The following is a 55,626-nucleotide window of genomic DNA, read 5'->3' on the forward strand; positions in this document are numbered from 1 at the left end:
GCAACCCGACGAGCACCGCAAGCTCCACCACCGCGCTCAGCCCCTCGCCCGTCCGCCGGGACCACGTCCAGGCGGACCACGGTCGGTCCGCCACCGTCATGGCGGCCAGGTCCGCGCCGTCCGGGCGCGTGCCGCCGAGAGCGGGGCGAAGAGGACGCACCCGAGGTGAAGACCCTCGTGAGCCCGACGTCACGGCGCAGGGGCACCTTCCTCCCTCGCCGCAACGAGCGTGGCGAGGGAGTCGGGGGTGGCGGGGCTCGAGCGCTGTCATCGAGACCTCCCTCAGCACCTCTGCGCACCTCTGCCGACCTGGACCGGAGTGCCCCGGCCCACCCGAGTGCCCCGGCCCACCCGACCGCACACGACTGCGCCCGGCCGCAGACGGCCGCGCCCAGCCATACGCCCCGCCGCAGACGGCCGCGCCCAGCCACTCCGCCCCGCCACAGACAGCCCCGCCCCGGCCACTACGCCCGGACACAGACAACCGCGCCCGGCCGCGCCGCACCGCGCCCGGCCGCATACTGGGCAAAACACCCCGCGCCGCCGGGGTACCCGGGGAAACCCGCCGACGTGTTTCCACGGTGGTGTTTCCACCGGGTGGGGCAGGCAACCCGGTGTCGACGGCACGACAGCCCCGCCGCGCCCCGGTGACCCGTTCCCGCTGCCGCGTCCCGAGGAGGTCGGATGACCATCACCCCGCCCGCACCGGCCGGTCGGCCCGGTCCGCGCATCGGCGTGCTCGGCTCCTACGGCGGTTTCAACACCGGCGACGAAGCCATCCTGACCTGTGTCCTGAGCTGCCTGCGCGCGCGGCGTCCGCAGGCCCGGCTGGTGGTCCTCAGCCGCGATGCCGAGCACACGCGCGTGCACCAGCCGGAGGCCGACGAGGTCGTCGGCTGGGAGGGCGTGCCGCAGAAATCCGTGCTCGACGTCATCGCGGGCCTGGACCTGCTGGTCCTCGGTGGCGGCGGCATCCTGTACGACGGGGAGGCCCGCCGGTACCTGCGGCTCGTCGGCGCCGCCCAGGCCCGGGGCGTGCCCACCTTCGCCTACGCCGTCGGCGCGGGCCCACTGCGCGAGGCGGACGACCGGGAGGCCGTACGCACGGTGCTGCCCGCCATGGACGAGATCGTGGTCCGCGACGAGGAGTCCCGGCTCGTCCTCGAGGAGGTCGGCGTCGACCGCGACCTCACCGTCACCGCGGACCCGGCGCTGCTGCTGCCGCCCGAGCCGTTCACCGAGCAGATGATGCGCCAGGAAGGCGTTCCGGCCGGTGTCAGGCTGGTCGGGATGTCCGTGCGGGAGCCCGGCCGGGCGGCGGAGAAACTCGACGAGAGCGACTACCACGCGCTCCTCGCCGACGTCGCCGACTTCCTCGTCCGGCGGCTCGACGCGCACGTGGTCTTCGTCCCGATGGAACGCCACGACGTCCGCCACGCCCACGGCGTGCTGTCCCGGATGACCGCACCGGACAAGGGACGGATCCTGAACAACTCCTACAGCCCCGGGCAGGTCCTCGGCTTCATGAGTCACCTGGACCTGGTGGTCGGCATGCGCCTGCACTTCCTGATCTTCGCGGCGCTGTCCGGCCTGCCCGTGCTGCCGCTGCCGTACTCCGGCAAGGTCTTCGACTTCGCCCGCCGCACGGGCGCGCCCGCGCTGGTCGGCGTGGACCGTGAGCAGGCCGGGCTGCTGCTGGCGGAGGTGGACCGGCTCTGGGACGAGTTCCCGCAGCGGCGCGCCGACCTCGACGCCCGCATCCGGCGGCTGCGGGACCTGGCCGGGGAGACCTGCGTCCGCTGCGGCGCCCTCCTCGACACCCTCCAGGCCGACGGTCCCCTCACCCGCGACGAGCGCCTCGGCGCCGCCGCGGGCGACCCGCCGCGGGCAACGACCGCCTTCGGCGCCTGACGCGCCGCAGCCGCCACGCCCCACAGCCGCCAGCAGAACCAGCCGACGGGAAGGAAACCATGCCCCTCCTGGAACCGCCCCGAGAGCCCCGTACCGTCACGCTGCCCCCGCGCCCGGCACGCCACGGGGGCCGGGTGGACGTCCTGGTCGTCGGTGGCGGACCGGCCGGAACCGCCGCGGCCCACGCGGCCGCCGACGCCGGCGCCGACGTGGTCCTGGTGGAGCGGTACGGCTTCCTCGGCGGCAACGCCACCGCCGCCCTCGTCATGCCGCTGATGTCGTTCCACAACGAGCAGAAGCAGGCCGTGTTCGACGAGAGCGGCCTGGACAACCGGCTGCTGCCCTCCGACCACGGCGAGGGCGAACCGGTCGTGGCCGGCTTCCTGTGGCGGCTCCTGGACCGGCTCACCTCGCGCGGCGGCTGCATCCCACCTTCCCTGGACACCGGCTACACCGTCCCGTTCGACCCGGAGATCTTCAAACTCGTCCTCCTCGACCTGCTCGACGAGGCGGGCGTACGACTGCTGCTGCACGCCTTCGCGTCCGCCGCGCTGCCCCTGGACGACGGCTGGCGGGTCGTCTTCGAGACGAAGTCCGGACCGGTGGTGATCGACGCGGGCGTCGTCGTCGACGGCACCGGGGACGGCGACGTGGCGGCCGCCGCCGGAGCGCCGTTCGAGGTCGGCCGGCCCGAGGACGGGCGGGTGCAGCCGATGACGCTGATGTTCCGCGTCGCCGACTTCGCGGCCCCGCGCTTCGCCGAGTACGTGCGTGACCACCCCGACCAGTGGCGAGGCGTGCACGGACTGTGGGACCTCGTGGCGCAAGCCACCCAGGACGGGGAACTGCGCCTCGCGCGCGAGGACATCCTGTTCTTCGGCACCCCGCACCCCCGCGAGCTCAGCATCAACAGCACCCGGGTCACCAAGGCCCTCGGCATCGACGTGTGGGACCTCACCCGCGCCGAGTGCTCCGCCCGCCGCCAGCTGGAGCAGATCGACCGCTTCCTGCGCACCCGCGTCCCTGGCTTCGAGGAGGCGTACACCGTGCAGAGCGGCACCCAGATCGGGGTGCGCGAGACCCGCCGCATCCTCGGCGACTACCACCTGACGGGCCACGACATCCTGGGCGCCCAGTCCTTCCCGGACGTCGTCGCGCACGGCGCGTACCCCGTCGACATCCACAACCCGCGCGGCAGGGGAACCGTCCTCAAGCGCGTACCGCAGGGCCGCTTCTACGACATCCCGCTGCGCTGCCTGCTGCCCCTCGGAACCGAGCGGATGCTGGTGGCCGGGCGCTGCATCTCCGGCTCACACGTGGCCCACTCGTCCTACCGCGTCATGCCGATCGCGATGGCCACCGGCCAGGCCGCGGGCGCGTGCGCGGCACTCGCCGTACGGCTCGGTCGCGTACCGCGCGAGGTGCCCGCCGACCTGGTGCAGGAGGAACTGCTCCGCCAGGGCGCCCGCCTGCACCGCACCGCCGACAGCGAGGCACGGGTCACGGGCGGCTGAGCCATCGGGTCCTTGGCGCCGCCGGCTGGGACAGCGCGTAGTCGTAGCGGATGAACCCGTGGAACCGCGCCACCCTGTCGTACAGGGCGCGGGCGGTGGTGTTGTCCTGCTGGGTGGTCCAGTACAGGCGGGAAGCGCCCCGCTCCCGCGACACCTCGGCGACCCGCTCGATCAGGGCCCGCGCCGCGCCCTGGCCGCGCGCCGCCTCGTCGACGAACAGGTCCTGGAGATAGCAACTGTCCGCCGACCAGAACGTGGCGTGGAACAGGAAGTGCGCGATGCCGACCAGCCTGCCGTTCGACCACGCACCGATGCCGTACAACTCGGTGCCGTGCAGGAGACGTTGCCACGTCTCCTCGTACCCGCTGTCAGGCACCTCAGTGCGGTAGAAGGTCTTGTAGCCGCGCGCCAGCACTTCCCATGCGGCGCGATCACCGGGGCGTAGCGAGCCTGTTTCGATCACTCACGCATCCTCGCAGGAACCGGCCCCGCCTTTCAGGGAATTGGCCCGCTCAACGGGAGCGGTCGCCATGAATCGGCCTGGTGCCGGACCTTCTGCCAGCCGGCGTGTGCCGTGCGTGTTGCACGGCGTCCGTCACGATCCCCGGAGCTGTCGGAAGCGACCGGCCGGGACAGCGCTTGTCGGCCGTTCCGGTCCGGCATTACCGTGCCGCGGTGGATCTCTTCTCACGCTCGTGGACGGCGTTGCGCACGGCGGTCGCCGACATCCCGGACGAGGACTTCGAGCGGCCGTCCGGCTGCACCGGCTGGCTTGTGCGGGACCTGGTGTGCCACCTGGTCATCGATGCCCAGGACGTCCTGATCACCCTGGTCACGCCCGCCGAAGCCGAACCGACCGTGGACGCGGTCACCTACTGGCGCCTCGTCGAACCCCCGACCGGCGAGGACCCGCTCGACGCGCTGATCCCGCGGCTGGCCGCCGCGTACGGCGAGCCGCGGTGGCTCAAGTTCCACTTCGACGACGTCGGTTCCGCCGCCGGCCGCGCCGCCGAACTCGCCGATCCCGCCGCCCGCGTCAGCACCCGCGGCGAGGTGCTGACCGTCGGCGACTACCTCTGCGCGTACGTGCTCGAATGGTCCTTGCACCACCTCGACCTGATCGCGCATCGGCCGTCGGCCGCCGAGCCGCCCGCCGACACGCTCGCGGCGGCACGCGCGTCGTTGGAGAAGATCACCGGGACCCCGTTTCCCGCCTCGTTCTCCGACAAGGACGCGCTGCTGATCGGCACCGGACGCCGCACGCCGACCGACGCGGAGAAGGCCACACTGGGCGATTTCGCCGCGAGGCTGCCGTTCGTCCTCGGCTGAGCACGTCCAGGTCCGCCACGGCACCGTCACCGCTGCGGCAGCGGGCCGGATGTCTCACGGCGGGTGACCACGACCGATTCCGGGCGGGCGTCGGCCGAACTGCTGGGCCGCCCCGCACGACCGGCCGTCCGCCCGGTCGCGGTCGCAGCGCCGTGGGCGGCGGGCGGCGACCCCGGTCGATTGTCAGTGGCTCCTCCTACGGTGTGAACAGTGGGACCTGCCGGAAAGGCCGCAGGTCCGTCGTGGGGAGGGGTCTGTCTGTCATGTCTGCCGGGTCCGCGGTGTCGACGACGTATCTGGAGCTGTCGCAGGAAGGCGGCGGGGCGCACAAGTTCTACGAGGTGGCCGTCGACGGCCAGGTGGTGACGGTGCGGTACGGGCGGATCGGTGCCGCCGGGCAGACGCAGACGACGACGTTCGCCACACCGCAGAAGGCGCGGGCGGCCGCCGCGAAGAAGGTGGGGGAGAAGGTCCGCAAGGGATACGCCCCGGCCGTTGCCGGGCAGCGGCCCCCGCGCGCGGTGACCCGGCGTCAGGTGACATCCGCGCCGTCCACCGCGCGCGCCGTGGCACCGGTGCTGTGGCGGTTCCGTACGGGCTCGTCGGCGTTCGGGATCCATGTCGACGACGAGCGCTGCTGGGTGGGCAACCAGGCGGGTGACGTCTACACCCTGGACCACGACGGCGCGGTGCTGGCCCGTTTCAGTCTGCCGGACGGCGTGAAGTGCCTGGTGGCCGACGAGTTCTGGATCTACGCGGGCTGCGACGACGGCAAGGTGTACGACCTGTCGTCCAAGCTGCCGTTCGCCGCGTACGACATCGCCGCCGAGGTCGACATCTTCTGGCTGGACATCCACGAGGGCATCCTCAACGTCTCCGACCGCGACGGCCGGCTCACCGTCATCGACCACGAGGACGAGCACCAGTGGGCCCGCCGCAGCCAGGGCGAGCACGCCTGGATGGTCCGCGCCGACGACCGGGCCGTCTACCACGGCCACTACCGGGGCGTCACCGCCTACGCACCTGACGGCACCGGCGAGTTGTGGCACACCCCCACCCGGGGTGGCGTGCTGTTCGGCTGGCAGGAGGACGACGCCGTGTACGCGGGCACGGCGCACCGCGTGGTCCAGCGGCTGTCGAAGACGACCGGCGTCATCGAGGCCACCTACACCTGTGACAGCGCGGTGTACTCCTGCGCCACCTCGCCCGGTGGGCGGTTCGTCTTCGCCGGTGACTCCGCCTCGTCCGTCTACTGCTTCGACCGCGACGGTACGCGACTGTGGAAGCTCGGTACGGGCGGCGGCTCGGCGCTGTCGATGCAGTACCACGACGAGCGGCTGTACTTGGTGACCACGGACGGCTCGCTGGTGTGCGTCGACGCGAGCGAGGCGGCCGTCTCCGCGGCCCAGCAGGGCACGGTGCCGGTGGCCCGGGACATCAAGCTCGCCGCGGCCCTGCCGGCCCACGCACCGGCGACGGCCGTGGACGCGGTGGCCACCGTGGCCCACGCTCCCGCCGGAGCGATCGTGGTCGAGTGCGTCCGGGAGGGCGGCAGAGTGCGCGTGCACGTGGTGTCCGAGGGCTACGACTCGTCCTGGAAGGTCCAGTTCCCCCGCGCGATACGGGAGCCTGGAGCGCGCTATGTCGTGGACGCCCTGCACGCGGCGGCCGGCGGCTTCTACCGGGTCCGCGGCGATATACGGCGCCTGCTGTGACGACGACGGAGACGGTGATGGAGACGGCAGCAACGGAGACGGTGATGGCGATGGAGACGGAGACGGTGATGGAGACGGCGCGACCGCGCTGCGAGCAGCGGGCAACCGCCCCTGCCCCAGTGCGCCCGGTCGCCCGGGCGCGACGGCATCGCTGAGCGGGGCCTCGCCCGGGCGCGCCGCCCTCACACGCCGCCGGGCTGACCGGGCGGCTTCTGGAGGGCATCTGCCCGGCTGCCCCGCGTCGAGACAGGAGAGGAACCACCACGATGACCCGTCACGATGACCTGTCACGATGACCCGTCACCGAAGCTGTCCGGCGTCGATCACCAACGGTCAGCTCCGGGCGAACCCACACGTTGCTCTCCCCGCGCGGGGCAGTGCGATCGGCTACCGGCTGCCCAGCCGGCCACCACCGGATGAGCCGTGACGCCATGTCATCAACCGATGTTCACCACGCGCGCCCACGCCGGAGGCGCGTCCGGCACGTAGTCCGCCTCGTTCTCGTCCCACGACCGCGCCGCCCGCTGCCGGGGGAACAGACCCACCACCGTCCGGCAGGGCGGTCGCGTCGTCGGCCAGGGTGTCTGGCCGTCGGTGAGGACCACCAGGACATCAGGGCGGGGCCGCGCGCGGAGCGCCCTGGTGAAGCCCGCGCGCAGATTCGTCCCACCGCCGCCCATCAGCGTGATGCCCTCGGCGCGGCACAGCGGGTGTGCGACCCGGACCGCGGCGTCGCAGGGCAGCACGGTGACCAGGTCGCGGCGGCCGCCCACGGCCCGGGAGATCGCGGCGACCTCGAGCAGGGCGCTGCCCAGTTCGGCGTCGCTGACCGACCCGGAGGTGTCGATGACGACCGAGACACGGGGCGGCTTGCGCCGCAGGCTCGGCAGCACGGTCCCGGGCACCCCGGCCGAGCGCCGCGACGGCCGGCCGTAGGTGTAGTCCTCGCCCGCGCCGCCGCTGGAGGCCGCCGAGCGGACCGCCGCTCCCAGCAGCTCCCGCCACGGCTGCGGCGGGTGGAACGCCTCCTCCGCCCACCGCCGCCAGCCCCTCGGGGTGTTCCCGGGACGGGCGGTGATGCCCTGCGCCACCCGGAAGCGGACCGCGTCCCGTTCCTGCGCGCTGAGGCCGTGCGCGCCGTCCGGGCCGAGGTCCCACTCCCGTTCGAGTCCGTCGGCGCCGCTGCCGCAGTCCAGCCAGGCCAGGTCCTGGGTGTGCTGCCCGAGCCGGAACCGGCGCAGGTAGTCCTCCATGAGCTTGCCCGCGGGCAGCCCCAGCGTCTCCGGTACGACGGCGCCCTCCGGCCGGGCCAGCCCGTCGCCGAACGCGTCGTCGTTGATCTCGCAGTCCGCGGCGATGTTCATCCGCAGCCGTTCCCCCGCACCGGTCAGCCCGCGCTCACGGGCGACCCGGTCGCTGCGCCCGTGGTGGTCGCGCAGCAGGTGCGACACCTCGTGCACCCACACGCCGGCGAGGTCCTCCACCGGGGTGCGGGCCACGAAGGCGGGCGAGACGTAGCACCGCCAGTGCCGGTCGACGGCCATGGTCGGTACCTGCCGCGACACCACGGGGTGCAGGGCGAACAGCGCCGTGGCCAGATACGGCCGGACCCGGGCGGCGTGCAGGCGGGCGGTGAAGAGCTTGTCGAGGTCGAGGGCCGGTGCCCCCGGTGCGTCGGCCGTCATCGGCCGGCCTTGGCGGCGGCAGCGGTGCGGGCGGCCACCTGGTCGGCCCGCCTCGACAGGTTCACCGCTCCTGCGAGCCGCTCGATCGACGCCGGGACGTCCCAGTCCTCGCGGCGCAGCGAGGCGAGCGTGGTGGCGGGCACGACGACCAGGTCGGGGGCTCCCGTGTCGATCGCCCGGACCATGAGCCCCCAGGCCGCGTCCCAGCGCGACCTCTCCGGCTGGTCGCGGACCGCGGCGACCACGGCGTCCAGCACGGCCTGCCGCAGGTCTCCCCGCTCGGGCAGGACGGCCCGCGCCGGATCGGCGAGCAGCACCTCGGGGTCCGGCAGGTCCATCCGGTCGAGGCTCGCCAGCAGTTCGAGTCCGGGTCCGTCCCCCACCGTGCCCCGAACGAGGAGGGAGAGCACTTCCCGGGAGGAGCCGGCCGCGGTCGCGAAGGCGATCAGATGCAGCGTCATCTCCCAACTGCGGGGGGACGGCCAGGGCCCGCCCCGGCGGGTCTCACCGCTGGGCAGCCGGTGCACGAGCCCCGGCCGGGCGGTGAGCAGCCCGCACACGGCGCGGCGCGCGAAGTCCACGGCCTCCGGCAGCTTGAGCGGGTCGAGCCGTGGCAGGGTCGCCCGCGGCCACGTCCCGCCGAGTCCGCGTACGACGACCTCGTGGTCGTGGGTCCACTGGAGGTGGACGAACCGGTTGGCCAGGGGAGGGCTCAGCTCCCAGCCGTCGGCCGCCGAGGCCCGCGGGTTGGCGGCCGCGACGATCCGCACACCGGGCGGCAGTCGCAGGGCACCGATCCTCCGCTCCAGCACCAGACGGAGCAGGGCGGCCTGAACGGCGGGTGGCGCGGTGGACAGCTCGTCCAGGAACAGCAGGCCCCGGCCGGCCCGGACGAGGCGCACCGCCCAGTCCGGCGGGGCCATCGGGACCCCCTGCTCCGCGGGATCGTCCCCGACGATGGGCAGCCCCGAGAAGTCGGACGGCTCGTGCACGCTGGCGATCACCGTGGTCAGCGGAAGGTCCAGGGCCTCGGCGAGCTGGGTCAGGGCCGCGGTCTTGCCGATCCCCGGCTCACCCCACAACAGCACGGGAAGGTCGGCGGCCACGGCCAGTGTCAAAGCCTCCAGTTGGGTGTCGGGGCGGGGTTCGGTGGTGGTCTCGCGCAGCAGGGCCAGCAGGTTGCCGGCGACGTCCAACTGGGAGGCGCGGGCCGGGTGGCTGGGGATGTCGGTTGCCGCGAACGGAGTGCACGTGGGCATGCTTGATCACCTTTTGGGTTCGTTGAGGAGAAGCGCGGATGCGGAAGGGGAGGGACGGGGACGGGGACGGAGGTTTCCGGGTCAGCGGGAGGCCGCGTGCCGGGCACGAGTACGACGGCCGGGGAGCCGGCCACCATCCGGTGGCCGGACACGGTCGAGCCCGTGTCCGACCAGGCCCGCCCGGAACATCCCGTAGGTGATCCGCTGCTGCGCGGCCGCCTCAAGCGCGTCCCGCAGCGCGCCGTCGCGCAGCAGGGCGTCGGGGCCGAGCAGGCCTTCGACGACGGCCAGCGCCCCGGCGGTGTCACCGTGGTGGAGGCGGTCACGGACCCCCGCGAGGCAGTCGGGACGGCGGTGCGCCTCGTCGATGGCCCGCAGACAGGGGAGCGGCGGGCCACCGAGCGCGGCGAGCAGTTCCTCGCGCCGGATCTCGTCCGGTTCGTGATCCAACGGAGCCAGAACCCCGTCGACCAGGCCGATGTGGTGCCGGTCTCCCCGGCACTCCACCCGGCGAGCCGGTGCCGCCGGATCCGCCGTCCGGGGCGCAGCGCCCGGCAAGTGGTCCGGTACGAGGGCGGAGGCGACCAGCGGATGCAGCCGGTCCGCCTCGATCGCACCGGCGCGGATCAGGTCCAGGTCGGGCAGCACCCAGGTCGCCGCGTCGGGCAGGACCGGCAGCGGGCGGGCGCCGTCGTCCGTGGCCACCGCCGCGATCCGCGGTGCGGGCGGCCCGGCGCCGCCCCGGTCCGCGACCACGTCCAGGACCAGCCGGTGGCGGGCCCCGAGCCGCACGGCGACATGACCGTCGGACCGTCCCTCGCGGTGGAGGAGGATCGCCGCCTCGGCCGCCCAGCGGTCGACGGCACAGCGCCGCCCGGGCGGCACCGTCCCGCGCAGCTCGGGTCCGATCACGGGGTGGTCCGCCACCGGCGGCCGATCGGCCCCGGACCGCATCCCCAACTCCCCGCTCCTGCGCGCGTCCCACAGGTGGCGGTGCAGGTCGAGACGGAACCGAGGGCTGGGATGCGGATGCGGATGCGGCGGACGGCGAGCACCTGCGTCGGCCCGGGGACCGTCCCACAGCGCGAGGCTTATCCGTTGACCACCGTCCGCCCAGGCCGGTGGAGTCCGCACCACGAGGTGCACCGGACCCGTGCCGTCGCGTCCGGCGGTGTCGTAGCGCGCCAGCGCGAGGGTCAGGCCTGGGCGCAGCAGCCCGTCGGGGGCGATCCGGGGCATGTGCCAGCGCAGCAGGTCGGGTGCCAGGTGCCGGAGGTCGGCCCGGACCCGGGCCGTGAGGTCCCGACCGTGCGTACGTGCCAGGGAACGCAGGCTGAGGTCGACATCGATGCCCGCGGCGGCACACGCCCCCGCCCAGTCGCCGGCATGACGGCGGGCGGTCGCGGTCTCGATCATGGAGGGCGGCACGGCGTACTCACGCACGCGCAGCCAGAAGGAAAGGCGGGGATCTCCGTTCGCGGTATGAGTGAGCATCAGCACTCACCTTGCGCGGACAGGACCCCCAATCCGTCAACGGAGGAAGTCGTCATCGCGGCGAGCATAGCCCCCCACCTCCAACACAGCCACGGCAATTGTCTGTTGCCACCGTGCGCCCGCACTGTGAACGCGGCGCCGGTACCGAGGACGAAGCGCAGGGTGAAGGGCGGCCTGTGGTGCGGCATCCCGTCGGCGTCGAGCTGAGGGTTGGCCTTCCAGGCCGCCTGGCGGAGAGGACGGAGCCGTTGCTGCCGGAGCGAACACCGAAGCGCACCGGTCGAGGGGCGTGATCACCGACAGGTGACCGCCCGGAGATGAATGTGGTTTGAGGGGGAAAGCGGCGCGCGGATAGCTTCACCGTTCATGACCCCGACTCTGCGCACTGAGCGCCTGCTGCTGGAGCCGTACACCCCCGAGGACCAGGAAGACTTCGTCACCCTGTTCCAGGACCGGAGGGTTTCGCAGTGGATGGGCGACGGCCCTGCCACCGAGGCGGAGGACCGTGCCCTCTTCGGACGGGTCTTCTCGAAGGTCTACGCCCAGGATCTGTTCGACGTCTGGGCCGTTCGCCGGAACGGTCTCCTGATCGGACACGCCGAGATCAAGCCCACCGACGTGGCCCAGGGCTACGAGATCATCTACGCGCTGTCCCCCGATGTGTGGGGCTCGGGCCTGGGCACAGAGCTGGCCGAGGCGATCGTCGCCCACGGCTTCGACACCCTGGGGCTCCCGCAGGTGTACGCCACCGTGGCGGCGTCGAACAGTGCCTCGCTGGCCCTGCTGAACAGGATCGGCTTCGAGTTCGTCCGGGACATCACCGAAGAGGACGGCAGCACCACTCACGTGCTGACGCGCCGCCGGGCCGTGCAGCCCACCCGGCAGGAGCCAGTGGGGCCGGTCTCGGACCGGTGAGTTGGCGGCTGACGTGCGTGTCCGGTTTCCGGCGCCGCATCGAAGAACCCTTGCCCTGCGGCTTGGGGATCTGTCGCTCGGTATCGTCGCGCTCTTCGGCTGGACCGGGCGCGGGACTGATCGGCTCCTCGGCCCGGCCCGGAACGGTGAGTCTCGCGGATGCCGCGCTTCCCGGGCGGCCGCTGGTACTCGGTGATCGCCAGGGTCCGTGCACACGCCCGGCTGCCACGCTCGGCCGTGACCGCGGTTACCGATCCACACGGCAAGCCCGCCCTCGTCAACGCCACCGACCTGCACTTTCGGCTCCGAGTCGCCGGGGCCGGCCATCCGGTTCCCGAGGTGTGAAGCGCGTCAGCACACCGGGAACCGGACCGCGAGCACAGGTCAGAGCTGGAACTCGGCGGGAGACACTCCCAACGCCGTGCACGCCTCACGGATGACCATCTGCTCGGCCTGGGAGAAGTCGCCGTCAGCACCCGCGATGACGATGCCGGTCTGGATCACCGCCCTGGCCTCGGTCGGCTTCTTGGCGGCCTTGGCGATGTCCTGCATCGCCTCGGCCTTGCCCTGCTGGAAGTTGTGGCTCAGCTGGTCCACGTGTTTGTTGAAGCGCTGACGCAGCTGCTCCGGCGGGAAGTTCTGCAGCACGTCATTGCTGAGAATCATCGACTCGACGTGCTGCCGCTCGGCCGGATCCACGTGCCCGTCCGCAGCCGCGACCAGTGCGCACATCGCCATGCTCGCGTCCCGGTAGGCACCGCTCTTCAACTCGGTCTTGAGAGAGCTGAGCTGACTCTTCAACGCGCTGACCACCTGAGCACGTGCACCACCGCCGGACCCCGCGCCGCGGCTCTGCCCGCCGGTCGCACCACGCCCGCCCTGAGCCTGCTGGAAGGTCTTGGCCTGGTCCTTGAGCCGGTCCCACACTGCCATTGACGTCACCTCGGTATTCGTCTGAGCCATCTAGCGAACCCGCTCGCGCGCGCTCCACCAGTCCAACGGCCACCGCCGGGCAAAGGTTCCGCAAAATGCCCTGGTTCCACGCTCGCAGCTTTCACGCCCCGGCTCCTGCACCGGATGCGGGCCGAAACCACGTACAGCGGTGGTCCGGGCTCTGCCGGAGCGACGGGCCGTGGCGGCTTACGAACCGTTGCTCATCGGTGGTGGCGCGGGCGTCGGGAAGACGACTGTCGCCTGGGAGGTGTCCGCGGTGTGGCAGGGGCGGAGGACAGCGCACTGCCTGGGTGACGTCAATCGAGGGCGACTACATGGACCAGATCCATCCCGCTCCCGACGACGATCCCCACCGCACAGCGATCACCGAACGCGACATGGCCGCGGTCCGGTCGAACTACGCGTCTCTCGGTGTCCGCACCCGCGCCGGGGCCGGGCAGCCGGCCGTCCGCCTCCTGGAGCGGCGTGGACCAGCACGCCGCCGCCCCGGCCGGCCGTCTTCGGCTGCGCGGAAGAGCGGGGGGACCAGCCAGTCCTGGGCGCCCTTCCAGGGGCGGGACAGCGCGACGACCGGCGCAGCGGTGAGCACTGGAGAGGACGCCTCCCCATGCGCAGCGCCAGGTCACGGTAGTCCTTCACCAGTGGACCGGTGGCGACGTCGGCGACGAGCACCACGTAACGCCGACGAGTACCACGTAACGCGGCGGGCGGCCGTGCCGCACGAGCACGCGGGAGCCACGGGGCTCACAGCCGTCCGACCAGGGGTTCGGCGCCGGGGGAGGCGGCATCAGCCGGGTCGGTCATGGTTCGCACATCGGTGCTATGAAGGGTACATGAGGGTATTTTCCGGACGATCCCGGACGTCGTCTCGTCCCCCGCCCACCAGACGCGCGCGGGATCGTCGCGGCTCTCTGCTGGACCCGCGCAGTGCGGCCGGGCAGGTATTCCTCGTCCAGATCGTGATCGTGGTTCTGCTGGTCGTGGCCGGGGTGGTGAGCGTGGTGGTCCAGGCGTCGCACGACGCTGTCCAGCAAGCGCGCCGGGACTCGGTCGTCGCGGCCCAGGCGTTCGCGAGTGCTCCTGGCGTGGTCCAGGCGCTGCGCAGCAGCGACCCGACCGCGGTGCTGCAGCCACGGGCCGAGGAGGCCCGCAAGAGGACGGGCGTCGATTTCATGGTGGTCACGGACACCAAGGGGATTCGCCACACGTACCCCTACCCGGAGGAGATCGGGAAGAAGTTCGTGGGCAACATCCAACCGGCGCTGGAAGGCCGCACCGTCGTCGAGCAGGCCGGCGGGCCGCCCGTGCCCGCGGGCAGGGGGACGGCCGTGCAGGCGGTGGTCCCGGTGACCGACGCGAACGGCGAGGTCGTCGGCCTGGTCTCCGCAGGGATCACGGTCAAGAACGTGTCGGGACTGTGGGTGCCGCAGTTGCCGATCATCCTCGGAACCGGGGCGGCCGGACTGGTGCTGGCGGCCACGGGGACCATGCTGGTGTCCCGGCGGCTGCTGCGGCACACGCACGGCCTGGCCCCGCTGGAGCTCGCACGGCTGTACGAGCACCATGACGCGGTGCTGCACGCGGTTCGGGAAGGGGTGCTGATCACCGCCGCCGACGGGCGGCTGCTGCTGGCCAACGACGAGGCGAGGCGGTTGCTGGGCCTGTCGGCGGATGCCCCGGGGCGCCATGTGCGTGAGCTGGGACTGGCGGAGCGGATGACTCAGTTGCTCACGTCCCCGGAGGCGGTCACCGACGAGGTGTACCTCGCCGAGGACCGGTTGCTGGCCGTGAACAAGCGCCCGACGTTCCCGCACGGGGACCGGGGAGGCAGCGTCGTGACGTTGCGGGACACCACGGAGCTGGCTGCCGTCTCGGGGCGGGCGGAGGTGGCACGGGAGCGGCTGACGCTGCTGTACGAGGCCGGGCTGCGGATCGGAACGACGCTCGACGTCAGGCGTACGGCCCAGGAACTGGCCGAAGTGGCGGTACCGCAGTTCGCCGACATCGTCGCCGTCGATCTGCTGGACGCGGTGCTGCGCGGACAGGAGCCGACGGCGGAGGGATGGCGGCATCTGCGGCGTGCGGCGATCAGCGGCGACCAGCAGGTCATGCCGATGTATCCCCCGGACGAAGTGATCACGTTCTCGCCGGGAACGCCTCAGATGCACGCGATGCAGCAGGGGAGCGGCGTCCTGGAAGCGGACCTGCGGCAGGCGCACGGTTGGCAGGAGCAGGACCCGGACCGTGCCCGCAAGGCCATGGAGCTCGGGTTGCATTCGTTGGTGACCATGCCGCTGCGGGCACGGAATGTGCCGCTGGGCGTGGCGAACTTCTACCGATCAGCGCCTTCCCCGGCGTTCGAACCGGAGGACCTGTCCTTCGCCGAGGAACTGGCCGCACGTGCCGCGGTGGCCATCGACAACGCCCGGAGGTTCGCCCGGGAGCACGCGATGGCGGTCACACTGCAACGCAGTCTGCTGCCGCGCGGGCAGCCCAAGCAGGACGCACTGGACGTGGCCTGGCGGTACCTGCCGGCGGAGGCGGGGGTGGGCGGGGACTGGTTCGACGTGATCCCCCTGCCGAGCGGGCGCGTGGCGCTGGCGATGGGCGACGTCGTCGGCCACGGGCTGCACGCCGCGGCGACCATGGGCCGACTGCGCACCGCGGTGCACAACTTCGCCACGCTGGACCTCCCCGTGGACGAGGTGCTCGGGAAGCTGGACGACCTCGTCGTACGGATGGACAACGAGGAGAAGACCGAGGATGCCGCTGAGGGCCACGAAGGGGAGGGGGTGACGGGAGCGACCTGTCTGTACGCGATCTACGACCCCGTGTCGGGTAGTTGCACGATGGCCCGGGCAGGGCACCCCGAGCCGGTGCTGGTGAGTCCGGACGGATCCGTCACCTGTCCCGGTGTGCCGGCATCGGCCCCGCTGGGCCTGGGCTGCTACCCCTTCGAAACCGCCGAGCTGCATCTGAGCGAGGGTTCCCAACTGGTCCTCTACACCGACGGCCTGGTGGAGGAACGAGCCCGTGACATCGACGTCGGGATGGAGCAGCTCAGGCGGGCACTGCGCGAGGCCGGGAGGCGCACTCCGGAGGAGGCGTGTCAGGCGGTGATCGAAGCACTGGGACCGGTGCACCGCGCCGACGACATCGCGCTGCTGGTGGCGCGGACCCGGAGGTTCCCGCCCTCGTGCGTGGCCGAGTGGGGCGTGCCGTCGGACCCCGCGGGGGTGCCGTCGGTACGGGCGCGGTGCAGGGAGACGTTGCGGGGTTGGGGGCTGGAGGAGTTCGGATTCAGCACGGAACTGATCCTCAGCGAGTTGGTCACGAACGCGATCCGCTACGGGGTGCCGCCGGTGAAGGTGCGGTTGCTGTACGGGCGCTGTCTGATTTGCGAGGTGTCGGACGGCAGCAGCACTTCGCCCCGTCTGCGGCGGGCGACGACCACGGACGAGGGCGGACGGGGTCTGTTCCTCGTGGCGCAGTTCGCGCAGCGATGGGGCACGCGTTACACGGCTCGCGGCAAGGTCATCTGGGCGGAACAGGTCCTGAACGGCGGCGCACCCACCGCCACGGGACACGCACCGGTCGACGCGCTCCTCGAACAGTTCGGCGATGCCACCCTGTGAGCTCGCGCATCACCCTCGACGAAGGCGCCTGCCGCCGGACACCCCGGGCCGCCCGTGCCGCGGCACCGCTCGAGAGCGCGGTGGACGGGGAACCAGGACGAGGTGCCCGACTCCACGGTCCCACCCCACCGCCGGTGCCTGTCGGCTGACTGTCCCCAACGGTATGCCGCGGTGCGTCTGGTCCTCGATACCCCCTTGCCCGGTGGCACGGCTTGTGCCGGAGGGAACCGCGGCCCTGGGCGGGCTCGTGTCCTGGTACGGGGGGAAGGGAAACCGGGCGAGGTTCGCGGGGGAATCCATGCAGATCATCGAGGTGACCGGATATGCCGTCCGATCCGCCGTGATCACCATGAGGCGGACGGGGAAGCCACTGGAATTCGTGATCTTCCCGATGGTGCATGTGGCTTCGCCGACGTTCTACTCCCAGGTCCGCATCAGGCTCAGGGAATGCGACCTCATAGTCATGGAGGGAATCCGAGGGAAGTCGGTCCGAGTGAGTGCCCTCGCGCTTGCTTACCGGTTCACCTCACGGCGTCGGCGCAACGGCCTGCAGGAGCAGCGCGATGAGCTGCTGCTTCCCGCGTCCGTGCCGGTCGTCAACCCGGATGTGACCGCGGCGGAGGCGATCGCGGACCTGAAGACACTGCCGTGGTGGACGTACCTGCTTCTCATGGTCTCGGCTCCGGTGATGGGCGCGGTATTGGCGTTGCGCGGTCCGCGGGCCTTCCTCGATGAGGACCTGGCGGTCGACGATCTGCCGTCGACGCCGCGGGCGGAGATGATGGCCGACGATCCCGTGGTGCATGCGATGACCGGTCGGCGCGACAATCAGTTGCTCGAGGCGCTCGGCGAGATTTACGCGGAGCGTTCCGACGAGCCGATCCGGGTGGCCGTCGTCTACGGAGCCGGCCACGTCCCGGCGATCGTCTCCGGTCTGATGGATCGTTACGGGTACCGGGCACGTGAAGCGGAATGGCTCACGGTCTTCGTCCCGGCGTAGAGGCCGGGCGGAACCGGTTCCGCCCGGCCCGGCAGCCGGCGGCGTTACGGCCGCTTTGACCACGTGATGCCGAGGGGGGTCAGCGGCCGGCTGGTGTCGCGGGCGTGTCTGCGCCCGAGCCCGGCCTCCGAGACGCTCCCTGGAAGGACTCGGGCGGTGGCCGAACGCCTGTCGCCCGCCGCTGAGCGCTCGTGTCCGGTCTCGTGGCGGACGCTGCCGCGACGGCCGTGGCCAGTGGATCGCGGGCTGGGCGGCCAAGGAGGTCCGCGAGGCCGGGGGCGGTGTCGTCCAGGAAACCGTGTCGGATCCCCGTGGCGATCGAGGCGAGCAAGGGGGGCTGGAACGGCAGCAGCCCCGGCGTCTCGTCGAGGAGCCTGCGCCGGTACTCGCCCAGGCTGATGGTGCGGTGCGGGACGCCGAGTCGACCGGCCACCTGCCCCGCCGTGATGGGCGTGCCGACGAGTTCGTGGACGAGCCCGCTGTGCCGTGCCGGATGCGCCGCGACGATCGCCGCGGCATCGGCGAGGTCCTCTCGCGCGACCGCGGCCAGGGCACCGTCGCCGAACGCGGACTCCACGCCATGGTCGGCCCACTTCAGGAGCGCGCCGAAGAGTTCGGCGTAGAGGCCGTTGCGCAGGATCGTCCACGGCAATCCGCTCGCCCGCACCAGGCGTTCGGTCGCGCGGTGCGCGAGCGCGAAACCGAGGTGGTCGCCGGCACCGGTCAGGCTCGTGTAGACGACGTGGTGGACCCCGTCGCGGACGGCGGCGTCCAGGACCGCCGCGTGCCGGTCGACGACCTGGTCGTCCTCGGCGTAACCGGCGGAGATCAGCACCAGGGTTGACACACCGGTGAGATCGAGGCGCGCGCGGTCGTCGAAGTCGAGATGCCGCATCCCTTCGCCCGGCGTGCGGCTGCCGCCCGTCGCGACGACGCCGCGGGCGCGCAGCGCCGCAAGCGTGGCCGAGCCGAGGTTCCCGTTCGCTCCGGTCACCAGAATCATGTCAGTCGCAGTCTTTCCGTCGTGGTTCTCATCGGTAACTACGCTTGATCCTCGACCGCACCCCCGCCGGCCACAAGAAGGCAGTTCGATGTCACTCACGCACACCGGGGTAACCACCACCCCCGCCGACCTCGACCCCTGCGGACGCGAGGACCACCCCGACTGCGGCATCCGCGACGTCCTGGACCGCATCGGCGACAAGTGGTCGGTGCTCGTGATCGTCGAACTCGCGGGCGGGCCGCGCCGGTTCCGCGAACTCCAGCGCGCCATCGACGGCATCTCCCAGCGCATGCTCACCCTCACCGTGCGCAGGCTCGAACGCGACGGCCTCGTACTGCGCACCGTGTACCCGACCGTCCCCGCCCGGGTCGACTACCGCCTGACCGAGACCGGGACCGGCCTGACCCACTTGGTCAAGGCACTCGCCGACTGGTCCCTCGCCCACCGTGCCGTCATCGCCGAGGCGCGGCGCGCGTACGACCGGACCCACCCCGACCACGACATCCGCTGACGAGAACCGCCACCGCCGCACATCGGCCACTTGTTGAGGAAGCGAACCACGCCAACGGCCCCGCTCCGGAGGGCGGCATGATCAGCGCTGGGGGATGCTCCCTTGGGCGCAGCCGTCAGGCGGCCTGGACTGATCGGCTTCCTCGCCGCGTTGGCGGTGCCGCCCGACCCCACTCACCCTGCCCCCGTCGACCGTTCTCGCCGAGGCCGTCGCCCGGACAGCCGCCGTACCGAGTGCCGTGCCGAGGCGCTCGACCGCACGTGGACCAGAACCGGCAAATGACGTCACCCCTGCGTCTTCGGGGAGCCGTGCTCACCGGGGTGGAAGATCCGGTCCAGGTGGTATTCGAAGATCGCGGTGGCGGACTCCGGGCTGCGCTGGCCGACGAGGATGCTGGTGCCGAGTCCGGCGGACATGGCCAGCAGGCTGACCGCCTCCGCCCCGGGGTCCACGCCAGGCCGCAGCAGGCCGGCCTCCTGTGCCTGCCGGAGGAGGCCGGTCAGCATGGCCTCGGCGGCATCGGGGTCCTTGATGAAGGGCTGGGACGCGAGCGCCTCGTCGTGGACGGCCAGAACGGCGTAGGAGGTGTAGAGGTGATGGAAGGCGCGGCTCTCTTCGTCGGCCGGCAGTGCCGCCATCAGCAGTGACTCGACCAGCGCACGGGGACCCGGATCGACCCCGGCGGCCCGGATCCTGGCGGCGACCCGCTCACCGAATCTTTCGGTCAGATGCCGTAGCCCGAAGAGCAGCAACTTCTCCTTGGTCTCGAAGTAGTACTGCACCAGACGAAGCGACACACCAGCCTCCGCCGCCACGTCGCGCATCCCCACGGCATGCAGCCCGCACCGGCCGGCGACCCGGACGAGCGCCTCGGCGATCTCGGTCCGCCGCTCTGCGTGATCCACGCGCTTGGGCATCGTCAGACTCTCCGTCAGTCGTCCCACCGATGGTCGTTCCCACCGGTACGGGCCTTGTCGGCCCCCTTGATGATACAGGCGTACCACCAACGTGGTACGTTCGTATCACCAAGACCGACTACCCTGGAGGTGGCCGTGCCCAGGACCGCAGCAGTACGCACCCAGCGCGATGTCGGCCGTTACGTGAGCAGCGCCTGGCGCGACCGCTACTTCGAGGCCTGCGAAGCGGTCTACGCGATGGGTGCCCCCGCGCTGTCGGAAGAGGACGTGGAGACGTCCTTCGGCACCACGCACGTCTACCGCTACGGTCCCGCGGACCCGGCCGCCCGGTCCCGCACGCCCGTTGTCCTCGTGCACGGGGCGGGTTCCTGCTCCGCCATGTGGTACCCGAACACCCCCGCCCTCAGCGCCGAGCGACCCGTCTACGCGATCGACACCCCGGGCGACCCCGGCCGCAGCGAGCAGCGCGAGCCCATCCACCAACCCGAACGCGCCGCACAGTGGCTGGACGAGACACTCGCCGGACTCGGACTCGACCGCGTCCACCTCGTCGGCACCTCGTACGGCGGGTGGCTCGCCCTGAACCACGCGAACCGCAGGCCCGGCCGCCTCGCCTCGGTCACCCTGCTCGACCCCGGCGGCCTGGAGAAGGTGGGGCTGCGCTTCTTCTTCTGGATCTTCGCGAGCCTCTTCGCGACCTTCGCCCCCAAGGCACTTCGCCCACGACTGGCGGCCTGGCTGGAGCAGCCGGTCCTCGTCGTGCCGGAGCTGCGCACGATGATCAGAACTTCCGTCCGCGCCTATCGCATACGGCGTCCGGTTCCGCTTCCTCTGTCCGAGGACGAGCTGTCGACCATCCGCACCCCGCTCTACCTGGTGCTCGGCAAACGCAGCCTGCTGGTGACCCCGCGCCGGCAGGTGGAGCGCGTGCCCCGCCTGGTGCCGGGCGCCCGGGCCGAGATCGTCGCGAACACCGGTCACGGCCCGCAGATCGACCACGCGGAGGAGATCAACCACCGGATGCTGGACTTCATGAACTCCGCCGACTGACGACTCCGAAAGCCGATGAGCCGAGGCGCCGGCCCACCCGCAGCTCACCGCAGGTGCCTGCCCTCTGGGGAGGCCCGCCCGCTACGATCATGGCTCGTCACCCGCAACACCGGGGAGGGGCCGTGACAGAGGGGCGGAGCGTGGCGGCAGGTGCCGTCGTCGAGCTGCGGTACGAGCTGGGGCAACCGGACTGGTCGGACGCGTTCCACGCACGCGGGCGGGCACGGGGGATCAAGGGCCGGCTGCAAGGACTGCTCCTGCCGGTGCTCCTGGCCGTGACGGTGTGGCTGCTCACAGGCGACGTGCCGGCCGCGGGAATCGCCTTCCTCGGCAGCCTGTTCGGCCTCGTCATCAGGACAGGGGTCCTGGCCGCGCGGCATGCCAAGATGGGCGCCCCGCTGGGGCCCTGGACCGTGACCGTCGCCGACTCCGACGACGCCGTGCGCTTCGCGGGCCCGCACATGGAGACGCGCCGGGGCTGGCAGAGCCTCGGCGGGTACGTCGAGACCGCGGCCGGATTCGTCCTGCTGACGCCCCCGCCGTATCTGCTCGTCCTGCACTACCTGCCGAAGCGCGCCATGGGCAGGGACGACACCGACCGGCTGCGCGGCATACTCGATCGCCACCTGCCGCAGCACGGCAGCCGCCCGCCCCAGCACTGAGATCCGGCACGATCCGCGGGTCTCGGCGGCACCGGGAGGGGCCAATGGCCGACCGCGGCGTCCTCGTCCCGGTCGGGCGGGGGCCGACAACCGGGTGGGCGCGGCACCGTGAACCGTTCCGCTGCCGTCCGGCTGCGGAGTGCCGTGCTAACAAGACGTGATGGATCGTAGCCCTCCCGCCACCACGCGAGCCGTTCGCCGGAAGGAAGACGATCACGTCTCCGTCACCCGCATGTTCGCCCTGACCGACGGCGTGGCGGCCATCGCCCTCACGCTGCTCGTCCTGGAGATCAAACTGCCCTCCGGCCTGCGGGGCGCCGCGCTCGACCGCGCCCTCGACGAGACCTGGGCCGAACTGGGCGCCCTGGCGCTCAGCGCCGTCGTCATCGCACTCTTCTGGAGGGTCCACCACACCGCCATGCGCGGCGCCGTCCAGGTCGACACCGGCCTGTTCTGGCTCAACGTGACCTTCCTGGCGCTGCTGTCGCTGATCCCGTTTCCCACCTCGGCCCTTCAGGACTACGGCGATCAGCCGCTCGGTCCCGCCCTGTACGGAGGCGTCGTCGGTGTCACGGCGTTGGTCCTGTACGCCATCGCCCTGCGCGTCCGGCTCCGCGCCGGCGAACGGCCGGGCACCGTTCCGTTGCCCTCTCAGGCGTTGGTGTTCCTGGCCTCCGTAGGCATCGCCCAGCTGTCACCGACCGCCGCCATGTACTCCTGGGCCGCTGCGGTGCCGCTGTCCGTGCTCGCGGACCGCCTGGCCCGCCGACAGGGAGGCTGAAGCCCCGACCCCCGACCGCGCCCGCCTGCGCGCTTGGCGGAACGGGAGACAGGGGCGGGCGTCGGGCTATTCGGGGCAATGGCGGGCGTCGCGCGGCGAAGCGCGAACAGCCCGGTCCTACATTGGGTCGCCATGAGACACGTTCCGCCTGATCAGGTCCTCGGCCCAGGACGGCGCAGCGCCCTTTCCGGGGTGCTCGGCGCGGCGGGTGCCACCCTGCTGGCCGCCGGCTGCACCACCACGGAGGCCTCCTCCGCTCAGGCCCCGACCCCGGGCACGGCTTCCCCGTCCGCCGGCGGGCCCACGCCCGGCGTGATGACGCTCTTCGGCAACCCGGAGTTCAACTTCAGCGGGCTCCTGGCGCTCGGCGGGGCCGATCAGGGCAGCGCCGACGTGGGCGAGGTCCTCACCGCCGTGAACGCGATCAACAAGGCAGGTCTGTCGGCACAGACGTACGTCGAGACCTTCAGGAAGCTCGGCGACCGGCTGATGCGAGCACCCGAGGGCGGACGTCCCGACCGGGAGACCACGCGCTTCCGGGCGCTGAGAGCGTCGCAGTACTACGCCCAGGCGCTCTTCTTCGTCCTCGGCTCCCGCGACCCGGGCAGCGAGGAGGAACTGTACGAGGCCTGCCGCGGCGCATGGGACACGTTCTGCAAGGCGTGCGACCCGGCACCGGTGACAGCGAGGGTTCCGTACGCCAGGACCGCGCTGCCCGTATGGCTCTTCCGCCCCGACGCCTCGGGACGCCGCCGCCCCACCGTGATCCTCACCAACGGCAGCGACGGACAGAACGTCGACATGTGGACGTACGGTGTCTCCGCCGCGCTGGACCGGGACTGGAACGCCCTGGTCTACGAGGGTCCCGGCCAAGGACAGATGATCTTCGTGAACCAGGTGGTGTTCAGCCCGCGCTGGGAGACCGTGGTCGCACCGCTCGTCGACTGGCTGACCGCCCGTTCCGACGTGGACGCCGACAAGATCGCCCTCACCGGGCTGAGCATGGGCGGCGATCTGGCTCCCCGGGCCGCGGCCTTCGAACAGCGGATCGCGGCACTGGCGGCGATGCCCGGCTGCCTGGATCCGTGGCTGGGCTTCGGGGAGCTCCGGGAGATCCTCACCCCGAACAAGGCGGAGACCAACAACGTCTGGAACAAGGAAGTCGTGCCGCAGCTGTCCCCTGCCGACGCGGCGACGGTGAAGAAGCGCTTCGAGCCCTTCTCCGTGCCGGCGATGCTCGCCGCCCGCCAGGGCAGGATGTTCACCGATTTCTACACCCCGGCCAAGCTCATCGAGTCGATGAACATCACGGACGTCGTGGGCCGTATCAAGGCACCCACGTTGGTCCTCGACTACGACTTCGAGCAGTTCTACCCCGGCCAGCCACGCCAGATGTTCGACAAGCTGACGGCCCCCAAGGAATACGTGAAGCTCACCGCGGCGACCGGCGCGCAGCTGCACTGCTCACCGATGGCGCCCAGGCAGCACTGCGAGGTCGTCTTCGACTGGTTGCAGGAGACACTCTGAGACGCTCCGGGGCGGCTGACCCTCGATTCCGCAGCCCCCGGCCAGGCTGTGCTCGCCCGTGGTCCGGCCGGGCGTTCGCCATCGGGTGATGTCCACGCTCAAGTGGCCGGCCAGGCAGGGGAGTTGATCGCGGCCGGCGAGGCGTGCGGTGCACCCGGTCCGAGTGACGAGGGTCCGCCGGCCGCGGCGGGACCGTCAGCCCCGCACCCCGCACCCGGCGCCGCCCCGCACCCGGCGCCGCCCCGCACCCGGCGCCGCCCCGAGCCCGGCGGCCGTCTCGGGGATCGGCGACCGGGCAAGGGCCGGCAGGGCGGGCAGCGGTCACACATCAGGGCGTGAGTGCCGGCGACGCGGCCTCCCACGCGAACCCGTCCGGGTCGGTGAAGGGCCCGGCATCGCCGGCGATCAGGAGCCGGTGTGATCCGGTGCCGTCGGGGGAGACACCGGCGTCCTTGGCCAGGGCACGGCGCCTGTACAGCGCCAGCTTGACGGGACTCGACCCGGCGGCGAACTCGACGTACATGCGGCCGAAGCTCTTCGACACGGCAAGACCTCGGTCGACGTAGAACCGCTTGCTCGCGGCCACGTCCGCGACTCCCAGCAGGAGCACGATGTCGTCGATCCGCCCGGTGGCCGGACCGGTGTCCTTCTTCGCCGAGGTGGCGACCTTCCAGATCGTCCCGTCCGGGGCTTGTACGACGCCCCCGTAGCCCCAGAACGACTTCGTGGCAGGCTTCAGCGGCGTGGCGCCGGCCTCGAGGGCGGCGCCCATGAGGCTGTCGACGTCGGCCGGCTGGGACACCGTGAGCGACAGCGTGAACCCACGGAAGCCGGTTGTCGGTGCCTCCGAGGCCCGCAGGCGCAGCTGCGTGTCCGGACCGAAGGCGGCGGTGTAGAAGCGGTGGGCGGCCGTGGGATCGGCCACGTCGAGGGTGACGGATTCGATGAATGCCATGGCCATCACGCCAGGTGTGGCTCGGCGACCGGCGCTTCTCGATTCCTGACCGGTCTTGTCACCTGTTTCGCCACACACGGCGGCATCCCCGCCGCAGGACCCGTCGCACGGTGCCGGTAGGCGCTGGGCGGCATGCCGACCAGCTCGGTGAAGCGGGTACTGAAGGTGCCCAGCGACGAGCAGCCGACCGCGAAGCAGACCTCGGTGACGCTGAGGTCACCACGACGCAGCAGCGCCGTCGCACGCTCGATGCGACGCGTCATCAGGTACGCGTACGGCGACTCGCCGTAGGCCAGCCGGAACTGGCGGCTGAGGTGCCCGGCGGACATGTTCGCACCGCGGGCGAGCGCCTCGACGTTCAGCGGCTGCGCGTACTCGCGGTCGATCCGGTCGCGGACGCGGCGCAGTCGCGCGAGGTCGCTCAGGCGCTGCGCCGCGGTGCGTGCGCGCCCCCACGAGGGGTGACACATGAGAGAACTCCTTCTCAACGATGGCCGCGAGCACCTGGGCTGCATGCGCGGGCCGATGTGGGCGCCAGGCGCTCGATGACGGCGATGACCGGCTTGCCGGAGCCGACGGGCCGGTGGAGCCGTTCCGGCCGGTCGAGCGACTGCTCGGCGGCGGTGGGACGGAGACCGGCTCGGCACGGAGGTGCACGTTGCCTTTCTGGGCGGCCGGCGTGCACGCCGCGGGGTCGGCGGCCGACATCGCGAGCACTGCTGCGAGGGTGCGGCCGCCGGGGAGCGGTCGAGGACAACGGCACGGAACGCCGGCCGCCGTACTCCTCGCAGGTGGTCGCGACACCGGCCCTCATGGCCGAAGCGGGGACCGGACGGCTCAGCGGAGCTCCTGGATGCGGACCAGGTTGCCCGCGGGGTCGCGGAAGGCGCAGTCGCGGATGCCGTACGGCTGCTCCGTCGGCTCCTGGACCACCTCGGCGTCGCCGGCCTGCACCTTCTCGAACGTGCCGTCGAGGTCCGGGGTGGCCAGCAGGATCCAGCCGTAGGTGCCCTTGGCCATCATCTCGGCGATGGTGCGGCGCTCGTCCTCGGTGATCCCGGGGTCGGTGGCCGGCGGCGCCAGGAGGATGGACGTGCTGGGCTGGTCGGCGGGGCCGACCGTGATCCAGCGCATCCTGCCCTGTCCGACGTCGCTGCGGACCTCGAAGCCGAGGGCGTCGCGGTAGAAGGCCAGGGACGCGTCCGGGTCGTCGTGCGGGAGGAAGCTCGTGTGAATGGTGATGTCCATGGCGATCAGGCTAGGTGCGGCGTCGGGACCCGCGCTTCTCGATTCCTGACCGATCCGGTCACCTGTTTCGCCACCACGCGGTCGCGTCCCCGCTGTCGCGCGCACCGCCTGGCGCCGGGTCGCCCAGGACCTCGGCCCCGGTCCTCCAGGTGGTCACAGGCCGGGGCAGCGTCTCCTCTGATGCGGAAATGCGGGGGCCGCAGGCAGGGACGGGCGACGACCGATGAGTTTCTCCGTGAGCCGCAGTCGTAGATCCTGGTTGGTGCGCCGCAGCCGTGAGTGTGGTCGAAACGCGCACCGGCCGAACCCGCTGAAAACCAGACACGAGATACCGAGGAACCTTAGATGCGTACTCTGATCAGCACCGCCTTCGTCTCGCTCGACGGCGTCGTGGAGGCCCCGGGCGGTGAGCCCGGTTACCGGAACGCGGGGTGGACCTTCAAGGACGTCGAGTTCCTGCCCGAGGCGTTCGACATCAAGGGCCGGGAGCAGAAGGAAGCCACGGCCATGTTGCTGGGCCGCGTCAGCTACGAAGCCTTCAGCGCGGTGTGGCCGGACATGGAGGACTTCGCCGACTACAAGGTGATGCCGAAGTACGTCGTCTCCACCACCCTCACCGAGGACGACCTGGTGTCGAACTGGGGCGAGACCACGATCCTGCGCTCGCTCGACGAGGTCGCCGCATTGAAGGAGACCGAGGGCGGCCCGATCATCGTCCACGGCAGCGCCGCCCTGAACCACGGCCTTTCGGACGCCGGCCTGATCGACCGCTACCACCTGCTCGTCTTCCCGCTCCTGCTCGGCGCGGGCAAGCGTCTGTTCAGCTCCACGGACAAGGACACCCAGAAGCTGAAGCTGGTCGAGCACGAGGCCTACCCCAACGGCCTGCAGAAGAACGTCTTCGACGTCGTCCGCTGACACGGCTCGCGCACTCGCGGCCGCCGCGTCGGCCCCGGACGCCGGCAGTCACCGTCGGCTGCCGCATGAAACTTCACGTTCAGCCCGCCGCGGGATCGGCCGGAGGCCGCGGGCATGGTCCTCAGGTTCGCCGACCTGGGCCTGCTCCTCGGCTGATCCCTCGGCTGATCGCTCCCTCGCGCCGCGGCCGCCGCCGGTCAGCCGGCCGCGTTGTCGACACGTAGCCGGACCTGCTGCTCCAGTCGTTGAAGGCTCGTGTCCAGGGCGTCGTGCACGGCCCGCTCGCCCGGGTCGTGGCTGTCACTGAAGAACGACAGGTGCACCGTGACCTCACTCGCACCGCTGCCGATGCCGGCGACCTGGAGCCAGCCCGTGTAGCTTCCTTGATCGCGGGTGCCCCACTCGATCCGCATCTGATCACGCTGGGCCCGCAGCAAGGCGGAGGTGTCCCTGTCCGTGCCGTTGTCGTGCACTGTGACGGCAGGCAGTTCGCCGGCGTCCAGGTGCAGGGACTCCGGCAGCCAGGTGTCCATCTGGTCGATGTTGGCGGCCTGGTCGAAGACGTGCTCGGGTTGTGCGGGCATCGTGCGTGAGCGTTCGTACTCGGTCATGCCTACCGTCCTCGCTCGGGTTCGTACACCGGATCACGTGCGTCTGTCCGCACGCAGGACCGTGCCGGGCCCGTCACCGGGGGCCGGTGACCCGGCTCATGTCGGCCATGACGGCCTCCTGGCCTGCACTCGGCGCAGCGGATCCGGGCGCGGACACGTCGGGTACCCAGCGCCTCGAGCCGCGAATCAGAGGCAAGAAGTGCGCGCGGACCATCGCCGCTCGGGCCGAGTGACCGACGGGTATGAACTCGTCGCGCCCCTGATGACATAGTGGTGCCTCGGTGCCTCGGTGGCGTGCGGTGCGGCATCGGGACATGCGCGTGTGGTTCGAGATCGGGGCGATCCACACGCCGCGGCGGGAAGTCCCCGTACCCCGCGACTCGTTGGCGCACGATCGGAGAGCGACGGATGCCGGGTGGACTCATCGCGCTGGCACTCGGCGGATTCGGCATCGGGCTGACCGAGTTCCTGATCGCGGGGCTGCTGCCGCAGGTGGCGTCGAGCTTCTCGGTGTCCGAGGCGGCTGCGGGCTGGCTGATCTCCGGGTACGCGTTGAGCGTCGCGGTCGGAGCGATCGCGCTGACCGCGGCGACGGCGCGGCTGCCCCGCAAGCAGGTACTGGTCGGGCTGGTGGCGCTGTTCGTCGTCGGCAACCTGTTGTCCGCGGTGGCGCCGAGCTATCAGGTCATGCTGCTCGGGCGGATCGTCGCGGCGTTGTGCCACGGTTCGTTCTTCGGTATCGGCTCCCTGGTCGCTCGCAGCCTGGTCGCGCCGGAGAAGAAGTCCCACGCGGTGGCGATCATGTTCGCCGGGCTGACGGTTGCGAACGTGCTGGGCGTACCGTTCGGCGCGCTGGTCGGTGAGCGCTGGGGATGGAGAGCTGCCTTCTGGGCGGTCACCGGAATCGGCGTGCTCGCGCTGGCGGGAATCGTCGCCCTCGTCCCCGGCCGGGCGGGCCAGACGCGGCCGCCTGCCGTGACGGGCCGATCGGACCCGATACCGCCCAGCGGCTTGCGGGCCCAGTTCCGAGCGTTCCGGTCCTGGCAGGTCTGGCTGACCCTGACGGCCACCGCGCTCAGCTACGGCGGGATGTTCGGTGCGTTCAGCTACATCGCCTACACGTTCACCGAGGTCGGCGGCTTCTCCCCAGCGGATGTCGCCTGGCTGCTGATGGTGTACGGCGTCGGCCTGGTCGTCGGAAACCTCGTCGGCGGGCGAGCGGCCGACCGTGACCGTGACCGCGCCCTGGTCCTCGCCTTGCTCGGACTCACCATCACCCTGGCCTTGTTCGGTCTGCTGGCCGCCAGCGCCACCGCGTCGGTCGTACTGGTGTTTCTCCTGGGGCTGTTCGGGTTCGCCAGCGTGCCCGGCATGATCACTCGCGTCACCGACGTCGCCCACGGGGCGGCACTGGCCGCAAGCGCCAATGTGTCCGCGTCCAACGTCGGCAACGCCCTTGGGGCCTGGCTCGGAGGCTTGGCCATCACCGCGGGCCTCGGCTACACCGCCCCGCTCTACGTGGGCGCCGGTATCGCCCTGACCTCCGCCATCGTCATGGCCGTCGCCGCACACCAGGCGGCCGGGTCACCCACGCAGCAGACTGACTCCTGCACGTAAAGGGATCTCGGTCAGCCGCCGAGAACCAGGCCGGCGCCGTCGAGGCAGCCGTCGTCCACCCACTTCCTGCCTGTTCCGGTGCGGAGCTGGGCAGTTGGAACATCGCGAGCCGGCCGACGCTCACGGTGGAGAATCCACGCAGGGGGGCGGTCAGGTGGGGACGGACGTTGTCCCGGACGATCCCCAGTCAGTTGTCACGCACGGCCAAGGCCGGCTCGCGCACCATGAACACGTCTACCGGATCCTCGGTCTCAAGTCTGAACCCGTGCCGCTCGTACAGCCGCCGGGCAGGACTGCCCCGCAGCACGTTCAGCCGGACCAGGGTGCCGTCGCGGTCGCACCGCTCCAGCAGCCCACGCAGGACGGCCGCGCCGATGCCGCTGCCCTGCACGTGCGGGGCCAGATAGAAGTGCTCCAGCCAGTGGGCGTCCTCGGCCGGCCGCAGCGACACACAGCCGGCGAACGCGCCGCCCACCTCGATCACCCAGGTGTGCGCCGGTACAAACCCCTCCCGCAGCCGCTGCCGCACCCGCTGCTCGTCGTACCGCCCGAGCCGCTCCAGATCCGCCCGCAGCACCACGGCCCGCAACTCGGCCACCGCCTCGACGTCCGCCGCCGAAGCCGACCGAATCTCCCAGTCCGCCATGATCGCCAGACTACCGGGCCGAACCGGCAGACGATCGAGACGCGATGCGGCGACGAACCGGCCCGGGTCGGATCGGCGAACGCCTGGGCGTCTCCCAGCCCGGCGGCCTGACTGCGGGCGCTCGGACAGAGGTCCTTGCACGTAGGCAAAACGATCACAAACCCCGAGACCGTCGCCGAACGTGACCAGACCAGACCATCAAGAGCGAGCGGAGTGCGCGTCAACCCCCATGGCCCCACGCGCAGTCCGTTCCCCGGTGTGCGCCGCGGCCGCGGTCGTGGCGAGGAGACGAGCGGTCCCCGACCCGGTGCCTGTTGGGCGGGAGCCATTCCTGGTGTGCGGTGGTAGAACGAGGCTGTACTCGGGACTGCTGGCAGCAGCCGGGGTGCGGGCCGAACTAGGGGACCGGGGGAGGGAGTTGGCATGGCGGCAGAGAACATCGACGATGTCGTGGACGGACTTGCCGGGATCGTGCGGGAGGCCGGCCGCGCCGGTGACCGGGTCGGGTACTTCGCGGCGCTGTACCGACAGGTGACCGTTGAGGTCCGAACGGCCATTCAGGCTGGGCAGTTCGACGACGGGGCCCGCATGGACCGTTTCGACACGCTCTTCGGCAACCGCTACTTCGACGCGTACGACGCATGGCGTCGTGACCAAGGCGGACCGCGTTGTTGGCGCGAGGCGTTCGGGCTGCTCGACGACCCCGACACCATCATCGTCCAGCACCTGATACTCGGGGTGAACGCGCACATCAACCTCGACCTGGCCGTCGCCGCCGCGCGGACCAGCCCCGGCGACGCCATCCACGCGTTACGGCGTGACTTCCTGCTGATCAACGACATCCTTGCGCGGGTGGCGCTGGCGGTGCAGGACTCGGTCGGCGCCGTGTCGCCCCTCATGTCGCTGCTGGATCAGATCGGGGCCCGCACCGACGAGCGGATCCTCGACTTCAGCGTCCGTCAGTCCCGAAAGGAGGCGTGGTACAACGCCGTCCTGCTTGCCGGACAGAACGAAGCGGAGCGCGAGGCCACCATCGAGCGGCTCGACATCCGGGCCGCCGTGCTCGCACGGTTGACAACGCGACCGGGCGGCCTCGTCCGGCCGGCCCTGCATCTGATCCGGAGCACCGAGAGTGATGACGTGCCGGCCGTCATCACTCATCTGGACAACGTCATGGAGCGACCCTCCGCCCGGCAGGGGACGGGGTGAGGTGCGGCGGACCGACCGTCCGGCAACCCGCTGGAGCCGCCGCCCGACACGCGCTCACCTGGTGACAGAACGAATGCGGTCACCACGAATGCGGTCACCGCTGGTGCTGTCGGCGGGTTCCTGACCAAACGCGTCGGGCCCGGCTGCGTCTGGTGTCACCTGCGAGCCTGCCTGTCTCCTCGCGCAGCCGATCCGGCTCGTCACACGGGTAGCTGATCGCCGCAGTGGACTGCATCACCGGTGGGGCAGCGAACCTCTTCCCGGTCCCCATGGCTCTGCAAGCGCAGGGACAGCCGCCTGAGCACACATGCCTTCCGGCCCGGGCCGCTGCGGCGGGAGCTACCTCGTGAGGGGTGGGAGGATGGTTCGCATGGATGTGCGCCGCAGAAATCACGTGACCGTGACCGGCCGCGAAGACGGGCCGGTCGTGATGCTGGCCCACGGCTTCGGGTGCGACCAGAACATGTGGCGCCTGGTGGTACCGACGCTGGAGCAGGACTTCCGGGTGGTCCTCTTCGACCACGTGGGCGCCGGCCAGTCGGACCTGTCGGCGTGGAGCGAGGAACGGTACGCCTCGCTGGACGGCTACGCGCAGGACGTTCTGGAGATCTGCCGGGACCTGGACCTCGGTCCCGTGGTCTTCGTGGGGCATTCGGTCAGCGCCATGATCGGCGTACTGGCCGCCCGCGTCGACCCGGAGCGCTTCGCGGGGATGGTGCTGCTCACTCCGTCGCCCTGCTACATCGACGACCCGGCGGCCGGCTACCGGGGCGGGTTCAGCGCCGAGGACATCGATGAGCTTCTGGAGTCGCTGGAATCGAACTATCTGGGCTGGTCGTCGGCGATGGCGCCGGTCATCATGGGCAACCCGGAGCGTCCGGAACTGGGCCAGGAGCTGACCAACAGCTTCTGCCGCACCGACCCGAAGATCGCCCGGGTCTTCGCCCGCGCCACGTTCCTGTCCGACAACCGGGCCGACCTGGCCTCGCTGACCATACCCACCCTGATCGCGCAGTGCTCAAGCGACGCGATCGCCCCGCCGGAGGTGGGTGCGTTCGTCCACGCAGAGATCGCCGGCAGCCAGCTGGTCACCCTGACCGCGACCGGGCACTGCCCGCAGCTGAGCGCGCCCGAGGCCACAGCGGCTGCCATCGCCACGTTCGCGTCCCGCGTGGGCCGGTGATGTGCACAACCGGCGACGGCCGTAACCACCACCCGGGCCCGGCCCCGGAAGAGGTGCCGGACACCGAGCGCGCCCGGTTCTCCGCCCTGCTGGAAGACAGCGCGGAAGACCTCTACGAGAACGCGCCCTGCGGCTACCTCTCCACCCGGATGGACGGGCAGATCGCCAAGGTCAACACGACCCTGCTGCACTGGCTCGGTTACCAACGCGACGACCTGGTCGGACGCAAGCGGTTCGCCGACCTGCTCACCGTGGGCGGCAAGCTGTACCACGAGACGCACTTCGCCCCACTGCTGCGCATGCAGGGCGAGGTCCGCGGCATCGCTCTGGACCTCAAAGCCGCGGACGGCAGCCGGCTGCCGGTCCTGGTGACCTCCACCGTCAAAACGGGCAGCGACGGTGAGCCGCTGCTGATCCGCACCACGGTCTTCGACGCCCGTGACCGCCGCGCCTACGAAACGGAACTGCTACGTGCCCGGCAGGAAGCCGAACGGGAACGCGAACGCATTCAACGCCTGGCCAACACGCTGCAGAAGTCGCTGCTGCCGCCCACCCTGGTCAGCATTCCCGGCCTGGACGTGGCCGCGCACTACCACATCGCCTCCATCGACGAGGTCGGTGGCGACTTCTACGACCTGTTCCCCCTCGCCAAGGGCACCTGGGGGCTCTTCCTGGGGGACGTGTGCGGCAAGGGAGCCGCCGCGGCAGCCGTCACCTCTCTGACCCGCTACACCCTGCGGGCCGCCGCCGTCTACAACCCCGACCCGGCCGCCGCGCTGGCCAACCTCAACACCGTGCTCAACCACGAGTACAGCGGAACCGACCCGCGGTTCTGCACCGTCATCTTCGGCCTGCTCACCCCATGCGACGACGGCGGCTTCCGGATCGTCCTGGCCGCCGGCGGGCACCCGCCGGCGGTGCTGATGCGCGCCGACGGCACCGCCGACTACGTGCACACCCCCGGCGGACAGCTCATCGGCGTCCTGTCCGACCCCCACATCGCCACCACCACCGTCCGCCTCGCCCCGGGCGACACTCTGCTCCTCTATACGGACGGCCTCACCGAGGCCCATACCGACCAATCCGGCGGACGCTACGGCGACGAAGCACTACTCGACTTCGTCCGCGCCCTGACCCCCACCACCGCACCCGACGCCATCGCGGCACTGAGAAGCCTGCTCGAAACCCTCGGCGCCGGTGTGGACGACGACACCGCCGTCCTCGCCATCAGCGTCCCCCCACAAGCCGGTGAAGAACAGCAGTGAGCGACCTGACCATCCACACCCGCACCGCCCGCAGCGGCCCCGTCCTCGAACTGGTCGGCGAACTCGACCACGACAGTGCCCCCGAGGTCCACGCACACCTTCCGCACCTGGTCCTCAGGCCGGTCAGGTACTCGTGATCGATCTGAGCGGCATCACCGTCTGCGACTCCAGCGGCATCACCGTCCTCATCGCCGCCCGCAACCAAGCCCTGCGGGCCCGGGCGGACATCGTGCTGGCCGCCGTACCGGAGCGCATCGACCGGATCTTCCGCATCGTCGGCCTGCACCAGGTCTTCCCCACCCATCCCACTGCCCGGTCCGCCACGGACGCCTGGAAGGCACCGACCTCGTAGACCGATGTCGGTACCAGGCCCGGCGTTTACGGTGTCGGCCGGTTCCCGGCGGCCGGCGGGACACCGACCCCGGCGCGGAGGTGAGGAAGGACGGCGTACCGCTCCTCCGCCCCCGACCCGCCCTCGGCCTGCCGGCCGTCCATCGGCGTAGGCTTCGCTCAGCACGGAAGCGACGGGGGAGCGCATGAGGGCGGACAGAGCACAGAGATGGGCGTCGACCCTCGATTCGGTCGTGGTGTACGCGCAGGGCGCGGTCTGCCGCCGTCTGGCCCGGGGCAGCGTGCCGGCGAACGGCCGGCTGCGGGTGACGGGACTGCCCCGCTCGCTGGACCCGGGGTCACTGCGGGCCCGAGTGGTACACGCTCCCGGCGTGCGCGTCACCGAGGCCCGGATCGAGGTCGAAGCCGAGCCGTCGGACACCGGCACGCCCGACGGGCTGCGGCGCGAGGTGGAGCGGCTGCACGACGAGTATGCGGCGGCGCGGGGACGCCGAGACCGGCAGCTCGGGCTGATCGAAGAAGTCACGGCCCTGCACCCGGTCCCACCGGCCCGCAAGCGCGAAGACCCGCACCGTCGCACCCCGGTCGACGCGTGGCTGAAGCTCGCCGACTTCGTCGACGAACGGCTGACGAACCTGCACACCCGCCTCGTCGAGCTGGAAGAGGCACTGCGCCACGCCGAGCACGAGCTCACCGTCGCCGCGGACAGACTCGCCCGCGCCTCCACCGATGCCCCGTCGGCCCACGTGCGGACCACGGTCTCCGCACTCCTGACCCTCGACGGCACCGGTGATGTCGAGCTGGAACTCGAATACGGGGTGCCGGGCGCCGTCTGGGTGCCGGCCTACCGTCTCAGCCACCGTCAGGGCGACGGCAGCGGCCGTCTGGTACTGCGCGCCTCGGTCGCCCAGCGCACCGGGGAGGACTGGACCGGCGTGCGCGTCGCCCTGGCCACCGCCGACCTGCGGCGCCGCACCGACCTGCCGAGGCTCCGCTCGATCCGCATCGGGCGCAGTCAGCCCGCCCCCGCGCCTTCCGGCTGGCGCGAGCCCCCGGCGGGGCTCGCCGACCTGTTCGCCGGGTACGACGCGGCAGGCCCCCGCTCCGCCCCGACGGTCGTACCCACCGCTGTCGGGGCCGGTTCCGCGCGGCCCGTGGCAGCCGGCGGCTCCGTGGCCGGTCCCGTTCCTCCACCACCGCCGCCGCCCGCACCGCAGGGAGGCCATGGCGGGCCGCCGGCTGCGTTCCCGGTGCCCGGCGGTGCCGCCGGCGGCCCCCCGGAGGCCTTCGGGGGCGGGACGCCCGACCTCGCGCAGCCGGTCCGGTCGCGACCGGCTGGCATGCCGCGTACCGGCGGCAGACCCTTCGCGGCTGCGGCGGCCATGGCGCCTGCCGCTCCGGCGGCCATGGCGCCTGCGGCTCCGGCAGCCGTATCACCCGTGGCTCCTGGCGGGGCCGCGCCGCCGCCTCCCCCTCCGGGACCGGCGACGGCACACGAGGCGTGGGCCGAGGTCGCGGCCGGTCCGCCGCAGCCGAGCGGCGCCGAGCTCGACTACGCCGCCCTCGTCCTGGCCGGCCCCGACGAGCAGGGCGGTCGCAGAGGCAGGCTGTTCCCCGACGCGCCCTTCGACCCGGTGGCGGCCGAGTACCGCCACCGCGCCGAAGCGGTGGCCGCGCTGCCGCTGCCCGGGCACGCCGTGCGGCCCCGCGAGTCGGCGGGTTCCTTCGACCACCGCTTCGATGCCACCGCCCGGGCCGACATTCCGTCGGACGGCACCTGGCACACCGTCACCGTCGGTGAGATCCCGGTCGGTCTGCGCACCGAGTACCTGTGCGTGCCGTCCGTGGAGCAGACCGTGTACGCGACGTTGGTGCTGTCCAACGCCACCGACCAGGTCCTGCTGGCCGGCCCGGTGGAGGTGACCGTCGACGACGACTTCCTGCTGACCGCCGCACTGCCCACGCTCGCCCCCGGCGGTGTCCGCCGGGTCGGGCTCGGGCCGGCCGAGGGCATCCGGGTCACCCGCCGTACGAACCTGTACGAGTCGACGTCGGGCCTGCGCCACAACACCACCGTGCTCGACCACCGCGTCCACGTGGAACTGGCCAACCGTCTCGCGAGGCCCGTCACCGTCGAGGTCCGCGAGCGGATACCCGTGACCTCCGATCCGGAGGTCCGGATCGAGGAACGGGCCGACTGGACGGCACCCGAACACGACGCGGGGCCCGATCACCACGCCCCGGGCACCCGCGTCTGGCGGGTGGACCTGCCCGCCGGCGGCACCGCCGCCCTCGACGGCGGCTATGAGATCCGCATCCCGGCCGGCAAGGCCCTGGTCGGCGGCAACCGCAGGAGCTGACACGCCATGTCCACGGCCCCGAAGCCGATCGCCCTCCCCGTCACCGCCGTCACCTGTCTGGAGGATCGCGCCCTCGTCGAGCGCGCCGTCGTGCTCGACCTGGAGGCCGGCATCCAGCGGCTGCGTCTCGGGCCGGTCAGCGCGCTGGCCGTCGACCGTTCCCTCCATGCCGAACTGACCGCCGATCGTCCGGCGACCGTGCTCGACGTGCGGATCGTGCGCACCTGGACGCCGCGCGGGCCGCTGCCGTCCACCGACGACGGTTCCGCCCTGCGCCACCGCGTGCACACCCTCGAGGAGGAGCGGCTCGCCCTGGAGCAGCGGCGCGATCGGCTGCGTGCCCGACTCGACCTGCTCGGCCGCCTCGCCGCCGACCTGCTGCGGGACATTCGCGAAGGCGCCGGTTCCGGGGAGGCCGAAGGGCCCCGCTGGGGCCGCGAACTGGACCGGGTGGACGGCGAACGCGACTCGTACGGCGAGCAACTGCGCACCGTGGAGGTCCGGCTGGCCGCCGTCGCCGCCGAGCTGGGGGAGGCCCGGCGGGCCATGGACCTCGCCGAGCAGGAGCCCGCCGAGCTGGTCGGCCACATCGAGCTGACCGTGGAGGCTGCGGTCGCCGGGCCGGTCGGGGTGCGCCTGAGCCACCTCGTCCCGTGTGCGCTGTGGCGACCCGCCTACCGGGCCCTGCTCGACGGGGACTCCCTGACGCTGGAGACCGACGCGATGGTCTGGCAGCGCACCGGCGAGGACTGGTCGGACGTACGGCTGACACTGTCGACGGCCCGGTCGGCGCAGGCCACCGACCCACCGCGGCTGGGAGAGGACCGGTTGACGCTCACGGACCGTTCCGCCGCGGAGCGCCGCACGGTCGACGTCGAGCTGCGCGAGGAGGGGATCGGGACTCTCGGCCCGGCCCCGGTGCTCGGCCTTCCGGGGGTGGACGACGGCGGTGAGACGCGGGTGCTGCATGCCTCCGCGCCGGTCTCCGTGCCGGCGGACGGTCGTGCCCACCGGGTGCCGCTCTCCGTCTGCACCACGGCCGCGAGCAGCGAGTACGCCTGCTCGCCCGAGCTGTCCCCGCTGGTCACGCAGGTGGTGCGGTTCAGCAACCCGTCCGGTCACGCGCTGCTCGCCGGACCCGTGGACCTGGTCCGCGGCAGCGGATTCAGCGGCCGGGGCACGCTGGACTTCACCGCCCCCGGCGCCCCCGTCGAGCTCGCCTTCGGCAGCTGCGACGACTTCCGGGTGGTCCGGCAGGCCGAGGAGGCCCGTGACTCCGTCGGAATGACCCAGCGAACCGTGGTCACCCGCACGGTCCGGCTGCACCTGTCCCGGTTCTCCGCTCCCGGGGAGCACGGCGAACGGGTGGTCGTCCTCCGGGAGCGGATACCCGTCTCCGAGGTCTCGGCGGTGGACGTACGCCTGCGCGACGATGCCTGCTCCCCGGCGCCCGACAAGGTCGACGCCGAAGGTATCGCCCACTGGGAGGTCGCCCTCCCTCCCGGCGGCCGCCGCACGGTCACCCTGGTCTACGAGCTGTCGGCGAGCGCCAAAGTCGTCGGGCTCTGAACCCGGTGGTGGCGCAGGCCTGTTGCGCGAGGTCCGGTGTCTGCGCGTACCTCCTCGGAGGCTGCTGCTCGGCTGGAGCCGCCGTCCTGCGGTGACGCCGGGCGAGGGTCGTCGGGTGCCGGACACCAGAATCGGCGGCATCGACCCAACATCACGTTCGGGTGAACCTCGCTGATCACCGCAACTACATGGCTTCTGCACGAGTCGTACATGCGCACGTCATCATTCACGCCTCGGGGAGATCATGAACCAGCACCACCAACCAGGACACGTCGGACCCCAGCAGCCCCCGTGGGGCCCACCGTCCCCGACGCCGAAGCGGCCCTCCGCCGGAAAGATCGTCGGCTTCGGCTGCCTCGGCATCCTCGCCCTGTTCGTCGTCATCAGCGTCATCGGCGCCATCGCGGGAAGCGGGGACACCGGCGGCGACAAGGACGCCTCCGCCTCCGTCAGCAGCAGCGGTGGCAGCGACGACAAGGGAATCTCCGCTGCCGGGAGCAGTTCCCCCACGCCCACGCCGACACCCACTCCCACTCCCGTCCCGGAGAAGGGCACGACGAAGAGCGACGACGCCGACAAGGCGAGTCTGCCCGACATGAAGGGCAAGGGCCTTCAGTCCGCCCAAGACCAGGCGCAAGCCGCCGGGTTCTACAACCTGACCTCGCACGACGCACTCGGCCGCGGCCGCATGCAGGTCCTCGACCGCAACTGGAAGGTGTGCTTCCAGACCCCCGCGGCCGGCACCCGATCCACCGACGTCGAAGTCGACTTCGGCACGGTCAAACTCGAGGAGAACTGCCCGGCCAAGGACGCGGGCGCCGCCGTGAAGGAAGCCGGCGCGACGATGCCCGACTTCGTGGGCAAGTCCGTCAACGTCGCGCGCCAGGCGCTCGACAGCAGCACCAGCATCACCGTCAACGACGCCTCGGGTGACGACCGTTTGGTCCTCGTCGAGTCCAACTGGAAGGTGTGCTCCCAGACGCCCGCGGCCGGAAGCACGATCGACGGCAAGCCCGTGACGTTCACCGCGGTCAAGTTCGGCGAGTCCTGCTGACCCCCACCACCGCAGTGACCCACGGGTAGCCGGAAACCGGGCCCCGCCGCGGCATCCCTGCCACGGCGGGGCCCCTGCCACGCCCGCCGCTCCGCGGACGACGGCGTGGCAGGGCCTCTCCTCCGGTTCCGGGGCACGGCAATCGCGCCGTCATCGCAGAGCGAGGCAGGCCACCCCCACGACTCGGACGTGGGCACGCCTTCGTCAGCGCCTCCCTATCTCACCGCGGTGAGGGTGGCGTAGACGACGACGTTGCCCTGGTATCCGGTGCGCCTGGTGTAACCGCCGCCGCAGGTGATCACGCGTAGTTCGGCCCGGTCGGAACTGCCGTAGACCTTGTCATCGGGAAATCGTTCCTTGTCGTAGACCTCCACGGCGTCGACGGTGAATACGGCCGTGCGCTGGTCTGCCCGGTCGACCTCGATCGTGTTGCCTTTGGCGACGGAGCCGAGGCCGTAGAAGACGCCGGGCGCGCCGGTGGGCAGGTCCACGTGTCCCGTGGTGACGGCTGTCCCGACGGAGCCGGGCGTCGTGCCCCCGCCGTACCAGCCGGCGAGGCGGGGGTTGTCGGCTGGTGGGGGCCGTAGCGCCCCCGATGCGTCGAGGTCCAGCTTGGTCACGGGTGTGTCCACGCCGATGGCGGGGATCCGGAGCCGCAGTGGTGGTGCGGGCCGCAGCGGCTGGACGGCGGAGTCCGCTGCCGGGGGAGTGCGGCCGACGGTGGGGGCGGCCGGGGTGGGGAAGGCCTGGCCCACCGAAGGCTGCGGTGGCTGCCCGTCGTGCAGCGCGCCGGTCACCAGGAGCGTGCCTGCCACCAGTGTCCAGGCCAGAAGCTTGGCCGAAGGAGTGTACGAGGGCGAGGGAGCGGGGGTTTGGTGCCCGGGTGCCATCGTGTCTGAGCCTCTTGCTCGCAGCCGGGAGAGGGAGACGGAGAGCCGTACCTCACAGCTCCCGGTGAGGGAGGTACCGGGAGCCGGTGCGGCGCTACGCGGACGGTCAGGTGCGGTTCGCTTGCGAGCGGTTACGCACCCGCACGAGCCAACCGGCGGCACCTGCGGCGATCAGCACCCCGCCCAGCGCGAGCTGCGGAGCCGTGCTGTCGGTGTCTCCGAAACCGGCCTCGACGGCACCGTTGGGCTGGCGCGCCGTCAGCGAGTACGAATCCGTGATCTTGACCCGCGGTGGGCATTTGACGGTGACGGTGTCCGTGGTGGACTCGGTTCCTTCCGGCACCGTGAACCGGCCGGTGAGTACGCCCTTTCTCTCGCCTTCGAAGAGGTGGAACGCCCCTGCCACCTCGGACTTGCCCTTGCCGTAGGTCACGTCCGCGCCGCAGGCGGTCGTGCTGACGGTGACCGTGGAGCCGGAAGAGCCCGTCCGCGAACGGATGTCGAGACCTGAGTCACCGGCGGCGGCTGCGGCCGGAATCTGCAGCGCCAGGGCACCGACCACCAGTCCGATGCCAACGCCGACGTGTGTGTTGCCCAAGGAGTCCTCCAGTGAAGCTGCGTCCGGCCTGCCTGTATGGCGCCTTTTGTCTATTCCACTGATAAAACGATCCACGCCCCGTCACCTCCGCAACGTGGCAAATGGACACACTCCTCACTCGGCAGGCGTACCGATCGCCTCACTACGAGCATCTCTCGCTGCCTGTCGCTCCTGTCGCTCCTGTCACTGCCTGTCGCTGCCGCCCGAAGCAGAGCCAGAGGCGGTGGAGAATCTGTCCAGGGCCAGGCGCCACTTCTCGCGGCGCGGGCTTTACGGCGGGATGCGGGGGATGGTTCGGCCCCCGGTGTCCGACGCCCACTCTTCCGGCGGGAACAGCCGCCACCGCGGCGGGCGGGAGGCGGTGTCGGTCGCGGCACGGACTCTGGGACCACGACCTGGCAGGTCGCCTGCTTGCCTGCGCCCCGCGGTACGGCGGGGCAGCCGTTCGCCAGGATCCACCGCCGAGCATCCCCATCGCGGCGTGCGAAGGCGGGGCGCATGGGCAACTCACGGGCGTATCCGGTCTTTCGCGCCACTGACGCCGTCGAGGCGTGGACGCAGGCACTGCGTCTGAACGCTCTGCTGGAGGAGCGCGACGACGAGGTGACCCTGATGGCCGATCTGTTGACCGTCGAGGACGCGCGGCGGATGGCCGCGGTGCTGCCCGAGGCCGAGTTCACCTACCCCAGTGCCCGGATGGATCCGGTGACACGTGACTTTCTCGACTTCGGGTTGGACATCTCCACGGCGGACGACTCCGCGCTGGAACCGGAACTTCCTCTGTCCGTCCTGCACTACGTCCCACCGGGCACCGTGGAGGACCGGTTCGTGGCGGCCGTGGGGCGGGGAATCGCCTCGATCGGCTTGCGCGGCAAGTGGCCGGACGACGCCGAGACGGATGCCTACGGCATTGCCAAGTACGACGGGTGGAGACCGTCTTCAACTGCGACGACGTCAACTGGTTGCAGCCGGCCGACCATCACACCGTCTTCGTCCACGTCGACAACTGGGGTGACCTTCCACGCGCCGAGAAGCTCGCCGCGCACCTGGGCGGAATCGTGTTGGGGGAGGCCCAGCACGGCTGGTGAGGGGTGCGGCGCCGGGAGATCCAGGTCACCGGCGGACCGTACAGCGCAGCGGACTTGCCCAAAGCCGGGGGCGGGCTCGTCCGTGCCGTCCGGCTGCTTGGGGCAGGTCGGCTGCGGTGGAGTACCGGCGGTCTACGGCTACATTCCGGGGCAGGCAGTCGAGCGGGGTCGTCATCTCCTCACTTCCGGAATCGGCGAACTGGTGCCTCTTCGATGAGGACCACTTCGAGGAACGAACCGATCATTCGCCGTCCGGCGGACCATGCCCCCGATGGTGCCGGGTGAATCTGTCGCAAGGCGCCTGCACCTACTGGCAGATGGCCTTCTCCACCCTCGGACAGAGGCCGGGTTCGTGCCGCTGGGCGACGAACGGGCCGCCCGGAGACGGAAAGCTGAAGGCATGCCGAGGACGGGGCGCGGGACGGGACGGGCCGCTGCCCCCTGACCGACCGGTCCGTGCCGCCCGCCGGCGGCGCACGGTCGGCCCGACAGCGGGACGGCACCACCGAAGTGCGCCCCGTGCGCCCGAGCATGAAAGCAGGCAGCAGATGTCGAACCGACGGAACGGCAAGCGGGACCTCGCCGGGCCGATCGCCGACAACCGGATCAGCCGGGGTTATCCGATGCTGTGCGCGGCGGTCTGGGTCTGGGTGGCCCTCGACGCCGTACCGGTCCAGCACGAGGACGCCTCGTTCGCGGCGGTGTGGCCGTGGCTGATCACCGCGCCGACCAGCCTGCCGCTCGCGCTCCTGCCGGTGGGCGAGGGAGCGGCCGGGCTGGCGCCGTCCATCGTGTCGAGGTGGTCGCGGCACTGGTGAACGCCTACCTGATCGGCGCGGTGGTCCGTCGCCTCCGGCGTGGCCGCCCGGCCGCCGCCTGACCGACTCGGCCTGCCGACCCCCGCCTCCGTCCCCATCCCCTCCCACCCACCCACCCCATCCATCCCACCCACACTCCACCTCTCACTCGCCGGCCAACAGCCCGATCCGGGCAGAAAGTGGTACCCGATGCATGTCAACCTCACCGCCGTGCTGGTCGCGGTCATCGTCATCGCCGTCGGCGTCACCGCCCTCGCCAGAGGCCGATGGTCCGGCCCGTGGTGGCTGGTGCTGGTCGGCGCCCTGGTGGCCTACCCCTTTTCCCACACCCTGTTGGACCGTGTGGAGGACGCCCCCGACGGCTGGATCCGCTGGGCGTTCCAGGTGGCGGGCGGCATGTTGGTGGCAGTCCTGGTGGCCCCCTTGTACCACCGGCTGCGTAGGCCGGACACCAGGACTGGGCAGGGGAGCGGAGGCCAGGAGGACACCCGCCCGGCCGACGCGCCGTGTGTCCTGCCCTGACCACCTCCATGGTGTGGGCAGCGCGCGGCGAACCGGCATCGTCCACGCGCCATTGTGCTGCGGGCGGTGGTGTCGCGGCGCCCGGTCGGTGGACCGTCACCGATCGGGCCCTGCTCACCGTGGACTCACGCCGGGTGAGAGTCTGCCGCGCTGCCGCCGCCCGCAGCAGGACGTGGGGTGCCGGAGCCACCACGCCAGGGCCGGGCCGCCGCGGTCGAGGTCCTTGCGTCCGGCGCGGAAAGCCTGTCCAACTGGCGGCGCAGCCGGTCCTGGAGTGGGTCGACGAGCGCGCGACCCGTGGCCTCCTCGGCGAGTACGACCACCGCACCGGTCATGCCGGTTCCTCTCCCGGAAGCGCGGTGGGATGTCCCGACGTCGTTCAGGCCGCCGAGCCGGGCAGCCACAGGTCGGCCGCCGAAGACCTCGCAGCGGATGCGCTGTTCGGGGATCCCGGCACTCAGCAGTTGTGCGCGGACGTTTCCCGGCCGCCGTCGTACCGCACCGGGTGGACGACGCCTGACCGACGCCTCAGAGGCTCGCCGCGTGATCAGGGACGTAGGTCTGCAGATCACGCGGCGGGCGCTCGTAGCCGGTCGACGGCGGCCTGGGCGGCAGATCGAGCACTGGCGGTGGGACCTCGTGATACGGCAGGGAGTCCAGCAGGTGGGCGATCATGTTCAGCCGGGCCCGCCGCTTGTCGTCGCTCTCGACGACGTACCACGGCGCCTCGGCGATGTCCGTATGCACCAGCATCGCGTCCTTGGCCCGGGAGTACGCCTCCCAGCGGGTGATCGACTCCAGGTCCATGGGTGACAGCTTCCAGCGCCGCAGCGGATCCTCCAGCCGCTTGCGGAACCGCTCCTGCTGCTCGGTGTCGCTCACCGAGAACCAGTACTTGCGCAGCAGGATCCCGTCCTCCACCAGCATCCGTTCGAAGATCGGGCACTGCCGCAGGAAGAGCTGGTACTCCTCGTTCGTGCAGAAACCCATCACGTGCTCGACCCCGGCCCGGTTGTACCAGGACCGGTCGAACAGCACGATCTCCCCGGCCGCCGGCAGATGCTCCACGTAACGCTGGAAGTACCACTGCGTGCGCTCGCGCTCGGTCGGCTTGGGCAGCGCCGCGATGCGTGCGACACGCGGGTTGAGGTGTTCGGCGACCCGCTTGATGGTGCCGCCCTTGCCGGCCGCGTCCCGGCCCTCGAAGACCACGACCAGCCGGGCGCCCTCGGCGCGCACCCACTCCTGCACTTTCACCAGCTCCGTCTGCAGGCGCAGCAGCTCCTGCTCGTATGCCGCGCGTGGCACCTTCGTCGCCTTCTTGCCGGCCATGCCGCCTCCCTCGCCCGAGGACCCACGTCGATGACTTCAACGTATCTCGCGACGTCTGGGGCGATCCCGCCTTCCGTCTCCTCCCCCCCGGGTCTCCACTCGGTTCACCGGCACCCTTTGTCACGGACGACCACGGCCCCTGCCGTGCCTGGGGTCAGGTGGCCCTCCCGTGCCCTGTGCCGGGCGATGGGCCACACGGCTCCATGGCCGGCCACACGGCTCCATGGCCGGGCACACGGCCGATGGCCGGGCCGCCCGGCACCACGGTCGGGCCCTTCGGCACCCAGTGCCGGACGAGTCCCGGATCGCCGCGCTGGTCCGCACACCCTCGTACGGGCCGACGATCCCGCCTTCGGCCGGCCCACGAAGTCGTCGGTCAGGTGTACTCCCGCAAGTTCGCCGAGCCGCCCGCACGCAGGCCGGCTGACACATAGCCAAGGACGGCAGAGGCTGCCGCCGCGTGGTCCCCTCCCCGCCGCCCGCACGGATCCTGGGGACCGGAGACCATCCACGGTCTCCTGGACAGCGGCGTCTTGGTCATCTGCGCCGGAGGGCGGAGGCGCCTCCGTGACCGCCGACAACGACACCGGTGCGCTGACCGGCGTCGAGGCGGTTGTCGACAGGGACCGCACGGCGGCCTTGCTCGCCGAGGACCTCGAGTCGCACCCTCGGCCGGGGTGGCGGCGGGCAGGCCGCGGGCGGGCACCCACCCATTCGAGAAGTGGGCCGCTTACGCAAAGCGTGGACGCTCATCGGCCTGTCCTGTCGGCGAGGGCCGGGCGGCCCTCCATGCAAATCCTCAAGTGATGTCGAGAGCAATGCACAGTATCGGCGTCGCGATGGGCACGACTCCTTCACATTTTCGTTTCTCTCCGTAATTCAACATAAGCGGAGAGCGATCGATGTGACGCAAAGTCCTCTTGAACCGGCCTGAGGGCGGCAAAAGACTGCTGCGGAACAAGGCCGCACTCCCGCCCCGACCCCCCCCGCGGCAGCGCAGTCACGATCGCAAAGTGAGGAGAACGTCGATGCCCGACGCCGGCCGTCGAGACGCCACACACTCGATCACGCTGACAGACGGCTCCGCCATCCGGACCCGGGAGGCGGCCGCCGCCGACCTGGCCCCGGTCCAGGAACTGCACCGCCGTTGCTCGCTGGGCAGCCGAGCCCTGCGGTACCACGCGGGCAAGTCCGGGCTCTCACCTGCCGAATGGCGTCAGTTGTCCAGCCCGGAGCGCGGCACCACGCTGGTGACCACTCCGGCCGAGCGTACGGACCACATCATCGCCATGACCAACGTCATGCGCACCGATCAACAAGGGGTGGGGGAACTCGCGATCCTGGTCGAGGACGCGTGGCAGGCCAGGGGGCTGGGCACCGCGCTGGCCCACCATGCGGCGGCCGTTGCCCGCGACGAGGGACACCACACACTGGCCGCCGCGGTGGCGGCGAGCAACAAGCCGATGCTGCACATCCTGGAGAAACTGGACGCGACGCCGGTCGATGCCACAGGGTCCGTGCTCGACCTCCGGATCCCTCTCTGAGTGCGCACGCGCCCAGTCTGTGGATTCCCGCGACCGTCCGATGCCGGAGGAGGACAGGGACGGAAGCGGCCCGCCGCCGCGGTGGTGCGGTCTGGAGCACGTTCCGCTGGAGGCCACCCTTGCCGACCTCGCCACCTCCCTGACCTCCCACGCCCTGGAGAACCCCGAGCTGCGCCTGCTGGCCCGTGACCCGCACTCGGCCACCGGCCAGGTGCAGACGGTGCTGCTCATCGGCTACGGCCCAAGAGCCTGGCCACCCGCAACTCGGTGGGGCCGTCGCGCTGTGGCGGGTTTTCCGGGCGGCGGTGACGCCCGGCTCTCCGCAGGACGCCTGCGCGCCTACCCCGGCACTCCACAGGAGGTCGTCGCCTACTACCGCAAGGCGGCTGGCCGGCCACGGGAGAAGCCCCCGTCCCCGCGTGCAGATCCCGACCTGGAGGTGTGCTTCACCAGCCCACGTCGGATGCACAGGCCCTGAGCCCGGGGCGACTTACTGGCTCTTCGTGCCGCGAAGCGCATGGTGCTGAACGATCCGTGAGACGTCACGTGCGGTGATGATGCCTGCCAGGTGCTGCCCGTCGGTGACGAGGATGGGCAGGCCACTGCCCGGGGCGGGCCGTTCGAGCACGTCCTGCAGGAAGTCGTCCGGCGCGCAGGTGGTGCACCGCGACAATGGAGTCGCCACGTCACGTACGCGCAGTGTCTTTCGCTGCGGCGCGGGGATCCTCGCGAGCCGTGGGAGGTGAAGCAAGCCGCTGGGGCGCCCCTCGAAGTCGGTCAGCGCCAGGGTCGAGTGGCGGGTCCGGAAGGCCACGTCATCGACGCAGCGCTGCACGGTCAGCCAGTCCGGGCACGTCTCCACGGGACTCGACATGGCATCCGCCGCGCGCGTTGCGCGCAGGGCCGGGGCGAGCCGGGCGTGCTGGCGTTCCGCACTGGCGACGATCATGACGAAGAAGCCGATGACGGCCAGCCACAGCCCGGACAGGACGCCGCGCAGGACAGCGGTCCATCCACCGGCGATCAGCAGGATGCCGAGGGCCTGCCCGGCGCGTGCGGCTGCTCGCTCGGCACGGTCCTGGTCTCCGGTGCGCCACCACATCAGCGCCTGCACCACCCGTCCTCCGTCGAGCGGGGCGGCCGGCAGCAGGTTGAACACGGCCAGCACGAGATTCACCCAGCCGAGCCAGAGCAGGACGGCCACGGGCACCGCCCAGCCGGAGACACCGTCGAGCCCGACACCCGCGCCGAGAGCCGCCGCACCGACGGCCAGGCTGGTGAAGGGCCCGCTCACGGCCACCAGAAACGTCGCGCCGGCCGTGTGCGGCCTGCCCATGTCCGTCATCCCGCCCAGGGCCCACAGGGTGATGCTCCGGACCGGGATGCCCTTGCGGCGGGCGGTGATCGCGTGGGCGGCCTCATGGGCCAGCAGGCTCGCGAGGAGCAGCAGGGCACCGGCCCCGCCCGCGAGCGTGTAGGTGATGTCCGACTGGTCCGGAGTCATGGCCGGGAGCGTCCGACTGCCCAGGCTGTAGCCGAAGAGGATCACGAGCAGGGGCACGGTCCAGTGGATGCGCAGCGGCACCCCGAGAACGCGTCCCATCCGTACCGACCGGTTCATGGCCTCTCCTGCGGACAGCGGCGAGCAGTCCTCCGCCGGAGCGGACGCGCCGGGCCGTGCGGGATCGGACCGGCACGGTGTCTGCCTACTGCAAGTGTCACTCCGCGCGGGCGGCGCCGGGGGCGGGCGCTCTCCTGCCGGCCGGCATGGCCACCGCGATCACGTCGGACCCGGCGAGATCCGGGCTGAGTCGGGCCCGGGTGAATCGGACGGCGAGGTAGGAGCCGCCGAAGACGCCCAGGATCTCTCCTTCGATGTGGTCCTCGACGGCGACCCCGGAACGGTAGGGGTCGACGCCGTCGAATCAGCCTTCCGGCTGGTCCGCAGGCCCCTCGCGGGGTACACGGTCGGACATGAGCGGCTGGTCGCCGACGCCTCTGGAGGGGTATCTGCCGATCGAGGACCACGGTCTGATCGGCGACGGCCGCGGGTGCGCCCTGGTGGGCCGCGACGGCGCGGTCAGCTTCATGTGCGTCCCCCGCTTCGACTCTCCACCCCTGTTCTGCTCCCTGCTCGACCGTCACCGGGGCGGATCCTTCCTGCTGGCACCCGACGGGCTGCGGCTGAGCCGCCAGCACTACGCCGAGGACACCGGCGTCCTCGTGACAGAACTGCGCTCGGGCACAGGCGTCGTCGAGGTCACCGACGCATTCCTCCTCCGACCAGGTGCGCAACTGGAAGTGGACGCACCGGTCGGCCGAGGTGAACTGGTCCGGCATGCCAGGGTCACGCACGGCTCCGTCGATCTCCGGGTGACGGTGCAACCGCGCGGCGAGGCCCGGGCCGAGCCCGAGACCGCCGGGTGGCGCCTGACCTGTACCCGGCAGTCCCTGAAACTCCACCTGATCGCCTCCCGTCCTCTGCCCGGCCCGCTGTGCACGGTTCCCCTGAACCAGGGAGAGGACCTCTGGCTACGCCTGCGCTGGAGCGAACGTCAGGACCCGGGATCGAGGCAATCCACCTCCAGTTGCCTCGACGACACGATCAGAGTCTGGCGCCGCTGGTCGGCACTCGTGGTTGATGACACCCCCCGCACGGAACTGGTGCGTCGCTCAGCCATCACGCTCAAGCTCCTGGACCACGTCGAAAACGGCGCCATCGTCGCGGCCCCCACCTCCTCGCTGCCCGAACGCATTGGAGGCGACCGGAACTGGGACTACCGCTACGCGTGGATCCGCGATGCCGCGTACACCGTCTTCGCCCTGCGCCGCATCGGCCTTCCCGACGAAGCCGGAGGATTCCTCCACTGGGCTCTCACCGCCGCCTGGCGGGACGGACGGCTGCGGGTCCTGTACGACGTGGATGGTCGGCCACCCCCGAGGGAAGTGATCGACGACGAACTGGAGGGCTACCGCGGTTCCGCACCTGTCCGGTGGGGGAACGCCGCCGCCGAACAGACACAGCACGACGTCTACGGAGAGATCCTCGACTGCGCCTTCCAATGGGCCGCCACGGGCAGACCGCTGAGCACCGGCCTGTGGCACCGCCTGTCCGGCCTCGCCGAGCAGGCCCGGATCGCTTGGAAGACGCCGGATCACGGTATCTGGGAGATCCGCGCCCGCGGACGCCCGTTCACGTATTCCGCAGCGATGTGCCAGGTGGCGCTCGACCGTGCCGCACGGCTGGCCACCCGCCTGGGTCTCCCGGGCAACGACATCACCTGGGCCGCGGAGGCCCGCGGCCTCACCGGACGGATCATCCGCGACGCATGGGACGAGCGCACGAACTCCCTCACCGAGCACCTCGGTGAGGGAGGAGGACTGGACGCCTCGCTACTCGCCCTGCCCCTCAGACGCGTCCTCCCCGCCGACCACCCCCGCATGGCCGCGACCACGCGGGCGATCACGGAACGCCTCGGTGCGGGCGACGGCCTGCTGTTCCGCTACCTGCCCCAGGAATCACCCGACGGGCTCAACGAACCCGAAGGGGCCTTCCTGCTGTGCAGTTTCTGGCTCGTGGACAACCTCGCCGGCCAAGGGCGCGTCGACGAAGCCTCGGCACTGTTCGACGAACTGTGCTCCTACGCCAGCCCACTCGGCTTGTTCGCCGAGCAGATCGACCCCAGCGACCACACTTTCCTCGGCAACTTCCCCCAGGCACTCAGCCATGTCGGGCTGCTCTCCAGCGCCGTCGTCCTCGGCCGCACCCAACGCGGCGTACGGCCGGAACTGTCCACGCACGCCTGGTTCCAGTAGAGAAACCGGTCGTACCTCTTCACCGACGGCGGCGCGTACCCCGTGAGTTGCGCGGCCCGCACCTCTCCGTCGATGGTGGCGATGAGGGTGTCGACTTCGTCAGGATGACGTTCGCCCTGCCGTCCCATCGGAGGGGAGAGAGATGCGGCCCGGACAACATGAAGAGGTGGCCGGCACCGCAGAGCCGTCGACGCGGCTGCGGCACGTTTACTGGATCGGCGGGGGAAGTGGTGCGGGGAAGTCCACGATCGCCCGCCGACTCGCCGACCGCCACGGTTGGCGACTCTATGCGACCGACGACGTGATGCGGGACCACGCTGCGCGGGCCACGGCCGAGGAGGCTCCCTTCCTGCACCAGTTCCTCGCCATGGACATGGACGAGCGATGGGTGAACCGGTCTCCGCACGTCATGCTGGAGACATTCCACTGGTTTCGAGGCGAAGGCTTCGGCCTGATCGTCGAAGACCTCCTTAGCCTGCCGCAGGAACCGTGCGTCATCGTCGAGGGCTTCCGGCTGCTGCCACACCTCGTGCGACCCCTGCTCGCCGCTCCCGAGCACGCTGTCTGGCTCCTTCCCACACCTGGTTTCCGGCAGGCCGCCGTCCGGAGTCGGGCCGTACACGGGGAAGGGTTCGTCCGGAGGACCAGCGATCCGGCAAGGGCCGCCCGCAACCTTGCCGAACGGGACCGGATGTTCACAACGAGCCTCCACGGGGAGGCCGAGCGTCTCCAACTGCGTACCATCCAGGTCGACACCACGATGACGGAAGACGATCTCGTCGAGCAGGTGACCACGGCGTTCCGACTCTGACGTCGCCTACCGCGACGAAGTTGGTCGGAGAGGTGCCGCCCGGCCAACGATGCGCCCAGGGTTTCCGGTTGGGGATGGGTAACCATTTGTGCCAACCACCTGTGCCGGTACTCCAACACCGCGTCGGCTCACCCTCTTCCCCCTGACAGCGGTACGCACCGACGTCCGGCAGTATGACCCTGTGACCCTCGCCCGCAGAACCTCCGACCGCGCCGCCGACACCGCCGATCCGGTACGGACCCGTCTGGCCGCGGCCGGGGTCGCGGTGGTGACCGTCAGCGCGGGGCTCGGGCTCAGGGCCGTGGCGGCGGGGAGCGTGGCGAAGTATGGCGGAGACGTGCTGTACACCGTTCTGCTTCTCACGCTCGTCGTTCTGGTGGCGCCACGGGTGACGCCCCTTACGGCCGCTGGAACCGCGGTGGCCGTCAGTTGGGCGGTCGAGTTCCTCCAACTCAGCGAGGTGCCGGCGGAACTCTCCCAACGCAGCGTCGTCGCCCGCCTCGTGCTCGGTTCGACCTTCAATCCACCCGACCTGTTCTGGTACGCAGTCGGCGGGGCGGCGGGCTGGCTCGTCCACACCGCGATGGGCTCCTTCCCGTCGCGCCCGCGTACAAGGCGCGGTTGACACCATCCGCAGGTGGCGAGCGTGACGGTGGAAGCGGGTGCCGACCGTCTTCCAGGTTGGTGCGGGCATAGGTCCGGCCGGGGGGACGGTCCCCGGCCGGGTGGCTTCTACGATCGCGCTCGCCGGTGGGCGAGAGGCTGCTGCGCATGGGCTCGTCCCCGGCTGGGCCGGCGGATACCCCGGCGCGCGGCACCCCGCACGGTGCCGCGCGGCAGGCAGGCCCCAGCGGCTCGGAGCAACCGAACACGCAGGGGTCGCGTGGGCGGGGGCAGAGGCAACCGGGTCTGCCGGGAGTAGATCTTCCAGTCTTCGTACAGGCTGGATGCGAGGACGGCAGCGAGCAGTACGAGAGGGATCACGACAGCGGATATCAATACGGCCTCTCCTTCCTGGTGCTGGTGCTGGTGCTGGTGCTGGTGCGTGGTGCTTGGTGCTTGTGTTTGTGCGTGGACGCGGCAGCCGCGCCGCGCGGTGGTCGCGGGCGGACCCGTCGGGCCGACGCTTGCCGTTCACGGGCTGCGCGGAGACCCCTGCAAGCGACCCGGCGGGGCATCCCCTGCGCTGCCTCGGCGCCGCCCTGATGCCGCTCGACACCGCGACCCGCCGCGGGCCGTGGTCGGCACTGACGCCGCCGGGCGGGAGCAGAGCACCGCTCAGCAGACGCTTACGCTCCCGCTACCGCCCGGACGGTGGTTCGGCGACTTCCGCCTGAGCGGGGCGCAGGAGCTGGTCGCCGACCCGGTAGCCGGGGCGCAGGATCGTGGTGCAGGTGGGCCGGCCGACGTGGTCGGAGGCGGTGCAGGAGACGGCCTCGTGCAGGGCGGGGTCGAAGGGATCGCCCGCCGTGCCGAAGGACCGCAGCCCCAGAGCGGCGAGTTCGGTCTCCAGTACCTCGGTGACGCGCTGGAAGCCGCCGGTGACTTCACCCTGCCTGCGGGCCTGGTCGATGGCGTCGAGGACGGGGAGGAGGCCGGCGAGCACGTTGGCCACGGCCATCTCGCCGACCGCGCGCCGGTCGCGGCGGACCCGCTTGCGGTAGAGGTCGTACTCCGACTGCACGCGCCGCAGGTCCGCTGTACGCTCGCGCAGCTGTCCCCGCAGGATGTCTGCCTCGCCGGCGGCCGTGTCGGCGTGCCGGGCGGGCTCGACGTCGCCACGGCGGCGGGGCTCCAGGCTGGTCCCCGGATCCCGCCGCCGGTCACCCTCGATGAGCGACAGCCGGTGCTCGCCGGGACGGTGAGGGTTGCTCGGGCGGGTCATCCAGCGCCCTCCTGCCGCTTGTCGTCGTCGACGATCTCCGCGTCCACGACATCCTCGTCCTGCCCGGCGGCACCTGCCTCGCCACCGCCCGCGCCGTCGGCGGCCGTCCGGCCCTGAGCCTGCGCCTGCGCGTACATCGCGGTGCCCACCTTCTGCGCCGCGGCGGTGACCTTGTCGGCGGCCTGCCGCAGGGTGGCGGTGTGGTCGCCGTCGGCCGGCTCCGCCTTCAGCGCCTCCTTCAGCTCCGCCAGAGCGCTCTCCACCTCGTCCTTCACATCGGCGGGGATCTTGTCGGCGTTGTCGGCGAGCAGCCGTTCCGTCTGGTAGGCGACCTGCTCGGCCCGGTTGCGGGTCTCGGCGGCCTCGCGCCTGCGCCGGTCCTCCTCGGCGTGCTGCTCCGCCTCGCGCATCATGCGGTCGATGTCGTCCTTGGGCAGCGAGGAGCCGCCGGTGACGGTCATGCGCTGCTCCCGGCCCGTGCCGAGGTCCTTGGCCGAGACGTGCATGATGCCGTTGGCGTCGATGTCGAAGGTGACCTCGATCTGCGGCACACCGCGCGGGGCCGGCGGCAGGCCGGTCAGCTCGAACATGCCGAGCTTCTTGTTGTACGCCGCGATCTCGCGCTCGCCCTGGTAGACCTGGATCTGCACGGACGGCTGGTTGTCCTCGGCCGTCGTGAAGGTCTCCGAACGCTTCGTCGGGATCGTCGTGTTGCGCTCGATCAGCCTGGTCATGATGCCGCCCTTGGTCTCGATGCCGAGGGACAGCGGGGTGACGTCGAGCAGCAGGACGTCCTTGACCTCACCCTTGAGCACACCGGCCTGCAGGGCTGCGCCCACGGCGACGACCTCGTCGGGGTTGACGCCCTTGTGCGGGTCCTTGCCGGTCAGCTCCCGCACCAGATCGGTCACCGCCGGCATCCTCGTCGAGCCGCCGACCAGGATGACGTGGTCGATGTCGGACACCTTGATCCGGGCGTCCTTGATCGCGTTGTGGAACGGGCCCTTGCACCGCTCCAGCAGGTCCGCGGTCAGCTGCTGGAACTGGGCGCGGGTGAGCTTCTCGTCCAGGTGCAGCGGGCCCTCGGCGGAGGCGGTGATGTACGGCAGGTTGATCGTCGTCTCGGAGGACGACGACAGCTCGATCTTCGCCCGCTCGGCGGCCTCGCGCAGCCGCTGCACGGCCATCTTGTCCTTGGCCAGGTCGACGCCGTAGTTGTTCTTGAACTGCTTGGCCAGGTGGTCGACGATCCGCTGGTCCCAGTCGTCGCCGCCCAGGTGGGTGTCGCCGTTGGTGGCCTTGACCTCGACCACGCCCTCGCCGATCTCCAGCAGGGACACGTCGAACGTGCCGCCGCCGAGGTCGAAGACCAGCACCGTCTGGTCGCTCTCCTTGTCCAGGCCGTAGGCCAGGGCGGCGGACGTGGGCTCGTTGATGATCCGCAGCACCTTCAGGCCGGCGATCTCACCGGCTTCCTTGGTCGCGGTGCGCTGGGAGTCGTTGAAGTACGCCGGAACCGTGATGACCGCATCCGTGACGTCCTCGCCGAGGTACGCCTCGGCGTCCCGCTTGAGCTTCTGCAGCACCCGCGCGGAGATCTCCTGCGCCGTGTACCGCTTGCCGTCGATGCTTCCCGAGTCCGGGAACCGCCAGTGCGCGTCACCCATGTGACGCTTGACGGAACGCACGGTGCGCTCCACGTTGGTGACGGCCTGACGCTTGGCCACCTCACCGACCAGCACCTCGCCACTCTTGGCGAAGGCGACCACCGACGGGGTGGTCCGCGCCCCTTCCGTGTTGGTGATGACCGTGGGCTCCCCGCCCTCGAGCACGCAGACCACCGAGTTCGTCGTGCCCAGGTCGATTCCCACTGCGCGTGCCATGGTCCTCTCCTCCATCTGAGTTCCAGACCCGGAGCAGATGTACCTCGCTAAGAGTCTGGATAAAGTCCACATCTCGGATTGTCAAGAAATACCCGTCCGCACCCTTTAGTGGCTTTCGTGACCGGCGGAACGCAGTCGCCCACGAGCGTGCGGTCCCAAAGCGCCCGCCGAACGCGACCGACGCCACGAGCTGAACCGGTAAGGGCCAGAGGTGGCGGGCCCGGACGACGGCGGTCGGTGCGTCGGGAAACGGATTGCCGGGCGGCAGCCGTAGGACAGCCGGGTTGCCGTCGAGGAGCGCCACGAGGAAGGCCGGAAGCCAGGACGCGGCACACGCGGGGGACGGGGCGGCGAACCACACGAGCCCCCTATGAGCCAGTTCGGACGCAAGTGGTACGGGGCCACCTGCCGCGATCGGCGCGGCAGGCAGCGCGCGTCACCCGGCTTGCCCCGCAACTCATGCCCGATGAGCGACGCGCCTGCTCTGTTTGCCCGCCTGCTCTGGTCGCCCGCCTGATCCGGGAGGCGACAGCTTCCGCTCCCCGCTCCGACACCTGAGTCACTGACTCCCCAGCCGGCCCTGGCACGGGGCTCAGGCGGAGCGCGGCGAGGACCGCAGTGCCCCGGCGCCTGCAGTACCACGGCCCGCTATGGCCACCACGAGTCCGTGCGGCGCAGCCACTGCTGCATGACGCGCCTGAGGAAGTCGCGCTCCTCCCACCCCAGGGGAAGATCCGCGAACCGGTGGTCGATGCGAGACGATGCGGAAATGAAGGGGAAGAACAGTCCCTCGGGACCGTCCGGCAAGCCGGACGCCTCGCGCTGCGCCCGGCTCGGGGGCGCCGACCTCGCGGGGGAGGTCCGCGTCCTCCGGGTGACTCGGACGGGTACCGGCTGACCAGCAGCCGCACGTGACGTCGCGCCGCTCCGCCCGGCGTCGTACGCCGCGCGTCGTCCCGGATCGCGCAGCGTGTCGTAGGCAGCGAGGACGGCGGCGAGATTTTCCGCTGCCGCCGGATCCTCCGGGCCGGCGTCGGGGTGCAGCGAACGCACCAGCCGACGGTATGCGGAGGTGATCTGCCGGGCTGAGGCGGAACGTTGGACGCCGAGGACCGCGTAGTGGTCCGGCGGCGGTTGCTTCCCGAACATCGGCCTCGCCTCCGCTCGACCTGCGCAAATCCCGAGAATCTGCTATCAGCAACGCATATAACCTTGCGTGCCCATTGTCAATATGCCTGGTCTGGGGCATACGGGCGTGATGAGAACGGTTCGTGTGCGCAGCCGTCCAAGCGCACCATTCCCCCTTTTCATCCACGACATGTGACGTGACTCCTACACCAGCTTTGCCCCCACTGCAGAGAATGGGGGCTTTCAGCCTGTCGTCGAGTCGACGGCTCGCAGAAAGGGAATCCGCCGATGTCCGAGCACGTGCACGTCCGTATCAACCAGGGCCTGGGGATCACCGAAAACGGTGAGCTCGTGGAGCACTCCTCCTGCCGCTGCGGAGCCACCTGGAGCAAGACCTACCAGGTCCCGGAAGAGGGTTCCGAGTAGGCCGAAAGCGCCCGGCGACCCGGCGGCGCGTACAGCT

At 71.2% G+C, this 55,626-nt stretch carries 52 protein-coding genes and 1 pseudogene (1 of these 53 cut by a window edge); 32 read left to right on the forward strand and 21 right to left on the reverse strand.

All coding sequences use genetic code 11. From position 1 onward, the window contains the following. Positions 1-160, reverse strand: the start of a protein-coding gene (locus ACF1A1_RS34055; protein ID WP_392005188.1) for an AAA family ATPase. 431 nt of this gene lie to the left of the window's left edge; the window shows 160 of its 591 coding nt (coding positions 1-160); its start codon is at positions 158-160; the stop codon falls past the left edge of the window. Between the two features lie 524 nt (positions 161-684). Here ACF1A1_RS34055 and ACF1A1_RS34060 point away from each other — a divergent pair. Both ACF1A1_RS34060 and ACF1A1_RS34065 read left to right on the forward strand, forming a co-directional pair. Further along, positions 685-1,911, forward strand: a complete 1,227-nt coding sequence (locus ACF1A1_RS34060; protein ID WP_392005190.1) for a polysaccharide pyruvyl transferase family protein — start codon at positions 685-687, stop codon at positions 1,909-1,911. Between the two features lie 59 nt (positions 1,912-1,970). After that, on the forward strand, positions 1,971-3,425 hold the full coding sequence (locus ACF1A1_RS34065) for an FAD-dependent oxidoreductase (RefSeq protein ID WP_392005192.1): 1,455 nt from the start codon (positions 1,971-1,973) through the stop codon (positions 3,423-3,425). Here the strand turns inward: ACF1A1_RS34065 and ACF1A1_RS34070 are convergent. Beyond that, the gene (locus ACF1A1_RS34070; protein ID WP_392005194.1) at positions 3,412-3,888 is read right to left on the reverse strand and encodes a GNAT family N-acetyltransferase; all 477 of its coding nucleotides are present in this window, start codon (positions 3,886-3,888) and stop codon (positions 3,412-3,414) included. The two genes, ACF1A1_RS34065 and ACF1A1_RS34070, sit on opposite strands and share 14 nt — an antisense overlap. Positions 3,889-4,100: 212 nt before the next feature. On the opposite strand from ACF1A1_RS34070, the gene ACF1A1_RS34075 reads away from it, so the two are divergent. Both ACF1A1_RS34075 and ACF1A1_RS34080 read left to right on the forward strand, forming a co-directional pair. Beyond that, positions 4,101-4,754, forward strand: coding sequence for a maleylpyruvate isomerase N-terminal domain-containing protein (locus ACF1A1_RS34075; RefSeq protein ID WP_392005196.1), 654 nt, complete (start codon positions 4,101-4,103; stop codon positions 4,752-4,754). A 263-nt stretch (positions 4,755-5,017) separates the two neighbouring features. After that, positions 5,018-6,469 (forward strand): WGR domain-containing protein, encoded by a 1,452-nt coding sequence (locus tag ACF1A1_RS34080; protein ID WP_392005197.1) that lies wholly within the window; start codon positions 5,018-5,020, stop codon positions 6,467-6,469. Between the two features lie 437 nt (positions 6,470-6,906). Here ACF1A1_RS34080 and ACF1A1_RS34085 read toward each other — a convergent pair whose 3' ends face one another. The 3 genes from ACF1A1_RS34085 to ACF1A1_RS34095 form a co-directional block, all read right to left on the reverse strand. Further along, on the reverse strand, positions 6,907-8,154 hold the full coding sequence (locus tag ACF1A1_RS34085; RefSeq protein WP_392005199.1) for a VWA-like domain-containing protein: 1,248 nt from the start codon (positions 8,152-8,154) through the stop codon (positions 6,907-6,909). Then, positions 8,151-9,413, reverse strand: a complete 1,263-nt coding sequence (locus ACF1A1_RS34090; protein ID WP_392005201.1) for an AAA family ATPase — start codon at positions 9,411-9,413, stop codon at positions 8,151-8,153. Before ACF1A1_RS34090 ends, ACF1A1_RS34085 begins: the two co-directional genes overlap by 4 nt. A gap of 81 nt (positions 9,414-9,494) precedes the next feature. After that, entirely contained in the window at positions 9,495-10,907 is a 1,413-nt protein-coding gene (locus tag ACF1A1_RS34095) for a hypothetical protein (RefSeq protein ID WP_392005203.1), read from the reverse strand. Between the two features lie 366 nt (positions 10,908-11,273). Between ACF1A1_RS34095 and ACF1A1_RS34100 the strand changes: the two genes are divergently transcribed. Beyond that, a complete protein-coding gene (locus ACF1A1_RS34100) occupies positions 11,274-11,822 on the forward strand; it encodes a GNAT family N-acetyltransferase (protein ID WP_392005205.1) in 549 nt (182 codons plus the stop codon). 384 nt (positions 11,823-12,206) lie between these two features. Here ACF1A1_RS34100 and ACF1A1_RS34105 read toward each other — a convergent pair whose 3' ends face one another. Then, entirely contained in the window at positions 12,207-12,755 is a 549-nt protein-coding gene (locus ACF1A1_RS34105) for a tellurite resistance TerB family protein (protein WP_392005207.1), read from the reverse strand. A 199-nt stretch (positions 12,756-12,954) separates the two neighbouring features. Here ACF1A1_RS34105 and ACF1A1_RS34110 point away from each other — a divergent pair. After that, positions 12,955-13,195 (forward strand): annotated as a pseudogene (locus ACF1A1_RS34110) (hypothetical protein); the annotation flags it as partial. Here the strand turns inward: ACF1A1_RS34110 and ACF1A1_RS34115 are convergent. Continuing rightward, complete coding sequence (locus tag ACF1A1_RS34115; protein ID WP_392005312.1) at positions 13,174-13,365, reverse strand: DUF5941 domain-containing protein; 192 nt, start codon at positions 13,363-13,365, stop codon at positions 13,174-13,176. The pseudogene ACF1A1_RS34110 and the gene ACF1A1_RS34115 overlap by 22 nt on opposite strands. Before the next feature lie 244 nt (positions 13,366-13,609). Between ACF1A1_RS34115 and ACF1A1_RS34120 the strand changes: the two genes are divergently transcribed. Continuing rightward, complete coding sequence (locus ACF1A1_RS34120; protein ID WP_392005313.1) at positions 13,610-16,411, forward strand: SpoIIE family protein phosphatase; 2,802 nt, start codon at positions 13,610-13,612, stop codon at positions 16,409-16,411. 298 nt (positions 16,412-16,709) lie between these two features. Then, positions 16,710-17,411: a hypothetical protein gene (locus ACF1A1_RS34125; protein WP_392005209.1), complete on the forward strand. Its 702-nt coding sequence runs from the start codon at positions 16,710-16,712 to the stop codon at positions 17,409-17,411. Between the two features lie 79 nt (positions 17,412-17,490). Here the strand turns inward: ACF1A1_RS34125 and ACF1A1_RS34130 are convergent, their stop codons facing one another. Further along, positions 17,491-18,414 (reverse strand): NAD(P)H-binding protein, encoded by a 924-nt coding sequence (locus tag ACF1A1_RS34130; RefSeq protein ID WP_392005315.1) that lies wholly within the window; start codon positions 18,412-18,414, stop codon positions 17,491-17,493. 88 nt (positions 18,415-18,502) lie between these two features. Between ACF1A1_RS34130 and ACF1A1_RS34135 the strand changes: the two genes are divergently transcribed. Further along, positions 18,503-18,925 (forward strand): winged helix-turn-helix transcriptional regulator, encoded by a 423-nt coding sequence (locus ACF1A1_RS34135; RefSeq protein ID WP_392005211.1) that lies wholly within the window; start codon positions 18,503-18,505, stop codon positions 18,923-18,925. Between the two features lie 284 nt (positions 18,926-19,209). On the opposite strand, the gene ACF1A1_RS34140 is transcribed toward ACF1A1_RS34135, so the two are convergent. After that, complete coding sequence (locus ACF1A1_RS34140) at positions 19,210-19,842, reverse strand: TetR/AcrR family transcriptional regulator (RefSeq protein WP_392005213.1); 633 nt, start codon at positions 19,840-19,842, stop codon at positions 19,210-19,212. A 135-nt stretch (positions 19,843-19,977) separates the two neighbouring features. Between ACF1A1_RS34140 and ACF1A1_RS34145 the strand changes: the two genes are divergently transcribed. The 4 genes from ACF1A1_RS34145 (at position 19,978) to ACF1A1_RS34160 (ending at position 23,862) form a co-directional block, all read left to right on the forward strand. Then, positions 19,978-20,892 (forward strand): alpha/beta fold hydrolase, encoded by a 915-nt coding sequence (locus tag ACF1A1_RS34145; protein WP_392005215.1) that lies wholly within the window; start codon positions 19,978-19,980, stop codon positions 20,890-20,892. A 140-nt stretch (positions 20,893-21,032) separates the two neighbouring features. Beyond that, positions 21,033-21,554, forward strand: coding sequence for a YcxB family protein (locus ACF1A1_RS34150; RefSeq protein WP_392005216.1), 522 nt, complete (start codon positions 21,033-21,035; stop codon positions 21,552-21,554). A gap of 232 nt (positions 21,555-21,786) precedes the next feature. Then, positions 21,787-22,335 carry a TMEM175 family protein gene (locus ACF1A1_RS34155; protein ID WP_392005218.1) on the forward strand — a complete coding sequence of 183 codons (549 nt, stop codon included), beginning with the start codon at positions 21,787-21,789 and terminating at the stop codon, positions 22,333-22,335. A 132-nt stretch (positions 22,336-22,467) separates the two neighbouring features. Beyond that, a complete protein-coding gene (locus tag ACF1A1_RS34160) occupies positions 22,468-23,862 on the forward strand; it encodes an alpha/beta hydrolase family protein (RefSeq protein ID WP_392005220.1) in 1,395 nt (464 codons plus the stop codon). Positions 23,863-24,190: 328 nt separating this feature from the next. Here ACF1A1_RS34160 and ACF1A1_RS34165 read toward each other — a convergent pair whose 3' ends face one another. The 3 genes from ACF1A1_RS34165 to ACF1A1_RS34175 all read right to left on the reverse strand — a co-directional run bounded on the left by ACF1A1_RS34165 (position 24,191) and on the right by ACF1A1_RS34175 (position 26,065). Next, complete coding sequence (locus tag ACF1A1_RS34165; protein ID WP_392005222.1) at positions 24,191-24,817, reverse strand: glyoxalase; 627 nt, start codon at positions 24,815-24,817, stop codon at positions 24,191-24,193. A gap of 5 nt (positions 24,818-24,822) precedes the next feature. Then, positions 24,823-25,287: a helix-turn-helix transcriptional regulator gene (locus ACF1A1_RS34170; RefSeq protein WP_392005224.1), complete on the reverse strand. Its 465-nt coding sequence runs from the start codon at positions 25,285-25,287 to the stop codon at positions 24,823-24,825. Positions 25,288-25,654: 367 nt separating this feature from the next. Further along, positions 25,655-26,065: a VOC family protein gene (locus ACF1A1_RS34175; RefSeq protein ID WP_392005226.1), complete on the reverse strand. Its 411-nt coding sequence runs from the start codon at positions 26,063-26,065 to the stop codon at positions 25,655-25,657. Positions 26,066-26,410: 345 nt separating this feature from the next. Here ACF1A1_RS34175 and ACF1A1_RS34180 point away from each other — a divergent pair, with 345 nt between their 5' ends. Continuing rightward, positions 26,411-26,983: a dihydrofolate reductase family protein gene (locus ACF1A1_RS34180; RefSeq protein WP_392005228.1), complete on the forward strand. Its 573-nt coding sequence runs from the start codon at positions 26,411-26,413 to the stop codon at positions 26,981-26,983. 197 nt (positions 26,984-27,180) lie between these two features. On the opposite strand, the gene ACF1A1_RS34185 is transcribed toward ACF1A1_RS34180, so the two are convergent. Continuing rightward, positions 27,181-27,594, reverse strand: a complete 414-nt coding sequence (locus tag ACF1A1_RS34185; RefSeq protein ID WP_392005230.1) for an SRPBCC family protein — start codon at positions 27,592-27,594, stop codon at positions 27,181-27,183. A 408-nt stretch (positions 27,595-28,002) separates the two neighbouring features. On the opposite strand from ACF1A1_RS34185, the gene ACF1A1_RS34190 reads away from it, so the two are divergent. Then, the gene (locus ACF1A1_RS34190; protein WP_392005232.1) at positions 28,003-29,211 is read left to right on the forward strand and encodes an MFS transporter; all 1,209 of its coding nucleotides are present in this window, start codon (positions 28,003-28,005) and stop codon (positions 29,209-29,211) included. 187 nt (positions 29,212-29,398) lie between these two features. Here ACF1A1_RS34190 and ACF1A1_RS34195 read toward each other — a convergent pair whose 3' ends face one another. Continuing rightward, a complete protein-coding gene (locus ACF1A1_RS34195; protein WP_392005234.1) occupies positions 29,399-29,857 on the reverse strand; it encodes a GNAT family N-acetyltransferase in 459 nt (152 codons plus the stop codon). A gap of 423 nt (positions 29,858-30,280) precedes the next feature. Here ACF1A1_RS34195 and ACF1A1_RS34200 point away from each other — a divergent pair, with 423 nt between their 5' ends. The 8 genes from ACF1A1_RS34200 to ACF1A1_RS34235 all read left to right on the forward strand — a co-directional run bounded on the left by ACF1A1_RS34200 (position 30,281) and on the right by ACF1A1_RS34235 (position 38,848). Then, entirely contained in the window at positions 30,281-31,066 is a 786-nt protein-coding gene (locus ACF1A1_RS34200; protein WP_392005236.1) for a DUF5995 family protein, read from the forward strand. 370 nt (positions 31,067-31,436) lie between these two features. Then, on the forward strand, positions 31,437-32,249 hold the full coding sequence (locus tag ACF1A1_RS34205; protein WP_392005317.1) for an alpha/beta fold hydrolase: 813 nt from the start codon (positions 31,437-31,439) through the stop codon (positions 32,247-32,249). After that, on the forward strand, positions 32,249-33,514 hold the full coding sequence (locus ACF1A1_RS34210; protein WP_392005319.1) for a PP2C family protein-serine/threonine phosphatase: 1,266 nt from the start codon (positions 32,249-32,251) through the stop codon (positions 33,512-33,514). The genes ACF1A1_RS34205 and ACF1A1_RS34210 overlap by 1 nt, the downstream gene beginning before the upstream one ends. Continuing rightward, entirely contained in the window at positions 33,511-33,651 is a 141-nt protein-coding gene (locus ACF1A1_RS34215; RefSeq protein ID WP_392005238.1) for a hypothetical protein, read from the forward strand. Before ACF1A1_RS34210 ends, ACF1A1_RS34215 begins: the two co-directional genes overlap by 4 nt. Beyond that, positions 33,648-33,866 (forward strand): STAS domain-containing protein, encoded by a 219-nt coding sequence (locus tag ACF1A1_RS34220; protein ID WP_392005240.1) that lies wholly within the window; start codon positions 33,648-33,650, stop codon positions 33,864-33,866. Before ACF1A1_RS34215 ends, ACF1A1_RS34220 begins: the two co-directional genes overlap by 4 nt. 184 nt (positions 33,867-34,050) lie before the next feature. Next, a complete protein-coding gene (locus ACF1A1_RS34225; RefSeq protein ID WP_392005242.1) occupies positions 34,051-36,225 on the forward strand; it encodes a DUF4139 domain-containing protein in 2,175 nt (724 codons plus the stop codon). Positions 36,226-36,231: 6 nt separating this feature from the next. Continuing rightward, positions 36,232-37,794: a DUF4139 domain-containing protein gene (locus tag ACF1A1_RS34230; RefSeq protein ID WP_392005244.1), complete on the forward strand. Its 1,563-nt coding sequence runs from the start codon at positions 36,232-36,234 to the stop codon at positions 37,792-37,794. A gap of 244 nt (positions 37,795-38,038) precedes the next feature. Beyond that, positions 38,039-38,848, forward strand: coding sequence for a PASTA domain-containing protein (locus tag ACF1A1_RS34235; RefSeq protein ID WP_392005246.1), 810 nt, complete (start codon positions 38,039-38,041; stop codon positions 38,846-38,848). Positions 38,849-39,063: 215 nt separating this feature from the next. Here the strand turns inward: ACF1A1_RS34235 and ACF1A1_RS34240 are convergent, their stop codons facing one another. Continuing rightward, positions 39,064-39,738, reverse strand: a complete 675-nt coding sequence (locus tag ACF1A1_RS34240) for a class F sortase (protein WP_392005248.1) — start codon at positions 39,736-39,738, stop codon at positions 39,064-39,066. Positions 39,739-39,844: 106 nt separating this feature from the next. Continuing rightward, positions 39,845-40,336, reverse strand: coding sequence for a sortase (locus tag ACF1A1_RS34245; RefSeq protein ID WP_392005250.1), 492 nt, complete (start codon positions 40,334-40,336; stop codon positions 39,845-39,847). A 926-nt stretch (positions 40,337-41,262) separates the two neighbouring features. Here ACF1A1_RS34245 and ACF1A1_RS34250 point away from each other — a divergent pair. The 3 genes from ACF1A1_RS34250 (at position 41,263) to ACF1A1_RS34260 (ending at position 42,764) form a co-directional block, all read left to right on the forward strand. Further along, positions 41,263-41,424 (forward strand): hypothetical protein, encoded by a 162-nt coding sequence (locus tag ACF1A1_RS34250; RefSeq protein WP_392005252.1) that lies wholly within the window; start codon positions 41,263-41,265, stop codon positions 41,422-41,424. Between the two features lie 548 nt (positions 41,425-41,972). Then, entirely contained in the window at positions 41,973-42,242 is a 270-nt protein-coding gene (locus ACF1A1_RS34255; RefSeq protein ID WP_392005254.1) for an SCO4225 family membrane protein, read from the forward strand. A gap of 189 nt (positions 42,243-42,431) precedes the next feature. Beyond that, positions 42,432-42,764 (forward strand): hypothetical protein, encoded by a 333-nt coding sequence (locus ACF1A1_RS34260; protein ID WP_392005255.1) that lies wholly within the window; start codon positions 42,432-42,434, stop codon positions 42,762-42,764. A 528-nt stretch (positions 42,765-43,292) separates the two neighbouring features. Here the strand turns inward: ACF1A1_RS34260 and ppk2 are convergent. Continuing rightward, positions 43,293-44,096, reverse strand: coding sequence for a polyphosphate kinase 2 (gene ppk2, locus ACF1A1_RS34265; RefSeq protein ID WP_392005257.1), 804 nt, complete (start codon positions 44,094-44,096; stop codon positions 43,293-43,295). Between the two features lie 1,028 nt (positions 44,097-45,124). On the opposite strand from ppk2, the gene ACF1A1_RS34270 reads away from it, so the two are divergent. Then, positions 45,125-45,640, forward strand: coding sequence for a GNAT family N-acetyltransferase (locus ACF1A1_RS34270; protein ID WP_392005259.1), 516 nt, complete (start codon positions 45,125-45,127; stop codon positions 45,638-45,640). A gap of 40 nt (positions 45,641-45,680) precedes the next feature. Then, positions 45,681-46,118 (forward strand): hypothetical protein, encoded by a 438-nt coding sequence (locus ACF1A1_RS34275; protein ID WP_392005261.1) that lies wholly within the window; start codon positions 45,681-45,683, stop codon positions 46,116-46,118. A gap of 12 nt (positions 46,119-46,130) precedes the next feature. On the opposite strand, the gene ACF1A1_RS34280 is transcribed toward ACF1A1_RS34275, so the two are convergent. Further along, positions 46,131-47,261: a site-2 protease family protein gene (locus ACF1A1_RS34280; RefSeq protein ID WP_392005263.1), complete on the reverse strand. Its 1,131-nt coding sequence runs from the start codon at positions 47,259-47,261 to the stop codon at positions 46,131-46,133. Between the two features lie 353 nt (positions 47,262-47,614). On the opposite strand from ACF1A1_RS34280, the gene ACF1A1_RS34285 reads away from it, so the two are divergent. The 3 genes from ACF1A1_RS34285 (at position 47,615) to ACF1A1_RS34295 (ending at position 50,892) form a co-directional block, all read left to right on the forward strand. Then, the gene (locus ACF1A1_RS34285; RefSeq protein ID WP_392005265.1) at positions 47,615-49,456 is read left to right on the forward strand and encodes a glycoside hydrolase family 15 protein; all 1,842 of its coding nucleotides are present in this window, start codon (positions 47,615-47,617) and stop codon (positions 49,454-49,456) included. 166 nt (positions 49,457-49,622) lie between these two features. After that, positions 49,623-50,267 (forward strand): hypothetical protein, encoded by a 645-nt coding sequence (locus ACF1A1_RS34290; protein WP_392005266.1) that lies wholly within the window; start codon positions 49,623-49,625, stop codon positions 50,265-50,267. Positions 50,268-50,448: 181 nt separating this feature from the next. Further along, positions 50,449-50,892, forward strand: coding sequence for a DUF2809 domain-containing protein (locus ACF1A1_RS34295; protein WP_392005268.1), 444 nt, complete (start codon positions 50,449-50,451; stop codon positions 50,890-50,892). Between the two features lie 675 nt (positions 50,893-51,567). Here ACF1A1_RS34295 and grpE read toward each other — a convergent pair. The 3 genes from grpE to ACF1A1_RS34310 all read right to left on the reverse strand — a co-directional run bounded on the left by grpE (position 51,568) and on the right by ACF1A1_RS34310 (position 55,184). After that, positions 51,568-52,152 carry a nucleotide exchange factor GrpE gene (gene grpE, locus ACF1A1_RS34300; protein WP_392005270.1) on the reverse strand — a complete coding sequence of 195 codons (585 nt, stop codon included), beginning with the start codon at positions 52,150-52,152 and terminating at the stop codon, positions 51,568-51,570. After that, the gene (gene dnaK, locus ACF1A1_RS34305) at positions 52,149-54,035 is read right to left on the reverse strand and encodes a molecular chaperone DnaK (RefSeq protein ID WP_392005272.1); all 1,887 of its coding nucleotides are present in this window, start codon (positions 54,033-54,035) and stop codon (positions 52,149-52,151) included. The genes grpE and dnaK overlap by 4 nt, the downstream gene beginning before the upstream one ends. 648 nt (positions 54,036-54,683) lie before the next feature. After that, complete coding sequence (locus ACF1A1_RS34310; protein WP_392005274.1) at positions 54,684-55,184, reverse strand: J domain-containing protein; 501 nt, start codon at positions 55,182-55,184, stop codon at positions 54,684-54,686. Between the two features lie 267 nt (positions 55,185-55,451). Between ACF1A1_RS34310 and ACF1A1_RS34315 the strand changes: the two genes are divergently transcribed. Then, the gene (locus ACF1A1_RS34315) at positions 55,452-55,589 is read left to right on the forward strand and encodes a hypothetical protein (protein ID WP_392005276.1); all 138 of its coding nucleotides are present in this window, start codon (positions 55,452-55,454) and stop codon (positions 55,587-55,589) included. The last annotated feature ends 37 nt before the right edge of the window (positions 55,590-55,626 follow it).

The sequence above is a fragment of the Streptomyces sp. NPDC014995 genome (assembly GCF_043080745.1).
Classification (GTDB): domain Bacteria; phylum Actinomycetota; class Actinomycetes; order Streptomycetales; family Streptomycetaceae; genus Streptomyces.

Excerpts from the sequence above, each read along its gene's own strand:
- ACF1A1_RS34270 (WP_392005259.1), top strand. The coding sequence starts at position 45,125 with ATGCCCGACGCCGGCCGTCGAGACGCCACACACTCGATCACGCTGACA.
- ACF1A1_RS34105 (WP_392005207.1), bottom strand. The coding sequence starts at position 12,755 with ATGGCAGTGTGGGACCGGCTCAAGGACCAGGCCAAGACCTTCCAGCAG.
- ppk2 (WP_392005257.1), bottom strand. The coding sequence starts at position 44,096 with ATGGCCGGCAAGAAGGCGACGAAGGTGCCACGCGCGGCATACGAGCAG.
- ACF1A1_RS34280 (WP_392005263.1), bottom strand. The coding sequence starts at position 47,261 with ATGAACCGGTCGGTACGGATGGGACGCGTTCTCGGGGTGCCGCTGCGC.
- ACF1A1_RS34285 (WP_392005265.1), top strand. The coding sequence starts at position 47,615 with ATGAGCGGCTGGTCGCCGACGCCTCTGGAGGGGTATCTGCCGATCGAG.
- ACF1A1_RS34235 (WP_392005246.1), top strand. The coding sequence starts at position 38,039 with ATGAACCAGCACCACCAACCAGGACACGTCGGACCCCAGCAGCCCCCG.
- ACF1A1_RS34180 (WP_392005228.1), top strand. The coding sequence starts at position 26,411 with ATGCGTACTCTGATCAGCACCGCCTTCGTCTCGCTCGACGGCGTCGTG.
- ACF1A1_RS34080 (WP_392005197.1), top strand. The coding sequence starts at position 5,018 with ATGTCTGCCGGGTCCGCGGTGTCGACGACGTATCTGGAGCTGTCGCAG.
- ACF1A1_RS34140 (WP_392005213.1), bottom strand. The coding sequence starts at position 19,842 with ATGCCCAAGCGCGTGGATCACGCAGAGCGGCGGACCGAGATCGCCGAG.
- ACF1A1_RS34260 (WP_392005255.1), top strand. The coding sequence starts at position 42,432 with ATGCATGTCAACCTCACCGCCGTGCTGGTCGCGGTCATCGTCATCGCC.
- ACF1A1_RS34255 (WP_392005254.1), top strand. The coding sequence starts at position 41,973 with ATGTCGAACCGACGGAACGGCAAGCGGGACCTCGCCGGGCCGATCGCC.
- ACF1A1_RS34310 (WP_392005274.1), bottom strand. The coding sequence starts at position 55,184 with ATGTTCGGGAAGCAACCGCCGCCGGACCACTACGCGGTCCTCGGCGTC.
- grpE (WP_392005270.1), bottom strand. The coding sequence starts at position 52,152 with ATGACCCGCCCGAGCAACCCTCACCGTCCCGGCGAGCACCGGCTGTCG.
- ACF1A1_RS34060 (WP_392005190.1), top strand. The coding sequence starts at position 685 with ATGACCATCACCCCGCCCGCACCGGCCGGTCGGCCCGGTCCGCGCATC.
- ACF1A1_RS34315 (WP_392005276.1), top strand. The coding sequence starts at position 55,452 with ATGTCCGAGCACGTGCACGTCCGTATCAACCAGGGCCTGGGGATCACC.
- ACF1A1_RS34175 (WP_392005226.1), bottom strand. The coding sequence starts at position 26,065 with ATGGACATCACCATTCACACGAGCTTCCTCCCGCACGACGACCCGGAC.
- ACF1A1_RS34130 (WP_392005315.1), bottom strand. The coding sequence starts at position 18,414 with ATGATTCTGGTGACCGGAGCGAACGGGAACCTCGGCTCGGCCACGCTT.
- ACF1A1_RS34230 (WP_392005244.1), top strand. The coding sequence starts at position 36,232 with ATGTCCACGGCCCCGAAGCCGATCGCCCTCCCCGTCACCGCCGTCACC.
- ACF1A1_RS34125 (WP_392005209.1), top strand. The coding sequence starts at position 16,710 with ATGCAGATCATCGAGGTGACCGGATATGCCGTCCGATCCGCCGTGATC.
- ACF1A1_RS34170 (WP_392005224.1), bottom strand. The coding sequence starts at position 25,287 with ATGTGTCACCCCTCGTGGGGGCGCGCACGCACCGCGGCGCAGCGCCTG.
- ACF1A1_RS34240 (WP_392005248.1), bottom strand. The coding sequence starts at position 39,738 with ATGGCACCCGGGCACCAAACCCCCGCTCCCTCGCCCTCGTACACTCCT.
- ACF1A1_RS34225 (WP_392005242.1), top strand. The coding sequence starts at position 34,051 with ATGAGGGCGGACAGAGCACAGAGATGGGCGTCGACCCTCGATTCGGTC.
- ACF1A1_RS34160 (WP_392005220.1), top strand. The coding sequence starts at position 22,468 with ATGAGACACGTTCCGCCTGATCAGGTCCTCGGCCCAGGACGGCGCAGC.
- ACF1A1_RS34190 (WP_392005232.1), top strand. The coding sequence starts at position 28,003 with ATGCCGGGTGGACTCATCGCGCTGGCACTCGGCGGATTCGGCATCGGG.
- ACF1A1_RS34085 (WP_392005199.1), bottom strand. The coding sequence starts at position 8,154 with ATGACGGCCGACGCACCGGGGGCACCGGCCCTCGACCTCGACAAGCTC.
- ACF1A1_RS34165 (WP_392005222.1), bottom strand. The coding sequence starts at position 24,817 with ATGGCATTCATCGAATCCGTCACCCTCGACGTGGCCGATCCCACGGCC.
- dnaK (WP_392005272.1), bottom strand. The coding sequence starts at position 54,035 with ATGGCACGCGCAGTGGGAATCGACCTGGGCACGACGAACTCGGTGGTC.
- ACF1A1_RS34155 (WP_392005218.1), top strand. The coding sequence starts at position 21,787 with ATGTTCGCCCTGACCGACGGCGTGGCGGCCATCGCCCTCACGCTGCTC.
- ACF1A1_RS34090 (WP_392005201.1), bottom strand. The coding sequence starts at position 9,413 with ATGCCCACGTGCACTCCGTTCGCGGCAACCGACATCCCCAGCCACCCG.
- ACF1A1_RS34195 (WP_392005234.1), bottom strand. The coding sequence starts at position 29,857 with ATGGCGGACTGGGAGATTCGGTCGGCTTCGGCGGCGGACGTCGAGGCG.
- ACF1A1_RS34200 (WP_392005236.1), top strand. The coding sequence starts at position 30,281 with ATGGCGGCAGAGAACATCGACGATGTCGTGGACGGACTTGCCGGGATC.
- ACF1A1_RS34135 (WP_392005211.1), top strand. The coding sequence starts at position 18,503 with ATGTCACTCACGCACACCGGGGTAACCACCACCCCCGCCGACCTCGAC.
- ACF1A1_RS34210 (WP_392005319.1), top strand. The coding sequence starts at position 32,249 with ATGTGCACAACCGGCGACGGCCGTAACCACCACCCGGGCCCGGCCCCG.
- ACF1A1_RS34120 (WP_392005313.1), top strand. The coding sequence starts at position 13,610 with ATGAGGGTATTTTCCGGACGATCCCGGACGTCGTCTCGTCCCCCGCCC.
- ACF1A1_RS34095 (WP_392005203.1), bottom strand. The coding sequence starts at position 10,907 with ATGCTCACTCATACCGCGAACGGAGATCCCCGCCTTTCCTTCTGGCTG.
- ACF1A1_RS34205 (WP_392005317.1), top strand. The coding sequence starts at position 31,437 with ATGGATGTGCGCCGCAGAAATCACGTGACCGTGACCGGCCGCGAAGAC.
- ACF1A1_RS34185 (WP_392005230.1), bottom strand. The coding sequence starts at position 27,594 with ATGACCGAGTACGAACGCTCACGCACGATGCCCGCACAACCCGAGCAC.
- ACF1A1_RS34100 (WP_392005205.1), top strand. The coding sequence starts at position 11,274 with ATGACCCCGACTCTGCGCACTGAGCGCCTGCTGCTGGAGCCGTACACC.
- ACF1A1_RS34275 (WP_392005261.1), top strand. The coding sequence starts at position 45,681 with ATGCCGGAGGAGGACAGGGACGGAAGCGGCCCGCCGCCGCGGTGGTGC.
- ACF1A1_RS34065 (WP_392005192.1), top strand. The coding sequence starts at position 1,971 with ATGCCCCTCCTGGAACCGCCCCGAGAGCCCCGTACCGTCACGCTGCCC.